Here is a 57,671-nt window from a genome sequence, read left to right as displayed (position 1 = left end):
AGGCCGCGCACCTGCTCGACAAGGCGCTGCTCGAACTGCTCGACCACCGTCCCCGGTTGCTGATCTTCGACCTGTCCCGCGTGTCGTCCGTGTGGCCGGACGGGCTGCCGGTGCTGCTGCGGCTGGCGTGCACGGCGGCCGAACTCGACGTCGGGTGCTGCCTGGTCGGCGCCGATCGGGCCGAGGTGACCGAACGGCTCGAGACGACGGGCTGGCTCGACCTGTTCGAGGTGCACGAGTCGATCCGTGACGCGGTCAGCGCCCGCGGCTGAGCCGGAGCGTCTCCGACGGCAGCTCGCCGTACTTGGCGCGGTACACCTTGGCGAACCGTCCCAAGTGGACAAATCCCCAGCATGCCGCCGACGCGGTCACCGTCGTGCCAGGCGCGCCGGCGTGCAGTGCCGCGTGGACCCTGGCGAGCCGGATCTCCCGCAGGTAGTTCATCGGCGAAAACCCAGTGGTGCGCTGGAAACCGTCGTGCAGCGCGCGGACGCTGAGCGCGACCGTGAAGGCGAGCCTGGTCGGTGTCCACGGCTGCTCCGGCTGATCTTCCAGCAGCTCGACCGCGTGGGCGATCGCCCGATTCGGCGCGGGGCGGTGTGGCGCGACGAGCTCGGCCGAGTAGTTGTTCGGCTGGCCGAGCAGCAGGCCGTCGAGCATCAGGTACCTCACGGTCTCCGCCGCCAGCGGATGGGAGAGCAGCCCGTCCGGCCGCCGCGAGTCGGCGTCGGCCAGCCGCAGCGTCTGCAGCCAGGCCCGGCCCGCCGTCGTGGTCAGGTCCAGGCCAGGACGGAACTCGACCGGCTTCGGGGCCGGACGGCCGAGCAGCCGTTCCAGCGCCGAGTGGACGGAGCGTGGCGGGAACTGCAGGCAGACCTGTCCGCAGCCGCCGCCCCAGCGGATCGCGGCGGCCACGCCCGGCCGGACCACCGTCCCCATCGCCACGGTGCCCGAAACCGGCTCCGTCCCCGCCGCCGTCGACTCCGCGCGCCCGGACAAGGGGACGGCGATGTGGTAATCGGTGGTTTCGGGGGTGGCGAGCCGGACACCCTGGTCGAACGCGATGAATCCGGTGGTGACCGGACCCAGCCGCAGCAGGTTGAGCCGCATGCCGAGCGGGGCTGGGCGGCCGAGGTACTCCGCCTCGACGGGCAGGTACGTCGCCGTCAGCGCTGCGCGCGCCTCGTCGAGGTCGTCCGTGCGTAGCAACGGATGTGTGCTGAACGCTTCTTCGGGCCCAGTCGTCATGACCGTCCCAGAATATCCCTTTCGGCCAGTGCCTCTGTACCGATGCAGAGCGGCCCTCTTTTTTCACGCCTATATATAAGGGCGGCGCGCGACGGGCCGGATGATCACCACCGGGCTAGGGTTCATCCCGCTTCCAAGCACACACCAGGTGGGGAGAAATCTCGTGAAACGTCTTGTTTTCGCCGCGGTGGCCGCCGCGACGCTGGCCTCAGGGCTCGTCGCGACGCCTGCCGTCGCGGCGCAGGCCGCCATCGCGTGGGGACCGTGTGACAATCCGGTCCTCGTCAACGCCGGCGCCGAATGCGGCTACCTCGAAGTGCCGCTCGACTATCGCAAACCGTCGGGGGAGAAGATCCAGCTCGCGGTCAGCCGCGTCAAGCACAAGGTGCCCGACGCGCAGTACCAGGGCGTCATGCTCACGAACCCCGGCGGTCCCGGCGGATCCGGGCTGACGCTCGCCACCCGCGGCACGCGCGTGCCGAAGCACGCGGGCGACGCCTATGACTGGATCGGCTTCGACCCGCGCGGCGTCGGCTCCAGCAAGCCCGCCATCTCGTGCGACCCGAACTACATGGACTACAACCGGCCGAACTACGTGCCGGTCACGCCGCAGCTGGAAAAGGTCTGGCTCGACCGGTCCAAGGGCTACGCGGACGCCTGCGCCGCGAAGAACAGCAAGGCACTGCTGGAGAACATGAAGACGACCGACACGGTCAAGGACATGGACTCCATCCGCCAGGCGCTCGGCGCGAAGCAGGTCAACTTCTACGGCTTCTCGTACGGCACCTACCTCGGCCAGGTCTACGGCACCACGTACCCGGAGAACGTGCGCCGGATGATCCTCGACTCGACCGTCGACCCGCGCAACGTCTGGTACCAGGCCAACCTGAACCAGGACGTCGCCTTCGACGTGAACCTCAACATCTGGTTCGGCTGGGTCGCCTCGCACGACGACGCCTATCACCTCGGCAAGACCAAGGCCGCGGTCAAGCGCGTGTTCGACGAGCAGCTGCTGAAGCTGTCCTTCAACGCCGCCGGCGGCGTCGTCGGGCCGGACGAGTGGCTCGACGTCTTCCAGCAGGCCTCGTACTACCAGCTCCGCTGGCCGGTACTGGGTGACGCGTTCGCCCGGTTCGTGAACAACGGCGACTGGCAGAACATGAAGACGCTGTTCGAGAACTTCGGCGGCCGCGGCGACGACAACAGTTTCGCGGTGTACCTCGCGGTGCAGTGCACGGACGTCCAGTGGCCCGCGTCCTGGCACCAGTGGAAGATCGACAACTGGAGGACCTTCAGGAAGGCTCCGTACCTCACCTGGCAGAACGCCTGGTTCAACGCGCCGTGCCTCTACTGGCCCGCGAAGGCCGCCAAGCCGGTCCACGTCGACGGCCGCGGTGTGGAGAGCGTGCTCATGATCGACGAGACGCTCGACGCGCCCACGCCGTACGAAGGCAGCCTGGAGGTCCGCAGCCGGTTCCCCGGCGCCTCGCTGATCGCGGAGCCCGGCGGCACCAGCCACGCCATCACGCCGCGCGGGAACGCCTGCGTGGACGACAAGATCGCGGACTATCTGCTCACCGGCGCGCTGCCCGTCCGCAAGCCGGGCCGCACGGCGGACGTCGAGTGCGCGCCGCTGCCGTTGCCGGTCCCGCTGCCGCCTGCCCCGGCGGCCGCAGCCCGGTCCGCAATGCCCGATTTGGCGTCTTCTGACGCTGTCATGGGCATGCGGACGGGTAAGCACTAGCGAACACTGAGTATTCGGCGCGAGCGTTACGAAATCCAATTCGTAACGCTCGCGCCGAGTCGTTTTCGGGCGCTTGACAGATATGTGTGGTCGCGTGTTTCGGTCTGCTTTCGGCCCTTACCCGCGGCGGCAGGCACTGTTCGGCCGTTCGGCCTATCGGGACCTTGAGTACTTTTCGCGTTTTCGTGTTGGATGGTGGATTATTACGGTGTTTCGATTCACGTAACAACTCGGAACGTGAACAAGACGTATCGCAGAGTTCCTATCGATTCAGTGAAAGAAGTGTGAACCCAGGTTTGCCTAATGTCGGTTTTGGTGATCTTTCAAGAGAACTGGCAGCAAAACGTCATCAGTTCCCGCCGAGGGTCCTTTCTGGACGCATGTGTATCTTGGTCTGGACCAGAGGCCCGGTCCCCGGCGCGCGGCGCGAACCTGTCGTGCTGCCGGACAGATTCACGTCCTGGAGGGGGGGGCGGTTGCTCACCCCCTCGCCGCAGGTGGCGCCAGCTTTAGCGGGGTTTCATGACGGTGTTTTGCCAGGCGGCGTCCCAGCGAGCGGGGCGCAGTTGATATTCACCCACTTGGCATAGTCGGCGGGTAACTGTCCAACCACACCTGGTATTACTGGTGCGCACATCGACCCGAACGACGAAAAATCGATCACCAATCACCCTCGACCGGTAACATAAACCTTCACGGTCTCACTCTTATGGGGCTAAACTCGGCTATGGCTGGACAGGGCCGGGTCAGGCGAAGGTCGACATCGGCGTAGGTAATCACCAGTGCGCATAATGGGCCTTTTGGGGGTTGACCGCATGGCGTTCGCCGAACACCGCGACGCAATGGACGTATTGCAGCGTCTACTCGCCGAGGCTGCCGACGGGAACGGCCAACTCGTGTTGGTCGGCGGTGGCCTTGCCACCGGCAAGACCGAGCTATTGCATGAGTTTTCACGCTACGCAATCGATTCCGGAGCGTTGTTACTCACCGCTACCGGATCGCGGGCCGAACGGGCCCTGCAGACCGGCGTGATCGACCAGCTCTTCCACAGCTCGGGCCTCCCGACCGAAGTCGCGGACCGTGTCCTCAAGCTCATCACCGCCGATTCACTCGCCGAGGGGGACGCGAACACCGACGTCTCCACCATCCAGCACACCGGGGTCAAGGTCGTTCACGAGATCTGCACGGCGTTGCTGGAACTCTCGCGCGAGCGGCCGGTGGTGATCGGCATCGACGACGTCCAGTTCGTGGACAGCTCGTCGCTGCAGCTGCTGCTGTATCTGCGGCGGCGGATGAACTCATCTCGGGTGCTGATGATTCTCAACGAATGGGAGCGCCCGCAGCCCACCCTGCCGCTGTTCCGTGCGGAGGTGACCCGCCGGGAGCATCACCTCGTCCGGCTGGAGCCGCTGACCGAGCAGGGCGTCGCCGACCGTGTCGCCGCGGTCGCCGACACGGACAAGGTGGCGGCGGTCGCGAAGTTCTATCACGACGTCAGCGCCGGCAACCCGATGCTCGTCAACGCCCTCATCGAGGACTACCGCGCGAGCACACCGACCGCTGAAGGCGAGCCCGCTGTCGGCGTCGCCTTCGGTCGTTCCGTTCTCGCCTGCCTCCACCGCTGGGAGCCACGGCTGCTCGATGTCGCGCGCGGTCTCGCCGTGCTCGGTTCCGAAGGCACGCCCGCGATGATCGGCCGCCTGATGGGCATCAAGTCCGAAGCGGTCGTGCAGGTGATCGACATTCTCACCGCGGCGGGACTGCTCGGCAACGGCAAGTTCCGGCACACGGTGGCCGAAGCCGCGGTGCTGGACAGTCTCTCGCCGGACGAGCGCTCGCGCATGCACATCAGCGCTGCCGGGCTGCTCTATCAGAAGGGTGCGGCCTCGTCCGAGGTCGCGCGCCACTTCATCGCCGCCGACAAGGTCGTCGGCAGCTGGTCGATCGCGGTCATGCGCGACGCGGCCGAGCAGGCGGTCGTCGCCGACGACGTGAGCCTCGCCGTCCGCTGCCTCGAGCTCGCGCTCGACGCCAGCACCGACGAGCGCGAGCGTGTCGAGGTCACCAAGGCGCTCGCCAGGGTGGTCTGGCGGATCAACCCGTCGGTCGCCTCCCACTATCTCGAGCCACTGCGCGTCGCGGCCCGCGACGGCAGGCTCACCCGCCGCGACGCGGTCACGGTGATCCGGAATTCCCTGTGGCAGGGCGACAAAGAGACCGTCCTCAAAGGAATGGAGGTGCTCGACACCTCCACTGGCGTCGCGGACCTCCAGCTGGCGGCCGAGCTCCGCGTCGCCTACCAATGGTTCTACGGGCTCCCGTGCGCCCACTTCCGCAACGTCGACGACGACCCGTCGCCGCCCCAGCCCGTCCCGGAGGGCATGTGGTCGGGCGCGGCCAACACGCTCGGGATGAGCAACTCCAACACCCAGCGCGCCCGCGAGGCCGCGACGGCCAGCGCCGAGCACATCCTGCAGAGCTGCCGCCTCGGCGACACCTCGCTCGAGGTGCTGGCGACAGCGGTACTTGCCTTGGTCTACGTGAACAAGGCAGGCAAGGCGGCGTCCTGGGTGGACGCGCTGATGGACGAGGCCGTCCGCAGGCGCGCCACGACGTGGCAGGCCATGCTAGGCAGCATCAGGGCGGACATCGCACTGCGCCGAGGCCAGCTCGCCACCGCGGTCCTGCACGCCGAAACGGCGCGCAACCTGTTGCAGGCCCAGAGCTGGGGCGTGCTCATCGGCTACCCGCTCACGACGCTGTTGCTCGCGAACACCGCGATGGGCAGGCTCGACGCGGCAGCCGAGGTGCTCAAGCAGATAGTCCCGGACGCGATGTTCTCCACGCTGTTCGGCCTCCGCTATCTCCGAGCCCGCGGGCATTACTACCTGGCGGCCGACCGGGTGCTGGCGGCGATCAGCGACTTCCAGACCTGCGGCAAGCTGATGCGCGAACGCGACCTCGACGTGCCAGGGCTCGCCCCCTGGCGCAGCGATCTCGCCGAAGCCAACCTCCAGCTGGGCCGCAAAGCCGTCGCCCGCGAACTGGTCGCCGAGCAACTCGAGCGCTCGGGCCCGGTCGACTCCCGCACCCGCGGCATCTCGCTGCGCGTGCTGGCGGCCTCGAGCGACCTCCCGCAGCGTCCCGCTTTGCTGCGTCAGGCCATCGAGTGCCTCCAGATCTCCGGCGACCGCCTGGAGCTTTCCCGCGCACTGGCCGACCTGAGCCAGGTCCACCAGGAAATGGGCGAGTTCGACCGAGCCCGCATGATGGCCAGGCGTGCCGCCCAGGAGACGAAGGCCTGCCAGTCCGGAGCCTTGCCACCTCAGCAACTCCCGCGCGAGCGTTCGGCGGGCGAGGTCGTCAAGGAAGCCGACACCCAGGCCGACATCTCGGGCGCCCCGATCCTGTCCGACGCCGAGCGCCGGGTCGCCTTGCTCGCGGCACTGGGTCACACCAACCGCGAGATCGGGCGCCGCCTTTACATCACGGTGAGCACGGTCGAGCAGCACCTGACCCGGGTGTACCGCAAGCTGAGCGTCCACAGCCGAGCGGACCTGCCCGCCGGGCTTGCCCTGCACGGCGTCTCGGAGATGGTGGACGCCGACGGGAGTGCCGTGGACATGAGCAACACCTACTGAGCCCCTTCGGGTTTGGCTGAAAGCCGGGATCTGGACTTTCGTCCGGGTCCCGGCTTTCGAGGGATCGGCGGTGGCACTCCGGACAGGCCGCGAGTGGTAACTCTGCTCCGGCCAACGGAGCAGAGTTACCACTCGCGCATGCCCTTTCGCGGCTGAACAAGGGGAACCCCTCGCCCACGATCTGGCCAGGCGAGACCAGGGGTCGTGAGTGTTTAGACCGGTTAGAACCGGCCGTACCACTCACGACCCCTTGGCGGACTGTATTCCGCGAGCGAGTGGAACCTCTGCTGCGTTAGACGCAGCAAAGCTTCCACTCGCGCAGTCCTACTTGGTCGCCCCGCGGTCCCACTCGCCTGGAGGGTCGGGTGCCGGTTGCCCGAGCGCTGGGGCGGATCGTATACACGCGAACCCCGATTTCTGGCCATCCAATGGCCCGAACTCGGGTTTCGCTTGTATACCAACGAAAGTTGGCCGGGATCGGCGGTGTGGCGCCCTAGTCACCCCGACCCATGCGCCCACGCCGCCAACCCCACGCGCCCCGTCCTCGCGCAGTCCTGCTTGGTCGCCCCGCGACCGCCGTTGTATGCAAGCGAGAGGAGGAATCTGGTCACTCAACGCCCAGATTCCTCCTTTCGCTTGCATACAAGCAAAGTTGACCAGGATCAGCGGCGTGGTGCTGTCGGCACGACACAAACGCCCCGTTTGAAACGCTCAGGGTGACATGAGCCCCGTTCATGCGCTCACCGAGCCTGCGGCTGGATTTGCCAATACCATTGCTCTACCTCCTTTCGCTTGCCCCTCAACCAAAATCCTTTGTAGATCGATCCTTTGTGGACTCGAAAGCCGCCGTGGAGCGCTTTGATATCCTGCACTCAATATATAGTGGCCTAGGCCACCTGGCGAGGTCGCGATCGGGTGAATCAGGGAGGGAGGCCGACATGATGCGAAGGCCCATTGGACGGCGTCAGCTCGGGTCGGAGCTGCGGCGGCTGCGGATCGAGGCGAAGCGGCAGCAGCGGGAGATGGCCGAGGTCATCGAGTGCGACGCGAGTCAGATCAGCAAGGTCGAGCGGGGCGAGCGGACGCTCAAAGCCTTGGAGCTCAACGCCTTGCTGGACTTTCTCAAGGTGCGCGGTGACAAGCGGGACGAGATGCTCGCGCTCGGGGAGGAGGCGAGGAAGCGGCAGCCGAGGAAGACCTATTCGGACATCCTGTCCGGCACGTTCCGCAGGCTCGGGGATCTGGAAGAGGACGCGAGCGAGATCTACTGCTTCGCGGATCAGCTGATCCCGGGACTGCTGCAGATCCCGGACTACATCAGGGCGCTGGTGGCGGACTCGATCTACCGCACCAACGCGCCGATGGAGGCGGAGATGGAAGCCAGGATCACGTTCCGGCTGGATCGGCAGCGGGTGCTGGAACTGGAGAACCGGATCAGTTTCCTGATCGGGGAGTCCGCGCTGCTGCGGCCGGTCGGCGGGCCTGCCGTGCTGCGGAGGCAGCTGCTGCACGTGCTGGGGGTGATCGACGGGAAGCCGTGGATCACCGTGCGGATCGTGCCGCTGTCGCTCGGGGTGCATCCGCTGCTGGGTGGCGCGCTGTCGGTGTTCCGCTTCTGCCCCGGCGTGGACGATGTGGTCCACCAGTCGACGGTGTTCGGCGGCGGGGTCTACCTCGATGAGGTGAACGAGACCCGGGAATGCCTGCGTGCCTTCAAGAGCTGCCGCGAGCGGGCGCTGGGTCCGGCGGAGACCCGGCGGCTGTTGCTGCGGCGGGTGCGGGAGCTGGCTCCCGGGTAGCGGGTCACGACGCGTTGTGCAGCAGACCGGCGTCGGTGAGCTCGTCGACCCACATCTCGATGTCCGCCAGTGTGTTGGCGGGATCGGTCCGCCACAGGTTGGCGAGCATGGTGGCGGCGGCGCCGGTCTTGCCGTCGTGCTGGCGCAGTGCGATCCAGATCGCGGTGCCGACCCCGTTGCATTCGAAGCGCTTCTCGGTCAGCGTCGAGAAGAGCTGCAGTCTGCCATTCTGTGAGACCGTGACCTTCACTCCTGGAACCGGTCGGACTGGCATCGTGATTCTCCTTTGAGGGGAAGGAAAACGTGGTGTGAACGAACTTCGGCCACCGCAGGGTGTTCCCGCGGTGGCCGAAGCTCCGGGTGGGTCGTACGGGGCGGGCCTGGGGGTCGACTACTAGGTCGCCCGCCCCGTACGGCCCGGCTTATGCGGTGACCAGGTCCCTGGTCTCCGTGGTGTTCTCGACCGAGTAGGCGTCTTCGGCGCTGACCTCGGGGGTGTTCTTGATGTGGCGCAGGAAGATCAGGGCGGCGATGGCGGCGGCGAAGACCACGACGGCGGCGGTGATCGCGGCCGGGTGCATGGCCGTGACGAAGGCTTCCTGTGCGACGCGGAACAGGTTGTCGCCCTGTGCCTGCGGCAGCTTCAGCGCGACGTCGTGGGCGCCACCGAGGGTCTGGCGGGCCGCCTCCAGCGTGCCTTCCGGCAGACCGGCGGGGATCGTCTTGTCCATGGCGGGGCCGAAGAAGCCGGCGCCGATCGAGCCGAGCACCGCGATGCCCAGCGCGCCACCGAGTTCCTGGGCGGTCTGCAGCAGCGCCGAGACACCACCGGCACGCTCGGCCGGAGCGGTCGCCACGACCATGTCGGTGACGATCGAGAGGACCACGGCGATGCCGACACCGCTGAGCACGATCGCGGTGATGACGAGCGGGATGTTGTGCTCGGTGGTGACCTGGGTGATGAGCAGGAAACCGAGGGCGGCGACGGTGAAGCCGGCGGCGATGATGTAGGCGGGGCGGGTCTTCTGGGCCACGATCGCGGCGATCGGGGCGACGAAGCTGACGACGACCGGGGCGGCCAGCGTCCAGAGCGCGGCCTCCAGCGGCTTCATCCGCAGCACCTCCATGAGGTACTGGGTGGAGAAGATGCCGAAGCCGATCATCCCGAAGAAGCAGACCAGGTTGCAGGTGATGGACGGGCCGAAGCCGCGGGACTTGAACAGGGTCAGGTCGATCATCGGGTCGGAGCTGGTGACCTGGCGGCGGATGAACAGGGTGCCCAGGATCAGGCCTGCGGCGATGACGGCGCCGGGGACGGCGAAGGTGTGGTGGACGGCGATTTCCTTGAGGCCCCAGATGATGGCCAGCACCGCGGTCAGCGACAGCGCGCCGCCCAGCAGGTCGAACTTGCCCAGGTTGGGGGAGCGGTACTCGGGGATCAGGACCGGGGCGAGCACCAGCAGCAGGACCATGATCGGGATGTTGACGAGGAAGATCGAGCCCCAGTGGAAGCTGCTCAGCATCAGGCCGGAGACGACCGGGCCGAGACCGGCACCGGCGGACAGGCCGACGGACCAGACCGCGACGGCCTTACGGCGCTGCTTGGGGTCGTGGAACATGTTGCGGATCAGGCCCAGTGTGGAGGGCATGAGGGTCGCGCCGCCGATGCCCTGCAGTGCGCGGGAGGCGATCAGCATTTCGGGGCTCGTGGAGAAGGCGCAGGCGACGGAGGCGGCTCCGAAGAGCACCGTGCCGATGATGAGGAGCCTGCGGCGGCCGATCCGGTCTCCGAGGCCGCCCATCGTGATGAGCAGGCCTGCCAGCACGAAGCCGTAGACGTCCATCATCCACAGCTGCTGGGTGCCGCTCGGCTTGAGGTCGGCGGAGATCGAGGGGACGGCGAAGTAGAGAACGGTGATGTCCATGGCGACCAGGAGCACAGGCAGGATCAGCACGGCGAGCCCGATCCACTCCTTGCGTCCGGCCTTGGCTTCTGCAGTAGTCATGCCAAGAACCATACAACTGTGTAGAACTGTTGTCTATGACGGCTGTGTAATACACACGTATTGAGGGGTAGGCCGGACCGGGTAGGGGTCGAAGCGCGGGTGCGGACGCTCGTTTAGGGGTCTGATCCTCTGGCGGTACCGGCCGGGCCGTCGCTTGAATGAAAAGGGTCTTCCTTCTCCCCATCTCCTGGCTGGAGTGCGCAGCATGAGCAGCGAAAACAGCGCCTGGATCCGGAACTTCCACGGCGCGCCCGATCCGCACACCCGGCTGGTCTGCTTCCCGCACGCGGGCGGGGCGGCCACCTATTACTACGGGCTGTCGGCGGCACTGACCCCGTCCGTCGAGGTGCTGGGCGTCCAGTACCCCGGCAGGCAGGACCGCCGCGCGGAGCCGTGCCTCGACGACGTCGGCGACCTCGCCGACGCCATCACGCCCGAGTTGCTGGAGCGCACCGACCGGCCGATCGCGTTGTTCGGGCACAGCCTGGGCGCGACGATCGCGTTCGAGGTGGCCATCCGGCTGGAGAAGGCGGGCGTCACGCCGGTGGTGCTGTTCGCCTCGGGGCGGCGCGCGCCGTCGACGTTCCGCGACGAGAACGTGTGGCAGGCCGACGACGACGCCATCATCGCCAGCCTCAAGGCCATGAGCGGTGCGACCGCGGCCATGCTCGACGACGAGATCCTGCGGATGATCCTGCCCGCGGTGCGTGCCGACTACAAGGCCGCCGAGACGTACCGATATCAGCCCGGCCCGCGCCTGCACTGCCCGATCGTCGCGCTGACCGGGGACGACGACCCACAGGTCACCTTGAACGAGGCGGGGGTGTGGGGCGAGCACACCGAGTCGGACTTCGAGCTGAAGGTGTTCTACGGCGGGCATTTCTACCTCGACTTCCACACCGAGGCCGTGCTGGACACCATCAGGACGACCCTCTGGGAGGTGACCGATGGTGCGGCGGAACCTGCTGGCCATCAGTGATCTGCACGTCGCGTACGAGGACAACCGCGCGATCGTCGAACGGATCCGGCCGAAGACCGACGAGGACTGGCTGATCGTCGCGGGCGACGTCGGCGAGATCGTCGAAGAGATCACCTGGGCGCTGGAGACGCTGAGCCGCAACTTCGCGCGCGTCATCTGGGTGCCCGGCAACCACGAGCTGTGGACGCCGAAGCAGGACGCGGTCCAGTTGCGTGGCGAGGAGCGGTATCGGCACCTGGTGGACATCTGCAAGAACCTGGGCGTGCTGACGCCGGAGGACCCTTATCAAACATGGGAAGGCCCTGGCGGTCCGCTGCTCATCGCGCCGCTGTTCCTTCTCTATGACTACAGCTGGCGCACGCCGACAGCGAGGACCAAGGCGCAGGCGCTCGCGCAGGCCGAGGAGAAGGGCGTCGTCTGCACGGACGAGTTCTTCCTCCACCCGGATCCGTACCCGACGCGCGAGGCCTGGTGTCACGCACGGCTCGAGGAGACCGAAGCGCGGCTCGCCGCCTGCGATCCGGAGCTGGGCACGATCCTCGTCAACCACTACCCGCTGCTGCGCGACCCGACGGACATCCTGCACTTCCCCGAATTCGCCCAATGGTGTGGAACCACCCGCACCGCGGACTGGCACAAGCGATTCCGCTGCCAGATCGCGGTGTACGGCCACCTGCACATCCCGCGCACGAGCTGGCACGACGGCGTGCGGTTCGAAGAGGTCTCGGTCGGTTATCCGCGCGAGTGGCGCCGTTCGTGGCACCCCGGCACGGATCCGCGGGTCATCCTTCCGGAGGAGCGCGCATGATGCTGGGCAAGCTGCTGCCGTCCCCGGTGGTCTGGTGCGAGACCTTCGACGACCCGGCCGACGTCGAACTCTTCCCGGAAGAGGCGCTCCTGATCGAAAAGTCGGTCGACAAGCGTCGCCGCGAGTTCACCACGGCCCGCTGGTGCGCCCGCCAGGCCTTCGCCGAACTCGGCGTCCCCGCGGCCCCGGTCCTGCCCGGCCTGCACGGCGCGCCGCGCTGGCCCGCGTCGATCGTCGGCAGCATCACGCACTGCGCCGGCTATCGCGCCGTCGCCTTGGCTCGGACAGCTGAGGTCGCCGCACTCGGCCTCGACGCCGAACCGAACGGGCCGTTGCCGGAGGGCGTGCTGGCTTCGATCGCGCTGCCGGAGGAGCAGGCGTGGATCCGGCGGTCGCTCATGGCCGACCCGTCGGTGCGCTGGGATCGCCTGCTGTTCAGCATGAAGGAGTCCGTCTACAAGACCTGGTATCCGCTGACGGGCACCCGCCTCGAGTTCGAAGACGCCCTGATCACCGCCGACCGCGCCGGCGAGTTCACGGCGCGCCTGCTGATCCCGTCCGGCCCGGTCCTGCGGGGAAACTGGCTGGCAGCCGAGGGATTGCTGGTCACCGCCATCACATTGGCGGCCTAGCTACTTCTGGCCGCGCGCGTAGTTGTTGAGGAAGTCGCACCGGCGGCAGCGCAGCGTCTCGACGAAGTGCTTACGCAGGTGCGCCGTCTTCGCGCGCCCCGTGAACCGGCCGAACACCAGCGCGCCGGCGACCCAGAACACATGCCCGACCGAGCCCTCGCCGCTGTCGTTCATGAATCCACTCTCGAGGTCTGTGCCACCACAGGCCGCGCACCTACTGATCATCCGCCGAACCTAGCCACGCGCCGCATCCCCGAAGACGGCAAAAAATCCCAATGCGTCGTTCGGGACGTGCCAGGTGCCGAAAGCCGCATTGGGGACCTGGCAGGCCCCCAATGCGGCTTCGGGGTTTTGTCGGACCCCTGTGCCACGATGGCACTGTGAGTCGATGGGTCGTGCACCTGGACCTCGACGCCTTCTTCGCCGCGGCCGAGCAGCTCACCCGGCCGACGCTGGCCACCAGGCCGGTGGTGGTCGGGGGCACCGGGCCGCGCGGGGTGGTCGCCGGGGCCAGCTATCAGGCGAGGCCGCATGGCGTGCACTCGGCGATGCCGATGTCGCAGGCGCGCAGGCTGCTGCCTGCCGGCGGGGTGATACTGCCGCCGCGGTTCAAGCTGTATGAGCAGCTCAGCCGTGAGGTGTTCGGCATCGTCGGCGAGTACGCGCCGGTGCTGGAACGGATCTCGCTCGACGAGACCTTCGCCGAGCCGCCCGAACTCGTGGGGGCGACGGCCGAGCAGGTCCGTGTCTTCGTGGAGAAGCTCAGGAGCCGCATCCGCACCGAGACCGGGCTGACCGCGTCGGTCGGCGCGGGCGCGGGTAAGCAGGTCGCGAAGATCGGGTCGGACCGGGCGAAGCCGGACGGGCTGCTCGTGGTGCCGCATGGCACCGAGCGCGAGTTCCTCGCCGACCTGCCGGTGCGCGCGATGTGGGGGATCGGGCCGGTCGCCGAGGCGAAACTGAAGCGGATGGACATCCTCACGCTGGGGCAGCTCGCCGCGCTGTCCGAAAAGGAGGCCAAGGCGCTCTTCGGCAGCGTCGGGCGGGACCTGCGGCTGCTCGCGTCGGGTATCGACGAGCGGCCGGTCGCCGAGCGCGGGGAGGCCAAGCAGGTCAGCGCCGAAACGACGTTCGACGTCGACATCATCGACCTGCCGAGGCTGCGCGCGGAAATCCGCCGGATCGCGCAGGGCGCGCACGCCAGGCTCGTCCGGTCGGGGCGGGTCGCGCGGACGGTCGTGATCAAGCTGCGGCACACCGACATGAGCACGGTGACCCGGTCGGAGACGACCACCTTCCCGACCGATGACGTCGATCAGCTGACCGCGATGGCCGAGCGGCTGCTCATCGACCCGGCCGAGTTCGGCGGCGTACGGCTCGCCGGTGTCGGGTTCAGCGGGCTTTCCGAGCCGCACCAGGATCCGTTGTTCACCGTCGCCGTGCCCGCGCCGGTGCAGGAAACCCTCGCGCCGGTCGTGTCCGCTCCGGTCACCGCACGTTCGGAGTGGCGCGCGGGCGACGATGTCGTCCACGCGGAGTTCGGCACCGGGTGGGTGCAGGGCGCCGGTCAGGGCCGGGTGACCGTCCGGTTCGAGACCCGGCATTCCGGACCGGGCCCGGCTCGCACGTTTCTTGCTGAAGATCCCCGACTTCGGCTGGGTGAGGCCACTGACTGTCTTAAAGTCTGAAGGCCCCCAAAGCATGAGGAGACCGTCGTGCCCATCACCGACCGTTTGACCGAAGTCCCCGACCTCGCCGTGACTCCCGGCCTCGCGTACGCGGTGACGACCACCGGACGGCTCGCGTTCGTCACCGGGCAGATCGGCGTCGACGCCGAGGGCAAGGCCGCCGAAGGGTTCGACGCGCAGACCCGGCTGGCGCTGGAGAACCTCGGCCGGGTGCTCACCGGGCTCGGCGCGACCTGGTCCGACGTGGTCAAGTTCGGCTGGTATCTCACCGACGCGAGCAAGCTTCCCCGGCTGCGCGAGATCCGCACCGAGGTACTGGGCGACCAGGCACGCCCAGCGGCCGCCACGCTGATCGAGGTCGCCGGGTTCGCCTACCCGTCACTCGAGATCGAGGTCGACGCGGTCGTCGCCTTGCCATGAAAGGGCTCGTGAGTGGTATGGCCGGTTAGAACCGGCCATACCACTCACGAGGCTCGTCGAGCTCCAGCGCCGCGGACAGGCGGCCGAGCAGTGCCGTTTCGGCCGCGTCGGTGACCGAGTCCGCGCCGGCGAGCCAGGCCGTGCACGCGTAGACCAACTCCCGGTCCTCGGCGCGGAGCGCGCCGACGTCCGACGGCATCCCGTCGGGGCGACCCTCCGGCGGCGCGTCCAGGCCCAAGGCGTCCGCGACCACCGCCAAGGCCTGCGACTCCTGGGCCGAGATCACGTCGTCGGCGCGCGCGACCGCGCCGGTCGTGTGGAAGATCGCCAGCCGGGCCGCGTGCGGGATGCCCTGCACCAACGCCGTTGTCCGTGGCGCGATGCCCAGTTCGATCACGGCTTCCTTGATGGAAGTGTCGTGGTCGGCCGCGTGGTGCGCGGCACGGGCGCCCGCGTCGTAGCCGTAGACGCCGCCGACCACCGTGGACAGCCCGAGTGAGCTTTCGGCGGTGCGGCGGTTGTGCGCGGTGTCGACCTCAATGCCACGCAGGCACTTCTCCGCGAACAACGGCATCGTGTTCGTCAGCAGCTTGGCCGACTCGAAGAGGTTCTTGACGATGACCGCGGTCCACGCGTTGAAGTCCAGTTCCGCGCCTTCGACGGCCATGGTGACCACGGAATCGTTGCCACAGACCTGAAAACCGACCTGGACGACCAATTCCGCCATCACCGGGTTGACCTTGCCCGGCATGAAGCTCGACCCCGCCTGCACCGCGGGGAGCCGGATCTCGCCCAGGCCCGCCCGGTTGCCGCTGGCGAGGATCCGCAGGTCCTTGGCCATCTTCACCAGGCCACACGCCAGCGCCTTGAAGATCGCCGACACGTACTGGAACACGTCGCCGTTCTGGAACGCGTCGAAGAAGTTCGCGTGCCGCCGCAACGGCAGCCCGGTCGTCTCCCGCAGCCGAGGGTAGATCCGCTCGACGTAACCAGCGCCGACGCCCAGCCCGGTCCCGACGACCGTTCCGCCCATCGCTCAGCCGGCTCACCCCACGCCGGGCGACGGCGAGATAGGCGCCGAACGCTTGGCCGAACGTCACCGGAACCGCGTCCTGAAAACAGGTACGCGACAGCTTGACCGTGTCGCGATGCTCGGCGATCTTCTCCTCGAGCACGTCGGCCATGTGCTCGACGGCGTCGCGCAGGCGCAGGATGTCCCGATGCAGTGCGACGTTCACCGCGGTGGCCATGGCGTCCGAAGTGGACTGCCCGGCGTTGACATGGTTGTTGGGGTGGACGAATTCGTACCCCCTCGACCCGGACAGGATCTCGTTGGCGCGGTTGGCGATCACCTCGTTGACGTTCATGTTCGGCGACACACCGCCGCCGGCGCTGAGCACGTCGACCGGGAACTGCTCCGGTCCGAGCGTGCCCGCGACGATCTCGTCGGCGGCCTGGCAGATGGCCAGCGCGACCGGTTCGCGCAGCACGCCGATGTCCGGATTGGCCAGTGCTGCCGCCGTCTTGACCTGCGCGATCGCCGTGAGCATGGCGGGCTGCCCGCCCAAGGTCTGGCCGGACACCCCGAAATTCAGCCGTGCGCGTTCCGTTTGGATGCCGTAGTAGACGTCATCCGGCAGGCAGGGGCAGCGGATTGGTCGCGTTGATGACCTCCAGCACGAGCAGCGTGCCCGCCGCGCTGTGCGCGGCGTAGGTCGCCATGACCTGGTCGAGTTCGGCGTTCTCGTGGATGTTCGCGATGGCGTAGCCGAAACTGACGATCGCGGCGAACGTCCGGTCCAGCCGCAGCGTCCGCATGTCGCCGGTCCGGGAGTCGATCGACGGCCGCTGCTTGCGCGCGTACCCGATCATCGACTCCTGATAGTCGACGCCGACGCGGTCCTCACAGTTCTTCGCGAGGTACTCCAGGTCACGCCCGGTGCCGCAGCCGGTGTCGAGAATGCTCGCCGGGAATCCGCCGAGGTGGCGGTGGAACAGCTTCTCGGCCATCCGGGGCACCGCGTGGTCCGATCCGTGATGGACCACTTCGTACAGTTCGGGGCGCCGGTACAGGAGATTGCTGATTCCACTGTGTATGGACCGATGTTTCCCGAGCGGCAAGATCCTTCTCCATCGCCGCGCCCGAAGTTCACTCTTTCAGTGCCAGCAGCACGTCATCGAGTGACTTGTCGGTGAACGACGGCAGCACCAGATCGGCGTGGCCGAACCCGAGTGTCTCGGTGATCGGGTTCGGAACGGCGACACAGCGCAGCTCCGCGGCCTTGGCGGCGGTCACGCCATTGGGCGAGTCCTCGAACGCGACCGCGTCGGCGGCGTCCGCGCGCAACGCCGCCAGCGCCGCGAGATAGAGATCAGGCCGGGGCTTGGCGGGGAAGCGGTCGCCGGTGACGACGGTGTCGAAACGCTCCCGCAGCCCGAGCCTGGCGAGATGCCCCTCGACCCATTCGGCCGACGAGCTCGAGGCGACGCCGAGCCGGAGCCCGAGCGCCGCCGCGTCGTCGAGGTAGCGCCCGACCCCTGGCCGGGTGCCCTCCGTTTCGAGCATGGCGCGCACCCGGGCCCGTGACTTGGCGCGGTACGCGAGCCGGTCGAGCGGGCCCGCGTGGTCTTCCAGCAGGTCGAACATGACCTGCGCGGTGGTGTGCGTGCCGATGACCGTGTGCCACACGTCCATCGGCAGCTCGAGGCCGAACTCGGCGAAGGTCTCCCGCCAGCTGGCCAGCACCGCGGTCTCGGTGTCGACCAGCAAGCCGTCGAAGTCGAAGATCAGCGCCTGAGTCACGCCTCCACCTTACGCAGGCGGTGCGCACCCCGGCGTCAGCTTCGCGACCTGCTGACCGGCGATGAGGAACGCGCCGACGCCGTACGCCGCGGTGCCGTCCGGCTTCGACGGGCCGGGCTTGGCGCCGACCGGCTGGACGTACCCGAGCCGCCCGTTGGCTTGCAGCGCCTTGGTCGTCAGCGCCTGCCAGCCCTTGTCGACGACCGGCTTGTAGGTCGCGGCGTCGAGTATCCCGGCGTTGATGCCGTACGCGATGCCATAGGTGAAGAACGCGGTGCCGCTGCTCTCCGGACCGCCGTACTGGTACGGGTTGGTCAGGCTCGAGTTCCAGAACCCGTCAGAGCGCTGTACCGCCTTGAGCGTGGCGGCCATCTTCTTGAACACCCGCAGGTACTCCGGGCGGCGCGGGTCGTTCGCGGGCAGCACCTGCAGCACCTTGGACAGCGCCGAGATCGCCCAGCCGTTGCCGCGCGACCAGAAGGTGTTGCTGCCGATGTAGCCGCCATCGCGCCACCACAGGCCGGTCGACTCGCTGAACAGGCCGCGGCCGTTGACACCCTTTTCCGTGTAGCGGAACAGGGTGTGCATCGCGTCGAGGGTGGCGGGGCTGTTGTCCAGCACGCCGAGCCTGGCGAACGACGGCATCGCCATGTTCAGCGCGTCGACGTAGTTCCAGTACTTGGTGTGCCCCTTCTGCACGCTCGCGACCTCGTCGGCGACGCGCTTGCGCAGGTCGGCGATGATCGGCGCATCCGGATGGAAGTAGGTGAACAGGTCGAGGTAGGCCTCGCCCGCCGCCTCGAAGTCGGGGAAGAACGGGTTCTTCGCGTCGGTCTGCAGCAGGTAGTTGTTGGCCTTCGCCCACGGCAGTGTCTTGTGGTTCGACATCCCGGTGGTGCGCACGACCGCGAGGTTGCCGACGTGGAAGGTGGCGTTCTCCCAGCCGTTCGACGCCAGGTTCGTGCCGTTGTTCACCCAGTAGTCACCGGCGGAGACCATCTTCTGTGCGACGTCGCACAGCTCGGCGGGCACCGGGCCGGCCTGCGCCGGGGCGGCGGTGGCCAGGCCACCGGTCAACGCGGCCGCGAGAGCTAACGCGAGCGCGCGGATACGAACGGACATTTCCGTCTCCTGTGCGTTTTCCGTGGCGGCGGTCGGAATCCGACTATGGTCTGAACCACCTAGCGTGTCAATGGACCGCTGAGCGGTGAGTTTGATGCCCAAAACCGATATATCAAGCCAGATCCGGCGTCGGAACCATCGACTCGAGCAACCGCCGGGAAGCGGTTTCAGCACCGTCCGCGTTCTTCGCGAGCACCATGGTCAGCACCCGCGAATGCAGTACCAGCGTGGAAACCGACAGGTCGCCGGGCGCGTCGAGCAGCTCGCCGCGCGCGTTCAGCGCGGCGACCACCGGAACCTGCAATTGCGCGATGAGCGCGTTGCCGGAAGCGCGGATGAGCGCCGCGTGGAACTCGCAATCGGCCGTCTTGAACGATTCGTGGTCCTCGCGGTCCACCGCGTCGGCCATCCGCTCGTACGCGGCGGCCATTTTGGACAGTTCGTCCGGCCGCCGGTGCTGGGCGGCCAGCCGCGCCGCCTGCGGCTCGATCGTGAGCCGCAGTTCGAGCAGTTCGCGGAGCTGATGGCCGCCATTCGGTCCGTGCATCCGCCAGGCGATCACGTCGGGATCGATCGCGTCCCAGTCGTCCGGCGGCAGCGTCCAGGTGCCGACGCGGGGCCGCGCGGCGACCATGCCCTTGGACTCGAGCACCCGCAGCGCTTCCCGGACCACCGTCCGGGAAGCGCCGAACCGGCGCCCGATGTCCTCGGGCACGAGCGGCTGGCCGTCGCCGAGCACGCCGGTGACGATGAGCCTGCCCAGCTCGTCGACGATGCGGGCGTGCAGGTTCCGGCCACCGGCCCTGCTCGCGCCGTCCTTGGGTGCCGGCATGCTCACGCAGGCAGGCCGACGCGGCGTTCCCCGCTGCGCAGCTGCTGCAGCACCACCGCGGCGACCAGCAGCAGGCCGTGCGCGACGTTCTGCCAGAACTGGTTGATGCCGAGACCGGACATGCCGTTGTCGAGCACGCCGACGATGAACACCGCGAGCACCGTGCTGACGATGGAGCCCTTGCCGCCCTTGAGCATCGTGCCGCCCAGCGCGGCCGCGGTGACGGCCTGCAGCTCCAGGCCTTCCGAGCCCGAAGTCGGCTGGCCGGACCCGGTCCGCGCGGTGATCAGCAGGCCCGCGATCGCCGCGACCATGCCGACCAGCGCGTACACGCCGATGATGTAGCGGTTGATGTTGATGCCCGCCAGGCGTGCGGCGGTGTCGTTGCCGCCGATCGCGAAGATGTTGCGGCCGATGTCGGTGTAGCGCAGCAGGAAGTGCAGGATCGCCGCGACGATGAAGAACACCCACACCAGCGTCGGCAGGCCGAGCACCGTGCCCTTGGCGAGGAAGATGAACAGGTCGTCGGCGCCGGTGTAGCCCTGCGCCTTGCCGTCGGAGACGACCTGCGCGATGCCCTTGTAGGTGGCGAGCGTGCCGAGCGTGGCGACCACCGGGTTGACCCGGCCGAAGATGATGATCATGCCGTTGACCAGGCCGCAGAGCAGCCCGATGACGACCGCGGCGAGGATGCCCGCGCCGGAGCTGCCGGTCGAGGTGTAGACCATCGCCGAGACGACCGACGCGAGCCCGGCCATCGAGCCGACCGAGATGTCCAGCGCGCCGAGGATGATCACCAGCGTCTGCACCAGCGAGAGCAGGCCCATGATGGTGATCGCGCTGCCGATGAGCAGCAGGTTGCTGGTGCGCAGGAAGTTCTCGTTGAGGAAGCTCAGCAGCACGACCAGCGCGATCAGGGTGAGGATCAGGCTGCTGTTCTGCACGCCCATGCCGGTGAGCACGCGGCGGACCGGGGAGATCCTGGCCGTGGCTTCGGCGGGTTCGGCGGACATGGGGTTCTCCTGGCGGGTGGGCGCGGTCATGGGGTCACCTCTGCTTCGGTGGCCGGGATGGCGAGGGTGAGTACGGCTTCTTCGGTGGCTTCCGACCTGGCGATCTCGCCGGCGACACGGCCGCCGCGCATCACCACGATGCGGTCGGCCAGCCCGAGCACCTCGGGCAGGTCGGAGGAGATGACCAGCAGTGCCATGCCGTCGCGGGCGAGGCCGTCGATGATCCGGTAGATCTCGGCCTTGGCGCCGACGTCGACACCGCGCGTCGGCTCGTCGAGGATGAGCAGCTTCGGGTGCCGCGCGAGCCAGCGTGCGAGCACGGTCTTCTGCTGGTTGCCGCCGGAGAGCTTGCGGACCTCCTGCTCCATCGACGGCGTCCGCACGCGCAGCTCGCGGACGTATTCGTCGACCAGCGCCCGTTCCTTGGCCCGTTTCACCACCCGGAAGCGGCGGATCCGGTCCAGCACGGCGATGCTGACGTTGTCGCGGACGGACCGTTGCATCAGCAGCGCGTCGGTCTTGCGCTCCTCGGGCGCGAACCCGATGCCCGCTTTGACCGCGTCGCCTGGATTCCTGGCGCGCAACGGTTTCCCGTCGAGCTCGACGGTGCCCGAGCGGACGGGGAAGTCGCCGACGATCGCCTTCGCGAGCTCGGAACGGCCGGCGCCGACCAGCCCGGCCAGGCAGACGACCTCGCCGGTGCGCACCTCGAAGGAGATGTCCTCGACGTCGTCGGTCGACACGTTGGTCAGCTTGAGCATCACGTCGCCGACGTCGGTGCCCGAGCGGCGCACGAGTTCCGAGAGGTCACGGCCGATCATCATCCGGATCAGCTCGTTCTCGTCGGTCGCGGACGCTTCGCGCGCGCCGATCAGCCTGCCGTCGCGCAGCACCGCGATCCGGTCGGCGAGCTGGAAGATCTCGTTCATCCGGTGCGACACGTAGACCACCGCGACGCCGTCGTCGCGCAGCCTGCGGATCAGCCGGAACAGCGCTTCGACCTCGTGCTCGGACAGCGACGAGGTCGGTTCGTCGAAGGCGATGACCTTCGGGGGCGTGACGGCGACCAGCACGCGCAGGATTTCGACCAGCTGCCGCTGCGCGGGCGAGAGCTTGCTGCCGAGCGTCGCCGGGTCGAGCACGCCCGCGAAACCGTAGCGCTCCAACGCTTCCTCGGTCGCCTTCGCGAGCGCGCGGCGGTTGAACACGCGCCCGCGCGCGGGCAGTTCGCCGACGAAGACGTTCTCCGCCACCGAGACGTGCGGGATGATTTCGGGTTCCTGGTAGATCACCCGGACACCGGCGGCCATCGCGGCACGCGGGGTGTCGAAGGCGATCCGCTCGCCATTGATCTCGAGGTGGCCTTCGGTGGGGGCGTGGTCGCCGGAGAGCACGCGCAGCAGCGTCGACTTGCCTGCGCCGTTCTCGCCCATCAGCGCGAGCACCTCGCCAGGCCGGAAGTCGAGGCTGACGTCACTGAGCGCCGCCACCGCGGCGAAGCGTTTGCTGATGCCCTCCGCGCGCAGCGCGACAGGCGGTGGTGCGGACATGGGTGGTTCCTTGGGGTCGTTCACGGCGGACAAGGTGCCCGGCGCCGCCGGGGCGACGGCGCCGGGCGGGTGGCTCAGGTGCAGTTGACGCCTGCGGTCTTGAAGTTGTCCTTGTTGACGATCTGGGTCTTCGCGATCGTCTCCGCCGGGAGTTCCTTCGAGTTCTTGACCTTGTCGAAGAGGACCTGGACCGCGGTCTTGCCGACCTCGGCGCCGGAGATGAACAGCGCGGCCTTGTTGCCGGTGTCCTTGCCTGCCGCCCAGTCCTTGCAGGTCAGGTACGCGCCGAGGCCGACGCCGATGGTGTCGGCCGCCTTGATGCCCGCGTTCGCCAGCGCGGTGACCGCGCCGGTCTCGTTCTCGTCGTTGCAGCCCCAGACGACCCAGTGCTTGACGTTGGGGTTGGAGCCGATCACCGCGCCGGTCCGGTTCTGCGCGTCGACCGGGGTGTTGTCGGTGCCGACCTCGACGACCGAGACGTCGGCGCCCGCGTCCTTGGCGAAGGCCTCCTTGGCGGCCTTGACGCGGTCGGAGCAGACGGTCAGGTCCTGCTTGTAGGCACTGATGATCTTGGTGTCGGCCGGTGCCCAGCCCGCTGCCTTGAACAGCTTCGCGGCCTCCTTGCCCACCTCGGTGCCCATCGCGGAGCCGTTGAAGCCGACGAACGGGGCCTTCGCGCCCGTGTTGTCCTTGATCACGTCGTCCGAGGCGACCAGCGGGATGCCCTTGGCCTTCGCCGCGTCGATCACCTGCGGGCCGATGGCCTGGTCCGGCACCACGATCGCGATGCCGTTGGCGCCCTGCGCGACCGCGGCGTCGAGTTCGTTGATCGCCTTGTTGGCGTCCTGGCCGAGGTTGACCACCTTGAGGTCGAACCCGAGCTCCTTGGCCTTGTCCTGCGCACCCTTCGCCTGCTCGACGAAGTACTGCTGGTCACCCTGCTTCTGCAGGTAGAACAGCGTGATCTTGCCGTCCTTCGGCGCGTTCTGCGCGGGGGCCGCGGTCTCCTTGCCGGAGGAACAGCCGGCGAGAACCGCGCCGACAATCAAACAACAACCAACAGCGCTCCAGGCACGCAGCCTGTGCGGGTATGTGGACATCAAGTGCTCCCATGGGACCGGGGATGAGTGTTGCGGGCGGGTGAACGCCATGTGTCTCGTATTACAAAACAGTATTCGCAGCGGAGTCAAGAGGCTGCTGCCTGCCAGTTAACCGATCGACATGCACCGATCGTCACCGATCGTCACCGTGCGCGTTGACAATTGTCGTATTTAAGGACAAGCGAGTGCGGTTTGCTGGGCGTTTGCTGGCGTGGGCGTTCTTGTTGACTTGAGTTCGATTGTCGACAAGACCGCTAGGGTGAGCGCATGCGAGAGCTGACAGCGGAGTTACTGGGCGGACCGGCCTGTGCGCTGGGTGAGGGCCCCGGCTGGGACGCCGGGCGCGGGGAGTTGTCGTGGATCGACATCCCGGCGGGCGAACTGCACCTGGGCACCTTCGAAGCGGGCGCGCTGACGCATACCACGACGATCAAGGTCGGCCGCTCGGTCGGCGCGGTCGTCCCGCGCGCGGGCGGCGGCTGGCTGGCCGCGGCCGGGCCGGGATTCACCGCCATCGACCGCGACGGCACGGTGACCGCGCTGGCCGAGGTCGGTTCCGCGGTGCCGGGCACGCGGATGAACGACGCGAAATGCGACCCCGCGGGCCGGTTCTGGGCGGGCAGCACGCATGAGCGCGAGGCGGCCGCGGGCAGCCTGTACCGGGTCGACCTGGACGGGAAGGTGACCTCGTTCCGCAGCGGCATCGGCGTTTCCAACGGCATCGGCTGGAGCCCCGACGGCACGCTGATGTACTACGTCGACAGCCCGATCTGCTCGTTCGAGGTCTACGACTACGACGTCGCGACCGGCACCCCGTCGAACCCGCGCCAGGTGACCAAGCTCGACGGCCCGCCGCCGGTGCCGGACGGCCTGACCGTCGACGACGAAGGCTGTATCTGGGTGGCGTTCTGGGATGGCGGCCAGGTCCGGCGCTATACGCCGTCGGGTGAGGTGGACATGGTCGTGAACGTGCCTGTCGCGCGCACGACCTGCTGCACGTTCGGTGGACCTGGCGGTGGCACGTTGTTCATCACGACCGCGCAGACGCATGGTCGCGACGAGCCGTACGCGGGTCAGGTTTTCGCATGTGAGCCTGGAGTTTCCGGCCCGCAGACGGTCGCGTTCGCGGGCGAACTCCCGCGCTGACGCGAAAAGTGAAGGCCTCGTCGTCCGACGAGGCCTTCACTTTGTCGAGGTAGAGACGGGATTCGAACCCGTGTGAAAGGTTTTGCAGACCTTCGCCTCGCCTCTCGGCCACTCCACCGTGCTGTGTGGTACCGCTCCAGGTAATCGTGGATCACGGATCGCCGCAACGGATTCCACAGGGTGGGATCAGAGGTAGAGCTCGCGATAGGACGCCATGTGTCCCCAGTCGGTGGTAACGGAATCGGCGGCCAGTATCGCGTGAACGATCGCTCGCGCGACGACGACACTGGCCGCTTCGAGCAGCCGCTCGACGTCGACGGTCGCTTTCCCGGTTGCCACGGCGAACATCGTGTCGCCGTCGCCGAGGCAGTGTGAAGGCTGGATTCCCAGCGCCAGGCCGTCTTGCGCGCGGCGGGCGAGCTGGTGGCACTCGATCGGGGTGAGCAGCGCGTCGGTCGCGACGATCCCGATGACGGTGTTCATCGGTTTGCGCGTCGTGCGTGCGCGAACGGTCCTTTCCAGTATCTCCCGTGCGGTCCGGACGGTGTCACTGTCCGGTGTGGACAGGCTGAATTCCTGCCAGTCGACGATCTTCCCGTCGCGTACCCGGCTCATTTCGCTGAACCGCAAGCCGTAAGGCAGGCCGTCGGGACCGAACGTCGAGCCGACGGCGTTCATCGCGAGCAGTGCGGCGACGACCGTGCCGTCCGGCAGCACCGTGCTGGCCGAGCCGAGGCCACCTTTCATCTCGGCGGTGAGCGCGCCGGTGCCCGCGCCGACATTTCCCTCCGCGACCGCGTATTCGTCGGCCGCGCGCAGTGCTTCGACGCCGGTCTCCACGCCGGGGCGGGCATAAAAGTCGCCACCTCGGCCGAGGTCGAACAACGCGGCCGCGGGCACCAGGCCGCCCAGCGCGTCGCAGACGCCGTGCGCGGCGGACAGCCCGTACGAGCTGCCGCCGGTGAGCACGAACGCGGCGGGGGAGTGCGCGCCGTTGCGTGGATCGAGCGCGGCCGTCTCGCGGGTGCTCGGCGCCCCGCCGCGGATGTCGACGCCCGCGACCGAGCCGGACGGCGGCACGATCACGGTGGTGCCGGTCAGCGCCCCGGCCCCGATCCGGGTGGCGTTCCCGACCAGGATTCCGGGCACATCGGTCAAGGAATTCAGTCGGCCGGCAGTCATCCCTGGATCGTAGTGCTGTTCACGGAAAGCGACCGTGTGAACACAAATGGCCTAATCGCGTTCTCGGATGGCCTAGGTGCGCCGACGCTGCGTAAGGCACTATGGGCTGCAATGTCGAATTTCGCGAAGCCCCTGACCGTGCTCGCCGCTCTGACGCTCGTGGGCGCTTGCTCCGCGACTCCCACGCCGTCGGCGCCCCCGCCGTCAGCACCCCAGCCGGCCGCGAAGGCACCCGAAAGCACGTTTTCGGTGGTGGCGACCGGTGACGTGCTCATCCACCCTGCGCTGACCGACCAGGCTCGCGAGGACGCGAAGGACGGCGAGTTCGACTACCGCCCGCTCTTCGCAGGCGTGAAGCCGGTGGTCGAAAAAGCGGACCTGGCGGTCTGTCACCTCGAAACCCCGCTCGCCGAAAAGGGCGGCCCGTACAGCGGCTACCCCTCCTTCAGCGCACCGCCGGAGGTCGCCGACGCGCTCAAGGACACCGGCTACGACACCTGCTCGACGGCGTCCAATCACACCCTCGACCAGGGCGCCGACGGCATCAAGCGCACCCTCGACAAGCTCGACGAGTCCGGCATCAAGCACACCGGCTCCGCGCGTTCGGCCGCCGAAGCAGGCAGGCCGCTCATCATGGACGTGCACGGCGTCAAGGTCGCCCAGATCTCCTACGCCTTCGGCTTCAACGGCATCAAGGTCCCCGAGGGCAAACCCTGGCTCGCCAACCAGATCGACGCGGCCCGCGTCATCGCCGCGGCCAAGGCCGCCCGCGCGGCGGGCGCGGAAGTGGTGCTGGTCAGTCTGCACTGGGGCGTCGAGTACCAGCACGAAGTCACCGACGAGCAGCGTCAGCTGGCCAAGAAACTGCTCGCCGAGGACTCGATCTCGCTGATCATCGGCCACCACGCCCACGTGGTCCAGCCCATCGAGCGGGTCGGCGGCAAATGGGTCGCCTACGGCCTCGGCAACCACGTCGCCCGCCACTCCGAGCCCCGCGGCTCGACCGAAGAGGGCATCGCGGCGCGTTTCACCTTCCGCAAGGGCGCGGACGGCTGGGCCGTCGACAAGGCCGAGTACATCCCGACCCTGCTGCGACTCGGCCCGCCGCTGCGTCTGACCGACCTGACCACCGCGAAGTCCGACGACCGGGCCAAGCAGGCGCTGAAGGACACCGACGAGGTCGTGCTCTCCCGAGGCGGGGCCAAGGCAGGCCTCACCCGCCCCGGCGCTTGACGGCCTCGTGAGTGGTATGGCCGGTTAGAACCGGCCGTACCACTCACGACCCCTTTATTGGTCTAGATGAGTACTTGGTCTAGACCATCCGAACGTCGGTTGTTCCTGGACTGGGCCGCGCCTACCTTGGGCGAAACGACGCCTTTGTTCCAGGATCGGAGCAGGTATGTTCAGTCGGAAATCACGCTTACTCGGTATCGCGCTGGCGGCTTTGCTCGCCGCCGGACTGACCGGGCACCCGGCGACCGCGTCCGTCCAGGCGGATGTCTGCGCGGTGAAGTCGAGGCCTTCGGGCAAGGTGCTGCAGGGGTATTGGGAGAACTGGGACGGCGCGTCCAACGGCGTGCATCCGCCACTCGGCTGGATTCCCATCACCGACAGCCGGATCGCGGCGCACGGGTACAACGTCATCAACGCGGCCTTCCCGGTCATCCGTTCGGACGGGACCGTGCTGTGGGAGGACGGCATGGACGCGACGGTCAAGGTCGCCACGCCCACCGAGATGTGCGCGGCGAAGGACGCGGGCGCGACGATCCTGATGTCCATCGGCGGCGCGGCGGCCGGGATCGACCTCAGTTCGTCGGCGGTGGCCGACAAGTTCGTCGCGACCATCGTGCCGATCCTCAAGAAGTACAACTTCGACGGGATCGACATCGACATCGAGACCGGGCTGGTCGGCACCGGCAACATCAACTCGCTCTCACCGTCGCAGTCGAACCTGATCCGCATCATCGACGGTGTGCTGTCGAGGATGCCGTCGAACTTCGGGCTGACCATGGCGCCCGAGACGGCGTACGTCACCGGCGGCAGCGTGGTCTACGGCTCGATCTGGGGCGCCTACCTGCCGATCGTCAAGAAGTATGCCGACAACGGCAAACTGTGGTGGCTGAACATGCAGTACTACAACGGCAGTATGTACGGCTGCTCCGGCGACTCGTACCAGGCGGGCACCGTTCAGGGCTTCGTCGCGCAGACGAACTGTCTCAACAAGGGACTCGTCATCCAGGGCACGACGATCAAGGTTCCGTTCGACAAGCAGGTTCCCGGCTTGCCGGCGCAGCCCGGCGCCGGCGGCGGGTACATGTCGACCTCGCTGGTGTCGCAGGCATGGAAGAGCTTCGGCACCAGCCTGAAGGGCCTGATGGACTGGTCGATCAACTGGGACGGCTCCAAGAACTGGACGTTCGGCAACAACGTGAAGTCGTTGCAGGGCCGCTGAAAAAGGGTCGTGAGTGGTACGGCCGGTTCTAACCGGTCTAAACACTCACGACCCCCTGAACTTACGAGTCGCGAACTGCCAGGGGGAGCGTGAACTGGATGGTTTCGCGCGCCACCACGCGTTCCTCGACCGAGACCGGCGCGAGGGCCGCGATGACCTCGTCGACCAGGCGCGGGGGAGCGGAAGCGCCCGCGGTCAGGCCGACGACCCGCACGCCCTCGAGCCACTCGGGCCGGATCAGCGAAGCGTCCTCGATCAAATAGGCCGGAACCCCGCACTTCGCAGCGATCTCCACCAGCCGCACGGAGTTCGACGAGTTCGCCGAGCCGACCACCAGCAGCAGGTCCGACTCGGCGGCGACGGCCTTCACCGCCTCCTGCCGATTCGTGGTGGCGTAACAGATGTCGTCCGACCCGGGCGACCGCATGGCAGGAAAACGGTCCTCCAGAACGGAAACCACCTCGGACGCTTCGTCCACCGAGAGCGTCGTCTGCATCAGGTACGAGACCCGCGAAGGATCCGGGACCTGGACCGAAGCCGCGTCTTCGGCGTCTTCCACCAGTATCATCGACGAAGGCGCTTCACCGAGCGTGCCTTCGACTTCCTCGTGACCGGCGTGCCCGATGAACAGCACGGTGTCGCCGCGCGCCGCGAACCGGCGGGCTTCCGCGTGGACCTTGGTCACCAGCGGGCAGGTCGCGTCGATCACGTCCAGGCCCCGGAGAGTGGCCTCCTCCCGCACGGCGGGTGAAACGCCGTGCGCGGAGAAGACCACCGTCGCGCCGTCCGGCACCTCGTCGAGTTCGTCGACGAAGACCGCACCCCGCGTTTCGAGCTCCGCCACAACATGGGTGTTGTGGACGATCTGTTTGCGGACATGGATCGGGCCGCCGCGCTGGGCGAGCGCGCGGTCGACGATGTCGATCGCGCGCTCCACCCCGGCACAGAACGACCGCGGGCCTGCCAGCAGCACCCGCAACCCGTCAGTGGTCACGTCGTGTCGCCATGTTCGCCAGCACGGCCAGCTCCGCCGACGGCCGCGGCCCGGGCCGCGCCGACGCCAGCCTGGACAACGCGCGCGCCAGCAGCTCGTCCGCCTGCGACTGGCTCCACGCGCGGCCACCCGCGCGGTCGACCAGCTCCGCCGCCCGCTCCAGCTCCTCGGCCGTGAGCGGCTTTTCCCGGTAGTACAACGCACTGAGCTCGTCCGAAGCCCCGAGCGCGGCCACCACCGGCAGCGATTTCTTGCGGTTCTGCAGATCCGAGTAGACCGGCTTCCCGGTGACCGCCGGGTCGCCCCAGATGCCGAGCAGGTCGTCGACATGCTGGAACGCCAGCCCGAGATCCCGCCCGAACCCGCCGAGGTGGTCGATCTGCTCGTCACTGCCGCCACCGACCAGCGCGCCCAGCGCACAGGCCGCGCCGAGCAACGCCCCGGTCTTGCCTTCGGCCATCGTCACGCATTCGCTGACCGCGACGTCCGCCCGATCCTCGAACGCGAGGTCGGCGGCCTGGCCTTCCAGCAGTTGCAGCACCGCGGTGCTCAGCATCCGCATCGTGCGGGTCGCCGTCGGATGCCCGCCGGCGGCGATCACGTCGAACGCCAGCGTCATCATCGCGTCGCCTGCCAGTATCGCGGGCCCGGTGCCGAACACGCTCCACGCCGTCGGACGGTGGCGCCTGGTCAGGTCGCCGTCCATCACGTCGTCGTGCAGCAGCGAGAAGTTGTGCACCAGCTCCACCGCGACCGCCGTCGGCACGGCCGTCACCGGGTCGCCACCGATCGCCTCCGCCGCCAGCAGCACCAGCGACGGCCGGATGGCCTTCCCGCTGTCGCCGCGGTCGGTCTTGCCGTCGCGATCCCACCAGCCGAAGTGGTAGCCGGAGATGTGCCGCATCGACTCCGGCAGCCGGTCGACGGCCTCGCGCAGCGCCGGTTCCACCAGGCTCCGCGCCCAGGCGAGCACCTGGGGCGCCGGCCTGGACTGCGTGCGCGTGTCAATCGTGGTCATCGCGGATCGTTCCCCTCTAGCGCGCGATCTCGACGTTTTCGAGTACGCCGAGCGCGTCCGGCACGAGCACGGCCGCCGAGTAGTAGGCGCTGACCAGGTAGGTCGCGATCGCCTGCTCGGTGATGCCCTGGAACCGCACGTTCAGCCCCGGCTGGTACTCGTCGGGCAGGCCCGTCTGGTGCAGCCCGATCACGCCGTTGTCGTCGACCCCGGTCCGCATCGCGATGATCGACGAGGTGCCGGTCTCCGAGATCGGGATCTTGTTAGACGGCAGGATCGGGCAGCCACGCCACGCGTTGACGACCTTGCCGTCGACGACCGTGCCTTCCGGGTACAGCCCGCGCTTGGTGCACTCACGGCCGAACGCGGCGATCGTGCGCGGGTGCGCGAGGAAGAACTTCGTCTTGCGGCGGCGGCTGAACAGCTCGTCGAGGTCGTCGGGGGTGGGCGGGCCACTGCGGGTGTGGATCCGCGAGCTCAGGTCGGCGTTGTGCAGCATGCCGAACTCGCGGTTGTTGATCAGGTCGTATTCCTGACGCTCACGCAACGCCTCGACGGTCAGCCGCAGCTGCTCGTCCAGCTGGTTCATCGGCCCGTTGTAGAGGTCGGTGATCCTGGTGTGCACCCGCAGCACGGTCTGCGCGACCGTCAGCTCGTACTCACGCGGCTCGAGTTCGTAGTCGGCGTACGTGCCGGGCAGCCACGGCTCGCCGTCGTGACCCGACGACAGGTCGATCGACGCCTCACCGCGGGCGTTCTGCGGCTTTTCGCCGCTGGCCAGCGAGTTCTGGACGTGCACGCGGAGCAGTTCGGAGCGCCCGTTGAGGTCCTGGAACGCCGCCGAGCGCAGCTTCAGCACGATCACCGGGGTCAGTGCCTTGGCCGTGAACAGCCAGTTCCGCTCGATCCCGCTGAGCACCTCCTCGCCGAAGTGGTCGCCGTCGGCGAGGCTGCCGAGGTCGACCTCGTCGCCGTACTCGCCAGGCCCGACCTTGCCGACCTTGCCGTGCGCGATCAGCACGACCTCGTCGGCTGGCGTGCCGCGCTCGACGATCACGTCACCGGGCCGGTACTCGTGCTGCACGAAGCGGTCGGCGAGCGCGACCAGGGTGTCCTCGTCGTCGAAACCACGCAGCAGAGCCAATTCGGACAGCTCCTGCGGCACCACCCTGATGTCGGCGCCGACATTCGTGAAGCTCACCCTGCCGTCGCCGACGGTGTACGTCAGCCGCCGGTTGACCCGGTACGCGCCACCCTTGGCCTCTTCCCAAGGCAGCATCTTCAGCAGCCAGCGCGGCGTGATGCCCTGCATCTGCGGCGCGGTCTTGGTGGTCGTCGCCAGCTTGCGCGCGGCCGCTGTGCCTAGGCTCAGCCGCTGCTCCGGCTCCGTTGTGGTCATTGCAGAATCCGCCTATCTGGTTTCGGGGTGCTGGCAGGACCCGGCGCGTCCACCGTGGACGCACCGGGACAGAGGCTGGAGCGGGACAGATCAGCCGATCTGTGCGCCTTCCAGCACCGCGATGGCGTCCGGCACCAGCACGGCGGCGGAGTAGTACGTGCTGACCAGGTAGGAGATGATGGCCTGCTCGGAAATGCCCATGAAGCGGACATTCAGTCCCGGCTCGTACTCGTCCGGCAGCCCGATCTGGCGCAGTCCGACGACGCCCTGGTTCTGCTCGCCGGTGCGCATCAGCAGCACGTTGCTCGTGCGGGTGCCGCTGACCTCGAGCTTGTTGCACGGGAAGATCGGCACGCCGCGCCACGCGGGCACCTTGTGGCCGCCGACGTCGACACCGGTCGGGTAGATGCCGGCCTTCGAGCACTCACGGGCGAAGGCGGCGATGGCCTTCGGGTGGGCCAGGAAGAAACCGGGCTCCTTCCACACCAGCGAGAGCAGCTCGTCGAAGTCGTCGGGGGTCGGCGGGCCGGTGCGGGTCGGCACCCGCTGGGCGAAGTCCGCGTTGTGCAGCAGGCCGAAGTCCTTGTTGTTGATCATTTCGTACTCTTGGCGCTCACGCAGCGCCTCGATGGTCAAGCGCAACTGCTGCTCGATCTGGTCCATCGGATTGTTGTAGAGATCGGCGACACGGCTGTGCACCCGCAGCACGGTCTGCGCGACACTGAGCTCGTACTCGCGCGGCTTGGTCTCGTAGTCGACGAAAGTGCCGGGCAGCAACGGTTCCCCGTCGTGGCCGGACGAGATGTCGATCTCGGCCTCGCCGAAGTTGTTGGACCTGCCGCTCTCCGACGTCGCCTCGGCGATCTGCGCCTGCAGTGTCTCGGACTGGTCGAGCACCTGCTCGAACGCCTGGCGGCTCAGCGTGAGCACGGTGACCGTGGTGACCGCCTTCGCGGTGAACTCCCAGATCCCGTCGGCCGAGGTGAGCACCTGCGCGCCGAAGTAGTCGCCGCCCTTGAGCACACCGAGCGCGGTCTCGTCGCCGTATTCGCCGATGCCGGTCTTGCTGATCTTGCCGTGCGCGATCAGGTAGACGGTGTCGGCCGGGCTGCCGAATTCGACGAGCACCTGACCGGGTTCGTACTCGTGCTGGGTGAACCGGCGCGCCAGCTCCGGCAGTACCTCTTCGTCTTCGTAACCCTTGAGCGGCGGCAGTTCCCCGAGTTCCGCCGGGATGACCTTGACGTCCGTGCCGGTCTTTTCAAAGGTGACCCTGCCGTCGCCGACCGCGTAGCTCAGCCGCCGGTTGACCCGGTAGGCACCACCGTTGACCTGCGTCCACTGGAGCATCTTCAGCAGCCACCGCGACGAGATGCCCTGCATCTGCGGGACCGATTTGGTCGTCGTGGCCAGGTTGCGTGCGGCGGCCCGGCCCAAGCTCAACTGCGAATGTTCGGCACCCTGAGAGCCTGCGGCAGAAGTGTCCGATTCGGTCACGGTCACAGCAAGATCCACCCATCGATAGTCGCGCGGAAAAATGTAGTTTTGAAAATGCGGTAAACAGGGTTTTTGGTGAATTATTCCCCGGTAGTCCGCCCCGTGGATTCAACATAGCAACCCGCGAACGGCAGACAAGCGCACGAATGGGTTAGAGCCGATATTCACCTGAACGCCAGTCGTCCTACGATTGACCGGTCGTCAACACTCCTTGTCGCGCTGGTCCGTTCGGGCCAAGTCTGGCAAAGATCATCTTGTCGTGACAAGAGGTTACGCAGCATGTTCACGATTGGACTAGCGGCCGAACGGACGAGTCATCAAAAATGCCCCGTTCGCCGGGATACGCCCGCCGAATTGCGCCAACTCAGTGACACGCGCGCCTTTGCGTAGAACCACTCGAATGAATTGCGGGGGGCGGTCTTGAAGCCGTGATCTCCGCTGGCTAACTTGAACCGTCCACGGGAGGGAAAAGAATGAACATCTACGTCTCCGGCATCCTCTGGGTAGCCGGAGCGGCCGTCGCGGCCGCCGTCGTCGGGTACCTGGTCAGGCGGTTCGGCTGGGACGAGGGACGCGCGGAGAACAACGACGCCGCCGGTCAGGTGTTCACCATCGTCGCGGGACTGCAGGCGGTATTGGTCGCGTTCGTGCTGATCGCGCAGTTCGACACGGTCAAGTCCACCCAGGACGGCGCCACCCTCGAAGCCGACAGCCTGGTCGCCGCCACCTGGGCGTCCGACGCGCTCGGCGACACCACCAAGGACAAGGTGCGCACACTGGCCGCCGCGTACTCGAAGACGGTGGCGCAGCAGGAATGGCCGCGGATGCGTGACGGCGGGAAGGTGCCCGACACCGGGTGGGGTCAGCTCGAGCAAATGCGCAAAGCGGTCGCCGAGGCACCCGCTGAGGAAGACTGGGTGAAGGACCGCAAGATCGAGGCGACGAACCAGCTCTGGCAGGTCTACCAGGCAAGGGAAGCGCGGATCGCGGCCGCGAAGGACGCGGGCGTCGGCGCGGTCGTCTGGTTCGCGCTGATACTGGGCACGATCGTCACGGTGCTGCTGCCGAACCTGTTCGGTGGCACCAAGCTCGCCGCGCACGTCATCATCGTGTCCACTCTGGCCGGCACGATCACCCTGCTGCTGTTCGCCATCTACCAGCTGCAGAACCCGTTCACCGGTGGCGCGAGGATCGGCCCTGACGCCATCTCCACCGCGCTCGACCGGCTGAGCTGACGTGCGCAAACTCTTCGCGCTGGCAGGCGTTGTCACGATGACCGCACTTCCGGTGCTGGTCACCTCTTCGGCCGCGGCTCAGCAGGCCGCAGGCTGCCGGATCATGCACACACTGAATGTCCAAGAGGGTCCGACTTCGCGGATCTCCTTGGTCGATCTGCCCGAAGCGGCCGAACAACCGTTGCCGTCCATCGGGTATTGGGTCAACGCGCTCGGCCATTCGGCCACTCAGGACCTGGTCTACAGCGTTGCCGACGGTGACAAGAAGGGCCGCTTTCACGACGGCGGGCACGTGCTCACCATCGACCGGACCGGGCGGACGGCCGACCTGGGGCCGGTACGCAAGATCGGCGGTAAGGTCGGCCCGTGGAGCGTGGTGACCGGCGCCACCGCCGGAGCCATTGCCGGAAACCGCTGGTACATAAGAAAAGAGGGCAACCTTTACACGGTGGACGTCGACCCGGCCAGCCCGGACTATCTGGCCGTGCTGAAGCGGACCTCGCTGCGTCCGATCACACTCGCCATCGGCGTCGACGATTTCGACTACAACCCGGCGGACGGGTTGCTCTATGGCGTTTCGACGTCCTTCCGCGCGAAGGGCGCGGTCGTGACGATCGACCCGGCCACCGGGATCACCAAGACGGTGCCGAGCCTGCCGAGGCTGCCGGAGGGCACCGCGTACGGCGCGCTCGTGCTCGGCCCCGACGGCACCATCTACACCACGGCCAACCGGATCGGCACCCGCAGCGTGCTGTTCCGGATCGGCCGCGACGGTTCGGTGAACGAACTGGCCTCCGGGCCGCCGCTGGTCAGCTCCGACGCGGCAGGCTGCATCTCCGTGCCGGTCCCGCCACCCCCTCCTCCTCCGCCGCCACCGTCACCCACGCCGACGCCGACCCCCGAACCGCCGCCGTCCGAGACGCCGGAGCCGCCGCCACCGTCCACGCCGGAGCCCGCGCCGCCGGAACCGGCGCCACCCGCCGCGCCGCCGCCGGTGGAACGGCCCCCGGTCGTCCCGCCACCGGCGCCGCCGCCGATGCCGCAGCCCCCGCCGCCACCCCCGCCTCCGCCGCCACCGCCACCCCCGGTGGTCAAGAAGCCTTACACGCCAACGAAAACGTCGATGCAGGCCGTCAAAAAGGAGCAGCGCACCCAGCAGAAGCGCCGCGTGGCGATGACCACGCTGGTGCTGATACTGGGCAGCGCCGCGGCCGGGCATGCCATCAGGCGGGCTCGTTAATCTCCTCGATGCTTCCGAGGCATCTATGCCGGCGGCGGACTGCCGCCCGGTGCAGGTCTACAAGACGAAGGCGCCGCCGCTCGCCACCATCGGCGGGGTGCAGATCAAGGGCAGCTCGTTCGGCTCGGCGCTCGCACCGGTGCCGGGGTCGCGGACGGAGTTCCGCTTTGTCCGGCTAGATCCCCGTGAACGCCACTTCCGCAACGCTCAACGTTGTGAAAGTGGCGTTCACGTGGACCGGCCGAGCCCGGGGGAAGGGGGATTCAGTACTTGAACTGGTCCACGTTCTCTGTGGTGATGCGGAGCGGGTCGCCGAGCAGGAGCATCTTCTGCTCGGCGTTGTACTTGACGGCGGGCAGCTCGCCGCTGACCTTGTTGGTCTCGGGGAGCTGCTTGCCGTCGGCCACCTGCTTCGCGGCCCACGCGGTCAGGTAGCCGAGCTGCTCGACGTTCCACAGCACCGACATCGAGCACGAGCCGTCGGCGAGATAGGGCTTGATGGCCTGCGGGGTGCCGACGCCGACCGTGTAGACCTGGCTGATCTTCTGCTCCTCGCGCACGGCCTTCGCGACACCGGGCGCCGAGGTGGTGCACTCGCCGACCAGCCCGGTGAGGTCGGGGTGGTCGCGCATGAGTTCCTTCGCGAGCACGGTCGCGGCTTCCTCGTCCTCGCTGGCGTAGACGATGTCGACGATCTGGGCCTTCGGGTACTTCCGGGCGGTGTAGGCCTTCTGCGCGGCGATCCAGGCGTTGAGGTTCTGCGCGGCCGGGCCGCACGAGACGATGGCGTACTTGCCCTGGCCGCCCATCTTCGCCATGAGCGCCTCGGTCAGCGCGGCCCCGATCCCGTCGACGTCGGCCTGGTTGACGAAGAGTTCACGCTGCGAGCGCGGCGCGTCGGTGTCGGACGTCAGCACGTGGACGCCCTTGCGTCTCGCGTCGGCGATGGCGGGTGCGAGCGTGTCGGGATCGTTGGGCGCGACCACGATCACGTCGACCTTCTGGTCGACGAGCTGATGCATGATGTCGACCTGCGCGCCCGCGTCGGCGGTCACCGGTCCCGTGAAGATCCACTGCACGCCGAGCTGTTTGGCGGCTTCCTGCCCACCGGTGTTCATCGCTTCGAAATAGGGGATGCCCTTCACTTTCGGGATGAACGCGATCTTCGTCTGTTTCACGTTGGGATCGGCCAGTGAACCGGTGTTCTGATCCTGGCAGCCGGTCAGCCCCAGCGTTCCGCAGAGCGTGAGCAAGACGGTTACGACGAGTTTCTTCGTCGGCCTTCGCATCTCCACCCTTTCGAGGTGATTCGGTTGTGATAAATCTGCGCGTGCGGCGGAGATCCCCGCAAAGGTAGGGGATTGCGCCATCTGGGTCAACGTATAGCGAAAACCTTTTGCACAGCCGTGCTCATGCGCGAACACGCATGGATTACCATGATCACGATGTCCCGTTCCGGCAGTCACCCGATCGTGCGCTGGGCGCTGCTCTGCGCGCTGCTGCTCGGCGTGGTCGCGATGCACCACGTCGTCGCCGCGCATGGGGCTGGACATGGGGATTCGCACGTCATGGCCGCGGCGCCGGAAGTCCTTACGGAGCCGGTCGCCGACGAGGCGGCAGGCGGCACGCACGACGGGATGCTCCACCTCTGCCTGGCGGTCCTGTTCGCGTTCGCGGCCGCCGCTGTGACACTGATGGCGCTTCGGAGTCGTTTCCGCTCAGGTGTGCGCATGGCGGGCCTCGCGCTTTCCCGCGCATTCGCACGGGCGCCCCCGCCCGCCGTGACCGGACGGGAAATCCTGCACCTCGCTTGCGTGCTGCGGATCTGATCGGCGGATTTCACGCCGTACCAGTCCCGTACCACCTCGAGCGAGGAAACAATTATGAAGAAATTTATGGCAGGTTTCGTGCTGTTCGCGGCACTCGCGCTGGCCGGTTGTTCACCGGATGCGGACCATAACCCGGCCGATGTGACATTCGCTCAGCGGATGATCCCACATCACCGGCAGGCGCTCACCATGTCCGAAAAGCTGCCCTCCGACGCGGATGCCCCGGTGACCGAGCTGGCTCGCCGGATCCAGGCCGCCCAGGCCCCCGAGATCGACCGTCTCACCGGCTGGCTGAAGGAGTGGGGCGCCTTCGCGTCCGGCCATGAGGGCATGGACCACGGGATGGCTCCCGGCACGCGAGCCGAGTGGCTCAAGGCGATGATCGAGCATCACCGCGGCGCCGTGACCATGGCCCGTGACGAGCTCCGCGACGGCGCGCACGTCGGCGCCAAGCAACTGGCCCAGGCGATCATCGACGGCCAGGAGGCCGAGATCGCGACCATGACCAAGCTGCTCGGCTAAAGGCTCGTGAGTGGTACGGCCGGTTAGAACCGGCCGTACCACTCACGACCCGGGGATCAGGCGGTGAGCTGGTAGCCGGCCTCGTCGACGGCGGCGCGGACTTCGGCCGGGTCGAGGTCGCCGGTGCTGGTGATCGTCACCGCGCCGGAGGCCAGGTCGACCTGGACGGCGGTGACGCCGTCGAGCGCCGACACCTCTTCGGTCACCGACTTCACACAGTGCTGGCAGGTCATCCCCTCGACGGCGAAGGTCGTCTCGGTCACTTCGGGCTCCTTTGCGGGTCGCGGACTATACCCATGGGGGGTAGGGTACACGCCATGAACGACAAGGCGTCCTGGTCCACCGCGATCTCCGCGACACTGCACTGCCTGACCGGCTGTGCCATCGGTGAAGTGCTGGGCATGGTGCTCGGCACCGCGTTCGGCCTGCACAACGCGGCGACCGTGGTGCTCTCGATCGCGCTCGCGTTCGTGTTCGGCTACGGGCTGACCATGCGCGGGGTGCTGCGCTCCGGCATGGGCTTCGGCCAGGCGTTCAAGGTCGCGCTGGCGGCCGACACCGTCTCCATCGCGGTGATGGAACTGGTCGACAACACCGTCATCGTCGCGGTGCCCGGCGCCATGGACGCGGGGCTCGGCAACTGGCTGTTCTGGGCGTCACTGGTGTTTTCGCTGGTGATCGCGTTCGTGGCGACCGTGCCGGTCAACAAGTGGATGATCGGGCGCGGCCTCGGCCACGCCAAGGTGCACGCCCACCATCACCACTAGGCGCTAAGAACGCACGAGCCGCGCGATCGCGTCTGAGGCTTCCTTCACCTTGACCTCGGCCTCCTTGCCGCCCGCCGCGGCCGCGTCGACCACGCAGGTGGACAGGTGCTCCTCGAGCAGCTCGAGCGAGAAGGACTGCAGCGCCTTGGTGGCCGCGGAGACCTGGGTGAGGATGTCGATGCAGTACTTGTCCTGCTCGACCATCCGCTGCAGCCCCCGGATCTGCCCCTCGACGCGGCGCAGCCGCTTGAGGTAGGCCTCCTTGTCGGTGCTGTAGCTCGCCATCGCAACCCTCTCCCAACGCACTCGTCCCGGTCCATCATACCCCGTATTGGTATATGGACCGGGTCGTGAGTGTTTTCGCCGGTTAGAACCGGCCGTACCACTCACGACCCCCACGGCAAGCGGATCAGAGACCGATCGCGTGCGAGACCTCGGCGGGCCGCAGCACCCGCAGGATCGCCTCGAGCAGGTAGTAGTCGGCGTACGGCAGCGACACCTCGACGCCGTCCTCCGCGGGCCGGTTACGGGTGCACCTGGCGACCGCCGCCTCCGCGCGCTGTGACTCGCGGGTCAGGCAGGTCTTCGAGGTCGCGTTGAGGATCCGCAGCGCCGCGTCCCGGTAGGCGGGCCGCCGCGCCGCCACGGCGAGGTCCTGCAGGCCGCACGCCATGATCAGGCCCGCCGAGGCGTCCTTGACGTCGTTCGGCGCCTGCGGGGCGAGGTAGTCCCACACCGGCACGTTGTCCGGGGTCAGCTTGCTCAGCGCGAAGTCGGCCAGCTTCCGCGCGGTGGCGAGGAACTGCGGGTCGCCGGTGCGCCGGTACATCGTGGTGAACCCATAGATGCCCCACGCCTGCCCGCGCGACCAGCACGACGCCGGGCTGTAGCCCTGGACGCTGTTCGGGCCGATGGCCGCGCCCGTCGCCGGGTCGAAGTCGAACACGTGCGGGGTCGACCCGTCGGGGCGCAGGAACGCCTTCTGCGTGGTCTTGGCGTGCTCGATGGCGATGTTCAGGTACTTCGGGTCGCCCGTCTCCTTGCTCGCGAACGCCAGCAGGTCGAGGTTCATCATCGTGTCCATGATGACCCGGCCGGCGTTGCCCGGCGTGCTGAGCGCGCCCCAGGCGCGGATGAAGTGGCCCTTGTCGTTGTACCGCTGGATGAGCGAGGACGCGGCCTGGATCGCGCCGTCACGCCACTTCGCCTCGCCGGTCACCCGGTACGCGGTCACCCACGACGGGTAGAACAGGAAGCCGAGGTCGTGCGTGCTCGTGTCGTTCTGCCTCGGCGCGAGCTTGTCGGCCCACTGGGTCGCGAGCGTCTTGAATTGCTCGTCCTTTGTGTACAGATACGACATCCACAGCGTGCCGGGCCAGAATCCGCCGACCCAGTCGCCGTTTTGGGAATAAGACCATTTCTCGGCCTTGGTGATCACCGGGAAACCGGTGAGCGACGGCGCGACGGCCTTCGCTTTCGCCGCCGTGTACTCGGCGGCGGAGCGCAACGTCGCCAGCGTGCCGCTTTCCTCTGCCAGCGCAGGGGAAAGCGGCACCGCGGCCGTCGCGACGGCTGCTGTCGCCGCACTGGTCAGCAGGGTCCTACGACTGAGATTCACTGTTCGCCATCCTCGGGGGGAAGAATGCAACCGGGGGCCCCGAGGCAGTTTTACACAACGGCAATGTGCTTGTACACCCACGAACGTCAGTGTTCATGGTTGTGAATTCATCAGCTTGGTTCATATCTGCGCTGGCTTGATGTTCGCGTTGTGGTGGAACACGTTCTCCGGGTCGTAGACCGCCTTGATACGGGCCAGCCGCTCGTACTTCGCCGCGCCGTACGACGCGCGCACGCGGTCGTTTTCGAACTCCGACATGAAGTTCACGTAGCCGCCGTAGTTGCTGGAGTGCGGCACGAGCGCTTCCCAGAACGCGCGCACCCAAGCGCGGTCGGCCTCGAACAACTCCCGGTTCGGCGCGCCGGCGGCGAGCCCGAGCGTGAAACCGGGCCGCCGGGTACCGCCGAATGCCGTCGCCTCGTCGGGCGTCGCCGAATATGCACCGTTCATCGGGAAAATGGGCATCAGTGACATCGGCGAGGATTTCCGCGGCAGATACCGCGTGATCACGTCGATCAGCTCGTCGGTCAGTTCTTCGACATAGACCGACTTCTCGTAGGACAGCGAATGCGGCGGGATCGCGGCGTCGAGCATCTTCTGCAGCTCGGCGTACGGAATCGGGCTGACCATCTCGAACTGGGCGGGCAGGCCATCGCGGATCTTCGCGGCCACGTCGTCGAGCTTGCCGCCGTCGAAGTCCACAATGGTCAGTGCGTAGCCGGGCTTGAGGTGGTACTCCACCGGCACGAACGGCGCGGGCGGCGCGTTGAACCCGACCATCATCGCGCCCATCCCCTCGGGCAGCCCGGCCAGCACGTCCCGCGCGAACCGCAGCGCCTCCGCGCCGTGTTCGACGCTCCAGAAGAACATCCCGAGCTGGACCAGCGGGCCGACCGGGTGCAGCTTGAACCGGAACTCGGTGACCACGCCGAAGTTGCCGCCGCCACCCCTGATCGCCCAGAACAGCTCGGAGTGGTCGTACTCGGAGACCTCGAGCACCTGGCCGGACGCGAGCACGATCTCGGCCGAGAGCAGGTTGTCGATCGACAGCCCGTGCCGCGGCGTCAGCCAGCCGAACCCGCCGCCGAGGGTGAGCCCGCCGATGCCGGTGTCGCTCACCGTGCCGCCCGGCGTCGCGAGCCCGTGCGCCTGCGCGGCCGCGTCCAGCTCCGCCCAGGTGGCGCCGCCGCCGACCCGTGCGGTCCGGTGTTCGGGGTCGACCTCGATGGCGCGCAGCCCGCTCAGGTCGATCATCAGCGCGCCGTCCTGCACGGCCGCCCCGCTCAGGTTGTGCCCGCCGCCGCGCACGGTGATGTCGAGGCCCTGTTCCCGCGCGAACGCCAGGCTCGCCGCGACGTCCTCGGCACTCGCGCAGCGCGCGATGACGGCGGGGTGGCGGTCGATCTCGCCGTTCCAGACGCGCCGGGCCTCGTCGTAGCCGTCGTCGCCCGGTGCGAAGGCGACCCCGGTCAGTGCGGCACGCAGCGAGTCAACGCTCTGGATGTCGAGTGAAGTCATGCCGACCAGTCTCGCTGCCGGTGGCCGGTACTTGATATCCCCCGGTGCGGCCAAACGTGCCGTTCAAGCTGCCCGAAAGTGCGAAAGAGCCCGGCGGAGGGGTATCCGCCGGGCTCTTTCCTTGTGCTAGGTGACTACTGCGACCACTTCTGCTCGCCGCCGCCGTTGTACGCCCACAGGATCGCGGGGGTGCCGTTGGTGATGGCGCCATTGTTGGCCAGCGAGAGCACCCGGCCGCTCTTCACGTTCTCCAGCGCGTACCAGGAGGCCGTGGGCGGGGACTTCTCCCACTTCTGCTCCGGACCGCCACCGCAGGTGGCCTGGATCAGCTTCGTGCCGTTGGCCGTTCCACCGCCCAGCGTCGAGAGGCACTTGCCGCTCTTGGCGTTCTTGTACTGGTAGGCGGAGGTGTAGGTCCAGTTCTGCGCCGACTCCAGGGTGCACGACCAGAGAACGACCTTCGCGCCTTCGGCGACGCTGTTGTTCTCCACTGACAGGCAGTACGCCATGCCCTGGTCAGAGGCTTTCAGGTTCATCAGCGGTTGGGCGGCTTCGGTGGTTGCTCCGGCCACAGTGGACATCGCGGCCATGGCGACTCCGGTCGCCGCGAGAATCAGGCTCATGCGCATTTCGGCGCCACCGGAAGGTCCGAGCCGGTCTTCAGGTACGTGTCGGAGACGTAGTGCCCCGGACCGATGCGGTCCCAGATGTTGCTGGTGCCGAAGTGCCCGGTGACGGTCTCGCCCTCGACGTAGCACTCGATGTTCACCTTGGCGTAGTTCGCCGCGAAACCCTTGAAAGCGCCGGAGGTGCTCGCGCTGCCGCGGACGTTCATCGGGTCGCCCGCGGTGGTGACGACACCGGTCGGGCCGGAGCCGGTCCACAGGTAGGTGACGTTGACGTAGCCGTTGTCGGACATCTTCAGTCCATCCCAGAACACGCCGTCACCCAGGTCGATACCGGCCGGGTTGGGCACGCGGCGGCCGCGGTCGTCCTTGCCGCCGTTGTAGCCTTCCTTGTTCGCGGCGTACGCCTCGGGCTTGCCCTGCGGCAGGTCCTTCCACATCGAGCGCACCGACGACGGGTTCCAGTAGTCGTCACGCTCGTTCCACGGGCCGACGTCCCACACCGGCGCGTACTCGCACCGGCTGTTGTCGGTCAGGCAGACCCGCACGCTGTAGTTGCCGGTTCCCTTGGGGGACAACGGCTTCCCGGAAGGCAGTGCGACGAAGTGGTCGCGGTTGGTGATCACGTGGCCGTTGGCGGTGGTCCCGCCGACCAGGCCCTCACGGGTGGCGTAGATCTTGTAGGTCAGGCCGGGCGAAGCCGCGGCGGCGGCCATCGAGTTGACCTGCGGCGCCTGGTCGGCGCTCAGCTTCACGTCGCGCACCTTCGCGTCGGCGCCGCGCAGCGAGACGCGCACCTCGACTGAGGAAACGGTCTGCGGCAACGGGGTACCGGCGGGCGTCCACTCGGTCCAGTCCTCGGCGCCGAGCTTGCCTCGCACGTCGACCTCGGCACTCGCGCCGGTGACCTGCGCGGAGACCCGGTTCGCGGGCTTGACCAGCTGGTGCTCGCCGATGAACAGGTAACCCTGCGCGCCCTCGCCGGGCTTTCTCTCGCTCTTCGTGTCCTGAATGGACAGTGTGCCACCGGTGTAGGCGACGTTGACGTCATTGCCGTCCACAGTGGACAGATCGGCGCTCCACGCGTTGTTCGCGGCCTGCGCCGGGGTGGCGGCCAGTGAGGTCACGGCCCCCACAGCCAAAATCGCCGCCCACACGCGGCGCTGTTTGATCCGGACCATCGCCGGGTCTCCCTTCGGAACACTCGTTTCTCAACTGAGACAGAGCATTCCGGGAGGCCGTACACGAACCATACAAACAGGTCGTGAGTGTTCCCGACGGTTATTGAGGAAGGCCAAATGTGGCGTGCCCCCCCCAGAGCGGCTGGGTGAGGCCCCCACCCAACCTGGGTCACGCTCACGACCCCCGCTTACCACGACACATAAGCCCCGTTTGTCACCGTGAGTGTGACGAACGGGGCTTATGTGTGGCGCCTGGGGTGGGACTGGGGTCGTGAGTGGTATGACCGGTTAGAACCGGCCCTACCACTCACGACCATTAGGCCGTGGCCACGACCCCGTAGGTGGACTCGGCCGCCTCCTGGAGGCGGACGGCGAGCGCCGACTCCTGGGGGCGTGCGGACAGCTCACGCCAGATTTCCAGCGCGCGCTCGGCGTAGCGCCGGGCTCGCTCCGGTTGGCTCAGCGCCTGATGGAGCTCGCCGAGCAGCTCGGAGACCTCGGCCTCCGAACGGCGGTCGCCGTTGCGGCGGTGCACGCTCAGCGAGTTCACCAGCAGCAGCTGCGCGTGGGCCAGATCGCCGCTGTGCAGGCACAGCTCGCCGAGGCTCTGGTTCGCGTAACCGACGCAGTGGTCGTCGTCGAGCTCGTCGAAGATCGCGATCGCCCGCTGCATCAGCTCGCGTGCCGCGGCGAGGTTGCCGCGGTGCTGGTGCAGCAGCGCGACGCGCTTCAACGCGTGCGCCTCGCGATGGCGGTCGCCGATCTCGGCCGACAGCTCGAGCGCGTCGTCGAACCAGCGGCCCGCCGTGGCGTAGCAGCCCTTCTTCATCCAGATCATGCCGATCGAGATGCGGACGACCGCCTCGCCGTGCTTGTCGCCCACCGCCACGAACCGCGCCAGCGCCGCCTGCGAAAGATCCAGCGCCGACTCGTCACCGCGGATGCGCATCACCGTGCCGACGCCCGCCTGTGCGATCGCCGCGCCGAGTTCGTCGCCTGCCAGCTCGAACAGGCGCAGTGACTCGTCGAACGACGCCAGCGAGTGGGTGTAGGCGTCCAGATACAAATCCAGCTGGCCGAGGTTGCGCAACACGATCGCCTGCCCGGTCACCGAGCCCGCCCGCCGCGCCGCCGCCAGCGCGACGGTGTGCGTGTGCCGCCAGTCGTCCTGGTGCCCGCGCAGGTCGAAATACGGGGTGAACGCGATCGCCAGGCGCCACGCCAGGTCGTCGAAGCCGTGCTCGGCCGCGAGCGCGATGGCGGCGACGCCGGTGTGCCGCTCACCCTCCAGCCAGGCTGTCGGGTCGGTGAGCAGATAGTCGGCGTCCAGTGGCAGCGGACCCGGATCGTGGTCGTCCGTGCGGAAGATGCCGAAGAAATGGATCGGCATCCGCTGCGCGGCTTCGACCGCCATGCCCAGATACGCCCGCAGCACGCGGCGCACCGCGGGCCTGGTCTCCTCCTCGGAGGCCATGTCGACGGCATAGCAGCGCAGCAGGTCGTGCATCCGGTAGCGCGGCTGGCCGGTGCCATCCGAACCGACCAGCGCGACCAGGTGCGCGTCGACGAGCGTGTCGAGGATTTCGTCGGCCTCTTCACGGCCCAGCAGCGCGGCGACCACCCAGCCGGGGAACGTGACCGGGCCGAGCGCGCCGAGCCCGCGGAACGCCCGCGCGGCGTCCGGGGGCAGCAGGTCGTAGCTCAAGGTGACGCTCGCGCGGACGGCGAGATCGCCGACACGCAGTTCGTCGAGCCGCCGCCGCTCGTCGCGCAGACGGCTCGCCAGCATCCTGAGCGTCCAGCCGCTGCGATGGGTGAGCTTGGCGCCGACCACCCTGATCGCCAGCGGCAGGTACCCGCAATGCCGCAGGATGTCGGCCGCGCTGTCCGGCTCGACGGCCACCCGGTGCTCGCCGATGATCCCGGCGAGCAGCTTCCCGGCCTCCTCTTCCGGCAGCAGGTCGACGTCGACGGCGGTCGCGACCGCCAGATCGGGCATCCGCACCCGGCTGGTCACCAGCACCGAGCACGCGCCGGCGCCCGGCAGCAGCGGGCGGACCTGTGCCGCGCTGCCCGCGTCGTCGAGGATGACGCACATCCGCGCGCTCGCGAGCCTCGACCGCAGCAAGGCCGACCGTTCGCGTTCTTCGCGTGGCATCCCGGCGTCGGTCACGCCGAGCGCGTGCAGCAGTTCCTCCAGCACGCCCATCGGCGCACGCGGCGTCGACGAGGTGCCTGCCAGGTTGATGTGCAGCTGTCCGTCGGGGAACTCGTCGCGCACCGTGTGGGCCACGCGGACCGCGATGGTCGACTTCCCGACCCCCGGCGCTCCGGAAAGCACTGTGACGGACGGGGTTCCGCTTTCCCGCCTGGCACGCAGCAGGCCGACCATCTTGTCGACCACGTCGTCGCGGCCGGTGAAATCGGGCAGGTCCAAGGGAAGCTGGCAGACCGGTGCCCGCTGAACGGGACGCGCCGCCACCGGTTTCGCGGTCACCGCGGCCATCAGCTTGGCCCGCATCTCGCGCAACCGGGGCCCCGGCGGCGCGTTGAGCTCCTGCCGGAGCACGCGTTCGGCCTGGTGATAGGCCTCCAGCGCCTCGGCTTTGCGTCCGATGGCGTGCAACGCGATGATCAGCTGCTGCCACAGCTCTTCGCGCAGCGGATGCTCCGCGACCAGCCCGCGCAGTTCGACGATCGCCTCGGCACAGCGGCCGAGCTGGATCCGGACCTTCAGCCGCCGCTCCTGCACGGCGAGCCGCAGCGCGTCGAGCCGCGCGACGACCGGGTCCCAGGTGTGGTCGTGCGCCAGCCCTTCGAGCACGTCACCGCGCCACAACGCGTCGGCGCGATCGAGATGGGCGAGCGCGTTCTCGGGTTCCTTGCGTTCGAGTGCCTGCTGCGCCGCGGTGGCCAGGTTGTCGAACCGGACGTGGTCGAGCTCATCGGGTGACGCGGTCAGGATATAGCCGGACGCGCGGCTCTGGATCCGTTCGGCGAGGTCGGCGTCGCACTCGGCGAGCCGCCTGCGCAGTGAGTGCACATAGGTGCGGATGTTCGCGGCCGCCGAACGTGGCGCGGCCTCCGGCCAGAGAACGTCGACCAGCAGATCGGTCGAGACCACGACTCCCGGTTGAAGCAGGAGCGCGGCCAGCAGCATTCGAGGTTTAGGGCCGCCGAGCGGGATGGCCTGCCCGCCGACTGCCACTTCCAGTGGTCCCAAAATACGAAAAGAAATCTGTTTCACGCAAACCGCCCCAGCGATCCGTTAGGGCAAGCCCCAGCGTGCCCTATAACTGCGGATACTAGGGCTGTTTCTGTCAGGTCCGCTAGATCCATTTGGCGGCCACGCTCAGTGAACGGCGTCACCTCTTTGTATGGAACGTGTACGCGACCTGGCCATTCTCTGCGCTATGACAAGTTCAGCTTCTCAGCGGCTTCGTGGAATCGCCGCGGTGACCGTGAGCGTTTTGGCGCTGCTGGTCTCTGGTGTTGTCTCCGCGGACGCCGCCGTCACGGCCGCCACCGGGACGGTCAAGACGGCGGGCGACCCGCTCAACGTGCGCCGTGCGCCGAGCACGAACGCCTCCGCCGTGCGCACGGTCGCGAACGGCGCGACGGTGTCGATCGATTGCCAGACCATCGGAACCTCGGTGGAAGGCCCGCTCGGCAAGACGACGCTGTGGGACTACGTGCCCGCGCTCGGCGGGTACATCTCCGACGGTTATGTCTACACCGGAACCGACGAGCGCATCGCGCCGGACTGCGGTGTCGGTTCGGGCTCAGCCGAATGCTCGTCCGGGACCTGCGCCGCAGAAGGAGTTTTCAAATCCGTCGGCGCCAAATTCGTGGTCTATGACAATGACGGAGACGGTAAGTCGGCCGTTGTCGCGTACTGGCTTAAAGGCGGCGCCGGACCGTTCTACGCGTGGAACTCGGGTGGCACGGGAACGAGCAAGGAAACCGCGATAAACGTGCCCAAGGGCGGCTGGGTCTACTACAAGGTCTGCGTCGCGAACTATTCCGCTACGAATCCCGTGCTCGAAGCGTGCAGCGGCGGCCTCACCGACTACGTCGCCTGAATCTCCTTGAATTTTCACACTCTTCTTTGAAAGGAAATCGGCCATGCGTCAGGTCAACCGGCGGTCCGTGCTGCTCGGCGGCGCGGCCGCGGTCAGCGCGGCAGGGCTCACCGCCACCCTGCCCTCGTGGGCCAGCGCCCGCACGACCGCGGCGGCTCCGGCCATCCACGACCCGTTCCAGCTGGGCGTGGCGTCGGGTGACCCGCTACCGGACAGTGTGGTGCTGTGGACGAGACTCGCGCCAGCTCCGCTCAACCCGGACGGGCTCGGCGGCATGCCGAACGCCTCGTACGCGGTCGACTGGGAGATCGCGAACGACGCCGCGTTCAGCTCGATCGCGCAGAAGGGCACCGTGACCGCGGTACAGGCGTCCGCGCACAGCGTCCATGTGGAGCCCGCCGGCTTGGAGGCGGGCCGGGAGTACTTCTACCGGTTCAAGGCGGCCGGTTACATCTCGCCGGTGGGCCGCACCCGCACCGCGCCCGCCGCAGGCGCCGCCGTCAACCAGCTGAAGTACGCGTTCTCGTCCTGCCAGCACTGGGAGGAGGGGTGGTACCACGCGTACAAGGGCATGGTCGCCGACAACCCCGAGCTGGTGTTGTTCCTCGGTGACTACATCTACGAGAAGAAGTCGGGCCGCAAGCTCTCGGCGCTGAACCCGCGGCACCTGGCCGTCTCCGACGACGCCACCACGCTCGCGCTCTACCGTGCGCGCCACGGCCAGCACAAGACCGACGCCGACCTGCAGGCCGCGCACGCGATGGCGCCGTGGATGGTCGTGTTCGACGACCACGAGGTGATGAACAACTGGAACGGCACGACCTCACCCGCTTCGGCGGACCGCAAGGCCGCCGGCTTCCAGGCGTTCTACGAGCACATGCCGATCCGGTCGACCGCCAAGCCGGTCGGCGCGACGATCAAGCTGTACCGCCAGTTCGTCTGGGGCAACCTGGCGCGGTTCCACCTGCTCGACACGCGCCAGTACCGCAACGCGCAGGTGCCGGATCCCGCCGACGGCAACCCGAACTGCACCACCATGCGTGACCCGGCCAGGTCGATTCTCGGCACCGCGCAGGAGGCGTGGCTGCTCAAGCAGTTCGAGACGCACCCGGCGACCTGGGACTTCCTCGGCCAGCAGGTGTTCTTCGCGACCCGCGACGACGACGGCAGCAAGACGACCTGCCAGAGCACCGACTCGTGGCAGGGCTACGAGGCGTCGCGTGACCGGATCGCGAAGGGCTGGGTCGACCGCAAGGTGCCCAACCCGATCGTGCTGACCGGTGACGTGCACCGGCACTGGGCCGCCGACCTGCGGCGCGACTACTTCAACCACAGCGACCCGATCATCGGCTCCGAGTTCGTCACCACCTCGGTCACCAGCAACTCCGATGACGCCACGGACCCGTCGGCGGCCTGGTACGCGAACAACCCGCACGTCAAGTACTGCCGTGGCAAGCGTGGCTATGTCCGGATGACCGCCAGCCAGGCGCAGGTGCGGGCCGATTTCGTGACCGTGTCCGACACGACCGAGGGCGCGATCGGGAAGGTGACCATCGCGACCGACCGCAGCTATGTCGTCCAGGCTGGCAAGCCCGGTCTGCAACAGGTGTAGATGTGCACCGGGTATAAAACGCAATTTGCAGATACGCTGCCGGAGTGAGTGACCGACCAGGACTGCGTGAACGGAAGAAACAGCGGACGCGGGAGGCCATCTCCGCCGCGGCGATCTCGATGTTCCTCGATGCCGGATTCGATCAGGTGTCGGTGGCTCAGGTGGCCGACGCGGCGGAGGTGTCCAAGCGCACGCTGTTCGCGTACTTCCCGACCAAAGAGGACCTGGTGCTGCACCGTTTCGCCGACCACGAAACGGAAAGCGGCCGGGTGATCCGGCTGCGCGCCGCGCGGCAGTCCCCGCTGACCGCGCTGCGCGACCATTTCGTCGACGGGCTGAGCCGCCGTGACCCGATCACCGGGCTCAACGACGAACCGCAGGTGCTCGCGCTGTACAAGATGGTGCTCGAGACACCGGCGCTGGCCGCGCGGATGCTCCAGTTCAACGCCCGCTCGTTCGAGGCGGTCGCTTCCGCCCTCGCCGAAACGACCGCCGTCAGCGGCCCGGCCGCCCGGCTCGCGGCCGCGCAGATCGTCGCCGTCATCTGGACGCTGGCGACCGACAACGCGACCGCGCTCGCGGGCGGAATGACCGCCGATGCCCGTTCGCCCGAAGCGTCCGAAGCGGCCGAACTCGGCTTCGCGATGCTGCGCGGCGGGCTGAAACTCGGGGCCTGAAATCCTTGTGGGGGCTGGTTTTCGTGTGCTTGACTGGGTTGACCGCCGTCCAGTCCTGAGTACGTTTCTTCAGACAAGGCGGTCTGCAGTGAAACCCAATCGAAGCCGGTTCGCGCTCGTCACGCTCGCCGTGGCGAGCCTGGTGGCCATGGGGACGGAAGTCGCGTCCGCCGCTCCGGGCGCGGTGTACAAGGTCACCGACTACGGCGCCAAGTCAGGCGATTCGACCAACGACACCCCCGCCGTCGACAAGGCGATCACGGCGGCGAACAAGGCGGGCGGCGGCATCGTCGAATTCCCCGTCGGCACCTACGTGCTGGCAGGCACGGTGCACCTCAAGAGCGACGTCATCGTCAACGTGCCGTCCGGCACGACGATCACCGGCAGCGCGAGTGGCTACGACGCGCCGGAAGCCAACCCGTACGACAAGTACCAGGACTACGGGCACAGCCACTTCCACAACGCGATGTTCTACGGCGACAACCTGAAGAACATCGGCTTCACCGGCGGCGGCACCATCGACGGCGGCGGCCACCTGATCACCGGCAACCCCAAGTCAGGCCAGGCCGACAAGATCCTGTCGATCACCCGCTGCGACGGCCTCACGCTGAGCGGGATCAAGCTGCGCCGCGGCGGCCACTTCGCCGCGCTGATCAACGGCTGCACCAACGTGGTCTCGGACAAGCTCGTCATCGACACCGCGAGCGACCGCGACGGCTGGAACATCATCAGCACCACGAACGTCAAGATCACCAACGCCAAGATCGCGGCCAACGACGACGCGCTGGTGTTCAAGAGCGACTACGCGCTCGGCAAGAAACTGCCCAACGGCAACGTGACGGTCACCAACGCCGACCTCTCGGCGGTGTGCTGTAACGCGTTGATGTTCGGCTCGGAGACCTGCGGCGACTTCACGGGCTACAACTTCACCGACATCACGTTGAAGGGCGCGCACAAGTCGGGCATCGGCATCGTCTCGATGGACGGCTCGAAGATCTCCGACGTGCACTACAAGAACATCTCCATCGCAGGCTCCTACTCGCCGATCACGATGAAGGTGGGCACCCGCAAACGCTGCGGCAACAACCCTGGCATCGGCTCGATCAGCAACATCACCTTCGACAACATCACGAGCTCGCACACGGGCACCAACTTCAGCCCGACCATCTGGGGCAACAGCGCCGCCAACCGGGTCAGTGACGTGACGTTCACCAACGTCAACCTGAGCGTCCCCGGCGGCAACGGCACCATGTCGACTGGCGTCCCCAGCAACAGCCCGACCGACTACAACCCGAAGAGCATCGGCACCCGCCCGGCCTTCGGCTGGTACGTGCACTTCGCGTCCAACATCAAGTTCATCAACAGCTCGGTCAAGTTCGCCAAGAACGACGGCCGCCCCGCGGTCATCGTGAACAACAGCACCAACGTGTCCTTCGACCACTTCACCGCCCAGCGCGGCTCGAACAGCCCGTCCGACCTGGACTTCCAGACCGCGGCAGGCTATTGCGTGAAGGACAGCGCCAACACCACCGGCGGCGCACTCCGCATCAAGACCGCCGACTCCTCGACCAACTGCTAAAGGGCTCGTGAGCGTTGCGGGCGGTTAGAACCGCCTGCAACGCTCACGACCCCAGGTGAGCATGTCGGCCGGGAAGCCTTGGTACGCAAAGAACCCCGCCCGTGTCGCGGAACCGCGCGACCATTGAAGGGAACGCAAAGGTGGCGCGCCCCAGTGCAGCTGGGTGAGGGCCTCCTTCACTCAACCCGAGTCCACGAGCACGCCACCTTCGCGGTTCCCCTCAATATGTGAAGGGAGCCTTCACCGACCTGGGGTCGTGAGTGGTACGGCCGGTTCTAACCGGCCGTACCACTCACGACCCCCGCGCCGGGAGTCCGCGGTGCCGCTTGCGGGCGTACGGGCGAGGGGTTCCCTGCTGCAGCGAGCGGAGTGCAGCGAGCGGAGCAGGGGAACCCTTCGCCCATGCCAGAGCCCCATCGTGAAGCGAGGGTGCCCCCGAGTGCGTACTACGCACCTAACGGCCCCCTCACTTCACGCCCACCTGAGGCTTGAGAGTGCCTCCCCGGGCTGGCGAAGGTTCCCTTCGGCAAGCCCAGCCAATCTGGGTCGTGAGCGTTGCGGGCGGTTATTGCCCGGAAACCCAAACGTGGCGTCGTGAGTGGTACGGCCGGTTCTAACCGGTCTAAACACTCACGACCCCTGGTCTCGCGTGGCCAGGCCGTGGGCCAGGGGAACCCCTCGTTCAAGTGCGAAAGGGCATGCGCGAGTGGTGACTCTGCTCCGTTGGATGCGGCAGAGTCACCACTCGCGGCCTGTCCGAGCCTCGCGAAGTGACGGCCCCGCCGGCCTGCCCGGAGCACGCCACATTTGCCCTTCCCCTCAATAGAACCGCCCGCAACGCTCACGACCCCGGAAGCCTTGGTACGCAAAGGGCCCCGGCCGCAGGAAGCGCGGCCGGGGCCTGAGCGAGCCGGATGCCTACGGGGTTTTCATGAACTGCTCGTTCATGACGAGGAAGGCGCCGAGGCCGTGGAAGTCGTTGGTGTTGCGGGCGCGGGCGTAGTAGTAGGACGTGTCGCCGACGTTGGTGCCTTCGCAGATGTCGGTGATGTTGGTGAGCCCGTCCGAGCCGACCTTCACCTTCTGCAGCACGCCGGCGTATCCCTTGTCCGACACCGTTTTGTATGACGGATCCAGGTACCCGCGCTCGACGCCACGCGAGATCATGAACGTGTACATCGACGAGGCCGAGGTCTCGAGCCAGTTCTTCGAGTCGCTGCCGCGGTCGACGATCTGGTACCAGCGGCCGGTCGCCGGGTCCTGGTACTTCTTGAAGCCGTCGGCGAGGAACTTCACGACCTCGATCAAGCCGGCGCGCCGGGGGTGACCGGCCGGCAGCACCTCGAGGAGGTCGATCGCGGTCATCGCGGTCCAGCCGATGGCGCGGGCCCAGTGGTACTTCGAGTGGTGACCCGCACCTGACGCCCACGACTCGGAGCCGTCCTCGTCGTAAGCGTGGTACAGCAGGCCCTTCGCGGGCTCCTTGAGGTGCGTGAAGTAGACGATGACGTTCTTGGCCGACTCTTCGTAGCAGTACGCCGGGTCGTTGAACGTCTTGCCGTACAGCGCGAGGAACGGCTGTGCCATGTAGACACCGTCGGCCCACAGCTGGCCGGTCTTGCTGCTGGCGTGCCACATGCCGCCGTCGCTGGTGCGCTTGTAGCCGGGGAACTTCTTGCGCAGCTGGTCGGCCGCGGTCTTGTACTTCTGCTTGCCGGTCTCGGTGTAGAGCAGCGGCAGCATCTGGCAGGACCGCATCGAGTCCAGGTTGGTGAAGCTGTTGGAGATGCCGTCCTCTTTGATGAACCGGTCGTACCAGGCGATGATGTAGTCGAGGTACTTCTTCTCGCCTGTCCGCTTGTAGAACAGGTACTGACCGTAAAGGTACAGACCACGTGTGTAGCCCCAGCCGCCCAGGTTGGCGGGGGTGTACCGCTTCATCGTGGAGTCGACCACCGCGCGTGACCAGTCGGACGGAGCCGCGACCGTCCCGATGGGGGAGAGCACCTCATCCGCCCAGGCGGTCGTCCCGGGCAGCGCGAGCGCGCCGACGGCGCCCATCGCCCCGGTGAGCATCGACCGACGCGAAAGGCGTGGTTGATCTTCGGACATTCGTTGTCCTCCTGCTGCAAGGAAGGGCCGGGTGATGCGGCGCAGAATTTCAAGGGTGGCCGGGATGCCGATCCGCCGTCCGTCGGCATCCCGACCAGTCCTTGGGGGCGAGCGTGTCGCCCTGCTGCGAGTGACTCAGCTCGTGTGTGTCACTTGCATGAGATACGTCTACTCGGGTGAACGCCCGATCGTCAAGAAGAGATCAGATGTCTTCGGTCATATATCAGATATTTAACCCGTACGGCCGCATACTTTGGTACACCTGTGACAAGGTCGGAGGCCAGTGGTCCGACCTAAGTATTGACCGCCGGGCGCGCGTCGGGTACACCACCGGGTGGATCAGACCAGTGGAGGTCGCCGATGTCAGGCAGACGTTCCATCCTGCGCAGGGCGACCGTCGCCCTGACCGCGATGGTGACCGCGTTCGGGCTCTTCGCTGCGGCCCCCGCGTCGGCCGAGTTGCAGAACCCGCGCCAGCAATGGCTCCGTGACGGCCAGGCCGGGCTCTTCCTCCACTGGGGAATGCGCACGTCGCCGGGCTACACCAGTTGCGCCGCCTGGGAGAAAGCGGTGACCGACGGTGGCTGGTCGGCGGCGTACTGGGTCACCGAGGCCAAGAAGTTGCATGCGCGGTACATCGTTCTGGCCTCGTTCCACAGCAAACTCGGTTACTCGAAGGCTTGGCCGTCCAGCGTGCCCGGTAGTTGTGCCACTAAGCGGGACTTCCTCGGCGAGCTCGTCGCCGCGGCCAAGCCGCAGGGTCTCAAGGTCATCAACTACATGACCGACGACCCGCAGTGGCACGCCGAAGGCGGCCACGAGTGGCTCGACTCGGCCGGGTATTCGAAGTACAAGGGCAAGAATGTCGATTTGTCCACTAGGGACGGTTTCGGCCAGTACAGCTACGACAGCTTTCTCGAGGTCATGCAGCGCTACCCCGACCTCGGCGGCTTCTGGATCGACAACGACAACGCGTACTGGGAATCGCACGGGCTGTACGAGAAGATCCGCGCGGACCGGCCGAACTACCTGCTCAGCAACAACAACGAAGACACGCCGATCATGGACACGATCAGCAACGAGCAGAAGACCGGCATGACGCCGTCCTACGACTATCCACAAGCGACCTACACGGCCCAGCCACGGCTCACCGAGGCCTGCTTCAAGCTGCCGAGCAGCGGCGCCTGGTGGTACAGCGGTACGGACTCCACAGTGGACTACAAGCTCACGCTCGGCCGGTTCATCGCGAACTCCGGGTCGTCGATCAAGTCGCTGATGGCCGAGACCGCCATGGTCAACGGCAAGTTCCCCGCCAAGCAGGAGGCCTTCAACAATTTCGCCAACGGCTATCTCGAGGACATCTGGGAGTCGATCGGCGGTACCGAAGGTGGCGGCTACTCGAGTGGTGGCCTCAAGCCCGGCTTCTGGAACGACGGCGCGCACGGCGTCACCACGATCAGCAAGTCCAACAAGGACAATCAATACATCCACGTGCTGACGAAGCCGTCGACGAGCACACTCAAGGTTCGCGACAACGGTTATCGCGTCAAGAAGGTCACCAACCTGCGCACGGGCGCGGCGATCGGCTTCAGTCAGGGTGGCGGCACCCTCACGCTGACCGGACTGTCCGGCTGGGACCAGTACGACACCGTCTTCAAGGTCGAGACCGCGGGCCGTGCGGGCGTCTACGACCCGGCGACGGTCACCGAGAAGGCCAACGGGCAGTCCGCGCCCGCCATCGGCGATGGCAGCTATCTGTCCTTTTGGGACAGCAACAAGACACTGCCGGTCAATGTGGACTTCGACCTCGGCTCGGCGAAGAAGGTCCAGTACGTCGGCCTCAACCAGCGTGAGGACTCGGTCAGCTACGCCAAATCCGGCACCGAGCAGTCCGCGCGGATCAAGGACTACAAGGTCTACGTGTCCAGCGACGGACAGAACTGGGGCAGCGCGGTCAAGACCGGCCAGCTCGCCAGCCACCGTGGCGTCGCGTTCCTCGACCTGGCCACGGTGACCAGCCGGTACGTGCGTGTCCAGGTGACCAGCACGTGGTCGGCGTCGAGCGACACCAAGCACTACAAGAAACTGGGGATCGACGAAGCCTGGATCGGCTCGTCCTACGCGACGGCGGCATCATGAAACTCGTACGGAGATTGGCCGTTCTCGCGGCGGCCATGACGACGCTGCTCGGCGTCGTCACCACCACCCAGCAGGCCTCGGCCGAGCTGTTCAACCCGCGCCAGGACTGGCTGCGTGACGCCTCGGGCGGGCTCTTCCTGCACTGGGGCATGCGCACCGCGCCAGGTTTCCGCGATGGCGCGTCGTGGGAGAAGGCGATCACCGACGGCGGCTGGAAGGCCGATTACTGGGTCGACGAGGCGCAGAAGCTCAACGCCAAGTACCTGGTGCTCGCCTCGTTCCACAGCCGTCTCGGCTACGGCCGCGCGTGGCCGTCGAAGATCCCCGGCAGCGCGCACACCGAGCGTGACTTCCTGCGCGAGACGATCGACGCGGCCAAGGCCAAGGGCCTGCACGTCATCCTCTACATGACCGACGACCCGCAGTGGCACACGGAAGGCGGCTGGGAGCAGCTCGACTCGGCCGCGTACTCGGCGTACAAGGGCAAGAACGTCGACCTGACCACGCGCGACGGCTTCGGCGAGTACAGCTACGACAACATCGTCGAGGTCATGCAGAACTACCCTGACCTGTCCGGGTTCTGGATCGACAACGACAACGCCTACTGGGAGCGCAACAAGCTCTACGAGCGCATCCGTGCCGAGCGGCCGAACTTCCTGCTCAGCAACAACAACGAAGACACGCCGATCATGGACACGATCAGCAACGAGCAGAAGGTCGGCATGACGCCGGCATACGACTATCCACAAGCGACCTACACGCCGGCGCCGCGCCTCACCGAGGCCTGCTTCAAGCTGCCGGACAAGGGTTCCTGGTGGTACACGGGGTCGGATCAGGACGTCAGCGCCCAGCTCAACCTCGGCCGCTACATCACGAACACCGGCTCGTCGATCAAATCGCTGATGGCCGAAACCGCAATGATCAACGGCAGGTTCCCGCCCAAGCAGGAGGCGTACAACAACTGGTTCGCCCAGACGATCGCGCCGATCAAGGAGTCGATCGACGGCACCGAGGGCGGCGGCTACTCCCGCGGCGGGCTGCAGCCGGGCTTCTGGAACGACGGCGCGCACGGCGTGACCACGGTCAAGAAGAACCGCGAGAGCCAGCAGTACATCCACGTGCTGACAGCGCCGTCGACCGGGAACACGCTCAAGGTCCGCGACAACGGCTATCTGGTCGGCCGGGTGAGTGACCTGCGCACCGGCAAGGCGCTGCGGTTCAGCCAGCGCGACGGCACGCTCACCGTCGACGGGATCACCTGGGACGCGAACGACACGGTGCTCAAGGTGCAGACGTTCGGCGGCCGGCTCTTCGACTGGCCGCGTCAGCTGGTGACCGTGTCGGCCACCGCCGAAACGGCGACCGCGCCGGCGGCCAACCTGGTCGACGGGAACTTCCAGAACTTCTGGGACAACGGCGGCAAGCTGCCCGTTTCGCTGGACTTCAAGCTCCCGGCGAAGCTGCCGGTGTCCTCGCTGGCCGTCAACCAGCGCGAATGGTCGGTCAGCTACGCGCGGTCGGCGACCGAACAGTCCGCTCGCATCAAGGACTACACGGTGTCGGTCTCGGATGACGGCGTCACCTGGACCGCGATCAAGACCGCCCAGCTGCCGAGCGCGCGGGGTGTCCAGTTCGTCGACTTCCCGCGTACCTGGACGAAGTTCGTCCGGGTCGAGGTGGCCAGCACCTGGGCGGCCGCGACCGCGCCGAAGTTCTTCCAGCAGCTGAAGATCGACGAGGTCCGCCTGAGCTTCTGAGGGGTCGTGGGGGTTGTTGGGGGGGGGGTGAGAGCGAGGGGGAGAACCGCAAAACCACAAACCACCGCCACTGGAGGAGTAGCTAGGGGTAGTGGAAAGTTAAA

At 67.4% G+C, this 57,671-nt stretch carries 48 protein-coding genes, 1 tRNA gene and 1 pseudogene (1 of these 50 only partly in view); 23 read left to right on the top strand and 27 right to left on the bottom strand.

Annotation, left to right across the window (positions count from 1 at the left end; translation table 11 throughout):
- On the top strand, positions 1-272 hold the 3' portion of the coding sequence (locus ACFV15_RS08290; RefSeq protein WP_378349507.1) for an STAS domain-containing protein. The gene continues 70 nt to the left of window position 1, outside the view; only the last 272 of its 342 coding nucleotides appear in the window; its start codon lies beyond the left edge, outside the window; its stop codon occupies positions 270-272.
- On the opposite strand, the gene ACFV15_RS08285 is transcribed toward ACFV15_RS08290, so the two are convergent.
- Positions 256-1,248 carry an AraC family transcriptional regulator gene (locus tag ACFV15_RS08285; RefSeq protein WP_378349506.1) on the bottom strand — a complete coding sequence of 331 codons (993 nt, stop codon included), beginning with the start codon at positions 1,246-1,248 and terminating at the stop codon, positions 256-258. The genes ACFV15_RS08290 and ACFV15_RS08285 overlap by 17 nt on opposite strands.
- Positions 1,249-1,411: 163 nt before the next feature.
- Here ACFV15_RS08285 and ACFV15_RS08280 point away from each other — a divergent pair, with 163 nt between their 5' ends.
- The 3 genes from ACFV15_RS08280 (at position 1,412) to ACFV15_RS08270 (ending at position 8,432) form a co-directional block, all read left to right on the top strand.
- The gene (locus tag ACFV15_RS08280) at positions 1,412-2,992 is read left to right on the top strand and encodes an alpha/beta hydrolase (protein ID WP_378349505.1); all 1,581 of its coding nucleotides are present in this window, start codon (positions 1,412-1,414) and stop codon (positions 2,990-2,992) included.
- Between the two features lie 815 nt (positions 2,993-3,807).
- On the top strand, positions 3,808-6,633 hold the full coding sequence (locus ACFV15_RS08275; protein ID WP_378349504.1) for an AAA family ATPase: 2,826 nt from the start codon (positions 3,808-3,810) through the stop codon (positions 6,631-6,633).
- A gap of 938 nt (positions 6,634-7,571) precedes the next feature.
- Positions 7,572-8,432 carry a helix-turn-helix domain-containing protein gene (locus ACFV15_RS08270; protein WP_378349503.1) on the top strand — a complete coding sequence of 287 codons (861 nt, stop codon included), beginning with the start codon at positions 7,572-7,574 and terminating at the stop codon, positions 8,430-8,432.
- Between the two features lie 4 nt (positions 8,433-8,436).
- On the opposite strand, the gene ACFV15_RS08265 is transcribed toward ACFV15_RS08270, so the two are convergent.
- Positions 8,437-8,706: a PqqD family peptide modification chaperone gene (locus ACFV15_RS08265; RefSeq protein ID WP_378349502.1), complete on the bottom strand. Its 270-nt coding sequence runs from the start codon at positions 8,704-8,706 to the stop codon at positions 8,437-8,439.
- 148 nt (positions 8,707-8,854) lie between these two features.
- On the bottom strand, positions 8,855-10,438 hold the full coding sequence (locus ACFV15_RS08260) for an MFS transporter (RefSeq protein WP_378349501.1): 1,584 nt from the start codon (positions 10,436-10,438) through the stop codon (positions 8,855-8,857).
- A 205-nt stretch (positions 10,439-10,643) separates the two neighbouring features.
- Here ACFV15_RS08260 and ACFV15_RS08255 point away from each other — a divergent pair, with 205 nt between their 5' ends.
- The 3 genes from ACFV15_RS08255 to ACFV15_RS08245 are packed head-to-tail and all read left to right on the top strand — an operon-like array spanning position 10,644 to position 12,857.
- Entirely contained in the window at positions 10,644-11,417 is a 774-nt protein-coding gene (locus tag ACFV15_RS08255) for a thioesterase II family protein (protein ID WP_378349500.1), read from the top strand.
- The gene (locus ACFV15_RS08250) at positions 11,386-12,225 is read left to right on the top strand and encodes a metallophosphoesterase family protein (RefSeq protein WP_378349499.1); all 840 of its coding nucleotides are present in this window, start codon (positions 11,386-11,388) and stop codon (positions 12,223-12,225) included. Before ACFV15_RS08255 ends, ACFV15_RS08250 begins: the two co-directional genes overlap by 32 nt.
- A complete protein-coding gene (locus ACFV15_RS08245; protein WP_378349498.1) occupies positions 12,222-12,857 on the top strand; it encodes a 4'-phosphopantetheinyl transferase in 636 nt (211 codons plus the stop codon). The genes ACFV15_RS08250 and ACFV15_RS08245 overlap by 4 nt, the downstream gene beginning before the upstream one ends.
- Here ACFV15_RS08245 and ACFV15_RS08240 read toward each other — a convergent pair whose 3' ends face one another.
- The gene (locus ACFV15_RS08240; protein WP_378349497.1) at positions 12,858-13,031 is read right to left on the bottom strand and encodes a hypothetical protein; all 174 of its coding nucleotides are present in this window, start codon (positions 13,029-13,031) and stop codon (positions 12,858-12,860) included.
- Positions 13,032-13,237: 206 nt separating this feature from the next.
- Here ACFV15_RS08240 and ACFV15_RS08235 point away from each other — a divergent pair, with 206 nt between their 5' ends.
- Together ACFV15_RS08235 and ACFV15_RS08230 are read left to right on the top strand one after the other, a co-directional pair.
- Positions 13,238-14,545, top strand: a complete 1,308-nt coding sequence (locus ACFV15_RS08235; protein WP_378349496.1) for a DNA polymerase IV — start codon at positions 13,238-13,240, stop codon at positions 14,543-14,545.
- Between the two features lie 27 nt (positions 14,546-14,572).
- Positions 14,573-14,965 (top strand): RidA family protein, encoded by a 393-nt coding sequence (locus ACFV15_RS08230; protein WP_378349495.1) that lies wholly within the window; start codon positions 14,573-14,575, stop codon positions 14,963-14,965.
- A gap of 25 nt (positions 14,966-14,990) precedes the next feature.
- Here ACFV15_RS08230 and ACFV15_RS08225 read toward each other — a convergent pair.
- The 8 genes and pseudogenes from ACFV15_RS08225 to ACFV15_RS08190 form a co-directional block, all read right to left on the bottom strand.
- Positions 14,991-16,548: pseudogene (locus ACFV15_RS08225) on the bottom strand (lyase family protein).
- Between the two features lie 46 nt (positions 16,549-16,594).
- Complete coding sequence (locus ACFV15_RS08220) at positions 16,595-16,975, bottom strand: class I SAM-dependent methyltransferase (protein ID WP_378349494.1); 381 nt, start codon at positions 16,973-16,975, stop codon at positions 16,595-16,597.
- A 139-nt stretch (positions 16,976-17,114) separates the two neighbouring features.
- Positions 17,115-17,768, bottom strand: coding sequence for an HAD family hydrolase (locus ACFV15_RS08215; protein WP_378349493.1), 654 nt, complete (start codon positions 17,766-17,768; stop codon positions 17,115-17,117).
- 9 nt (positions 17,769-17,777) lie between these two features.
- Positions 17,778-18,890, bottom strand: a complete 1,113-nt coding sequence (locus tag ACFV15_RS08210; protein WP_378349492.1) for a glycoside hydrolase family 88 protein — start codon at positions 18,888-18,890, stop codon at positions 17,778-17,780.
- Positions 18,891-19,002: 112 nt separating this feature from the next.
- On the bottom strand, positions 19,003-19,722 hold the full coding sequence (locus ACFV15_RS08205) for a FadR/GntR family transcriptional regulator (protein ID WP_378349514.1): 720 nt from the start codon (positions 19,720-19,722) through the stop codon (positions 19,003-19,005).
- A gap of 2 nt (positions 19,723-19,724) precedes the next feature.
- A complete protein-coding gene (locus tag ACFV15_RS08200) occupies positions 19,725-20,765 on the bottom strand; it encodes an ABC transporter permease (RefSeq protein WP_378349491.1) in 1,041 nt (346 codons plus the stop codon).
- Complete coding sequence (locus ACFV15_RS08195; RefSeq protein ID WP_378349490.1) at positions 20,762-22,285, bottom strand: sugar ABC transporter ATP-binding protein; 1,524 nt, start codon at positions 22,283-22,285, stop codon at positions 20,762-20,764. Before ACFV15_RS08195 ends, ACFV15_RS08200 begins: the two co-directional genes overlap by 4 nt.
- Before the next feature lie 74 nt (positions 22,286-22,359).
- Entirely contained in the window at positions 22,360-23,334 is a 975-nt protein-coding gene (locus ACFV15_RS08190) for a substrate-binding domain-containing protein (protein ID WP_378349489.1), read from the bottom strand.
- Between the two features lie 318 nt (positions 23,335-23,652).
- Here ACFV15_RS08190 and ACFV15_RS08185 point away from each other — a divergent pair, with 318 nt between their 5' ends.
- Positions 23,653-24,531 (top strand): SMP-30/gluconolactonase/LRE family protein, encoded by an 879-nt coding sequence (locus tag ACFV15_RS08185; protein ID WP_378349488.1) that lies wholly within the window; start codon positions 23,653-23,655, stop codon positions 24,529-24,531.
- A 47-nt stretch (positions 24,532-24,578) separates the two neighbouring features.
- Here ACFV15_RS08185 and ACFV15_RS08180 read toward each other — a convergent pair.
- Positions 24,579-24,649: transfer RNA gene (locus ACFV15_RS08180), tRNA-Cys, on the bottom strand.
- Between the two features lie 68 nt (positions 24,650-24,717).
- Complete coding sequence (locus tag ACFV15_RS08175) at positions 24,718-25,713, bottom strand: P1 family peptidase (RefSeq protein WP_378349487.1); 996 nt, start codon at positions 25,711-25,713, stop codon at positions 24,718-24,720.
- Positions 25,714-25,824: 111 nt separating this feature from the next.
- On the opposite strand from ACFV15_RS08175, the gene ACFV15_RS08170 reads away from it, so the two are divergent.
- Both ACFV15_RS08170 and ACFV15_RS08165 read left to right on the top strand, forming a co-directional pair.
- Positions 25,825-26,946 (top strand): CapA family protein, encoded by a 1,122-nt coding sequence (locus ACFV15_RS08170; RefSeq protein WP_378349486.1) that lies wholly within the window; start codon positions 25,825-25,827, stop codon positions 26,944-26,946.
- 166 nt (positions 26,947-27,112) lie between these two features.
- Entirely contained in the window at positions 27,113-28,165 is a 1,053-nt protein-coding gene (locus ACFV15_RS08165; protein ID WP_378349485.1) for a chitinase, read from the top strand.
- Positions 28,166-28,226: 61 nt separating this feature from the next.
- Here ACFV15_RS08165 and ispH read toward each other — a convergent pair whose 3' ends face one another.
- From ispH to ACFV15_RS08145, 4 genes are all read right to left on the bottom strand, one after another.
- Complete coding sequence (gene ispH, locus ACFV15_RS08160; RefSeq protein WP_378349484.1) at positions 28,227-29,159, bottom strand: 4-hydroxy-3-methylbut-2-enyl diphosphate reductase; 933 nt, start codon at positions 29,157-29,159, stop codon at positions 28,227-28,229.
- Positions 29,149-30,177 (bottom strand): family 2 encapsulin nanocompartment cargo protein polyprenyl transferase, encoded by a 1,029-nt coding sequence (locus tag ACFV15_RS08155; protein ID WP_378349483.1) that lies wholly within the window; start codon positions 30,175-30,177, stop codon positions 29,149-29,151. Before ACFV15_RS08155 ends, ispH begins: the two co-directional genes overlap by 11 nt.
- A gap of 16 nt (positions 30,178-30,193) precedes the next feature.
- Complete coding sequence (locus ACFV15_RS08150; protein ID WP_378349482.1) at positions 30,194-31,576, bottom strand: family 2B encapsulin nanocompartment shell protein; 1,383 nt, start codon at positions 31,574-31,576, stop codon at positions 30,194-30,196.
- A gap of 90 nt (positions 31,577-31,666) precedes the next feature.
- The gene (locus ACFV15_RS08145) at positions 31,667-33,079 is read right to left on the bottom strand and encodes a family 2B encapsulin nanocompartment shell protein (protein ID WP_378349481.1); all 1,413 of its coding nucleotides are present in this window, start codon (positions 33,077-33,079) and stop codon (positions 31,667-31,669) included.
- A 467-nt stretch (positions 33,080-33,546) separates the two neighbouring features.
- Between ACFV15_RS08145 and ACFV15_RS08140 the strand changes: the two genes are divergently transcribed.
- The gene (locus ACFV15_RS08140; RefSeq protein ID WP_378349480.1) at positions 33,547-34,308 is read left to right on the top strand and encodes a hypothetical protein; all 762 of its coding nucleotides are present in this window, start codon (positions 33,547-33,549) and stop codon (positions 34,306-34,308) included.
- 1 nt (position 34,309) lies between these two features.
- On the top strand, positions 34,310-35,548 hold the full coding sequence (locus tag ACFV15_RS08135; RefSeq protein ID WP_378349479.1) for a DUF6923 family protein: 1,239 nt from the start codon (positions 34,310-34,312) through the stop codon (positions 35,546-35,548).
- Between the two features lie 263 nt (positions 35,549-35,811).
- Here the strand turns inward: ACFV15_RS08135 and ACFV15_RS08130 are convergent, their stop codons facing one another.
- Positions 35,812-36,837: an autoinducer 2 ABC transporter substrate-binding protein gene (locus ACFV15_RS08130; RefSeq protein ID WP_378349478.1), complete on the bottom strand. Its 1,026-nt coding sequence runs from the start codon at positions 36,835-36,837 to the stop codon at positions 35,812-35,814.
- 156 nt (positions 36,838-36,993) lie between these two features.
- Here ACFV15_RS08130 and ACFV15_RS08125 point away from each other — a divergent pair, with 156 nt between their 5' ends.
- Positions 36,994-37,377: a hypothetical protein gene (locus ACFV15_RS08125; protein ID WP_378349477.1), complete on the top strand. Its 384-nt coding sequence runs from the start codon at positions 36,994-36,996 to the stop codon at positions 37,375-37,377.
- Between the two features lie 66 nt (positions 37,378-37,443).
- Positions 37,444-37,899: a DUF305 domain-containing protein gene (locus tag ACFV15_RS08120; RefSeq protein WP_378349476.1), complete on the top strand. Its 456-nt coding sequence runs from the start codon at positions 37,444-37,446 to the stop codon at positions 37,897-37,899.
- 56 nt (positions 37,900-37,955) lie between these two features.
- On the opposite strand, the gene ACFV15_RS08115 is transcribed toward ACFV15_RS08120, so the two are convergent.
- A complete protein-coding gene (locus ACFV15_RS08115) occupies positions 37,956-38,162 on the bottom strand; it encodes a heavy-metal-associated domain-containing protein (RefSeq protein WP_378349475.1) in 207 nt (68 codons plus the stop codon).
- A 54-nt stretch (positions 38,163-38,216) separates the two neighbouring features.
- On the opposite strand from ACFV15_RS08115, the gene ACFV15_RS08110 reads away from it, so the two are divergent.
- Entirely contained in the window at positions 38,217-38,666 is a 450-nt protein-coding gene (locus ACFV15_RS08110) for a DUF4396 domain-containing protein (protein WP_378349474.1), read from the top strand.
- A 3-nt stretch (positions 38,667-38,669) separates the two neighbouring features.
- Here ACFV15_RS08110 and ACFV15_RS08105 read toward each other — a convergent pair whose 3' ends face one another.
- The 6 genes from ACFV15_RS08105 to ACFV15_RS08080 form a co-directional block, all read right to left on the bottom strand.
- Positions 38,670-38,951: a metal-sensitive transcriptional regulator gene (locus tag ACFV15_RS08105; RefSeq protein WP_091294644.1), complete on the bottom strand. Its 282-nt coding sequence runs from the start codon at positions 38,949-38,951 to the stop codon at positions 38,670-38,672.
- A gap of 124 nt (positions 38,952-39,075) precedes the next feature.
- Complete coding sequence (locus ACFV15_RS08100) at positions 39,076-40,284, bottom strand: glycoside hydrolase family 88 protein (RefSeq protein ID WP_378349473.1); 1,209 nt, start codon at positions 40,282-40,284, stop codon at positions 39,076-39,078.
- A gap of 120 nt (positions 40,285-40,404) precedes the next feature.
- On the bottom strand, positions 40,405-41,802 hold the full coding sequence (locus ACFV15_RS08095) for an FAD-binding oxidoreductase (RefSeq protein ID WP_378349472.1): 1,398 nt from the start codon (positions 41,800-41,802) through the stop codon (positions 40,405-40,407).
- Between the two features lie 134 nt (positions 41,803-41,936).
- Positions 41,937-42,431, bottom strand: a complete 495-nt coding sequence (locus ACFV15_RS08090) for an RICIN domain-containing protein (protein WP_378349471.1) — start codon at positions 42,429-42,431, stop codon at positions 41,937-41,939.
- A complete protein-coding gene (locus tag ACFV15_RS08085) occupies positions 42,422-43,609 on the bottom strand; it encodes a hypothetical protein (RefSeq protein WP_378349470.1) in 1,188 nt (395 codons plus the stop codon). Before ACFV15_RS08085 ends, ACFV15_RS08090 begins: the two co-directional genes overlap by 10 nt.
- A 316-nt stretch (positions 43,610-43,925) precedes the next feature.
- The gene (locus tag ACFV15_RS08080; protein WP_378349469.1) at positions 43,926-46,856 is read right to left on the bottom strand and encodes a BTAD domain-containing putative transcriptional regulator; all 2,931 of its coding nucleotides are present in this window, start codon (positions 46,854-46,856) and stop codon (positions 43,926-43,928) included.
- 166 nt (positions 46,857-47,022) lie between these two features.
- On the opposite strand from ACFV15_RS08080, the gene ACFV15_RS08075 reads away from it, so the two are divergent.
- From ACFV15_RS08075 to ACFV15_RS08060, 4 genes are all read left to right on the top strand, one after another.
- A complete protein-coding gene (locus ACFV15_RS08075; protein WP_378349468.1) occupies positions 47,023-47,691 on the top strand; it encodes a hypothetical protein in 669 nt (222 codons plus the stop codon).
- A 43-nt stretch (positions 47,692-47,734) separates the two neighbouring features.
- Positions 47,735-49,303, top strand: coding sequence for an alkaline phosphatase D family protein (locus ACFV15_RS08070; protein ID WP_378349467.1), 1,569 nt, complete (start codon positions 47,735-47,737; stop codon positions 49,301-49,303).
- Between the two features lie 44 nt (positions 49,304-49,347).
- Positions 49,348-49,980, top strand: a complete 633-nt coding sequence (locus ACFV15_RS08065) for a TetR/AcrR family transcriptional regulator (protein ID WP_378349466.1) — start codon at positions 49,348-49,350, stop codon at positions 49,978-49,980.
- An 88-nt stretch (positions 49,981-50,068) separates the two neighbouring features.
- Positions 50,069-51,559 carry a glycoside hydrolase family 28 protein gene (locus tag ACFV15_RS08060; protein WP_378349465.1) on the top strand — a complete coding sequence of 497 codons (1,491 nt, stop codon included), beginning with the start codon at positions 50,069-50,071 and terminating at the stop codon, positions 51,557-51,559.
- Between the two features lie 918 nt (positions 51,560-52,477).
- On the opposite strand, the gene ACFV15_RS08055 is transcribed toward ACFV15_RS08060, so the two are convergent.
- Positions 52,478-53,671: a glycoside hydrolase family 105 protein gene (locus ACFV15_RS08055; RefSeq protein ID WP_378349464.1), complete on the bottom strand. Its 1,194-nt coding sequence runs from the start codon at positions 53,669-53,671 to the stop codon at positions 52,478-52,480.
- Positions 53,672-54,031: 360 nt separating this feature from the next.
- Between ACFV15_RS08055 and ACFV15_RS08050 the strand changes: the two genes are divergently transcribed.
- Together ACFV15_RS08050 and ACFV15_RS08045 are read left to right on the top strand one after the other, a co-directional pair.
- Entirely contained in the window at positions 54,032-55,810 is a 1,779-nt protein-coding gene (locus ACFV15_RS08050) for an alpha-L-fucosidase (RefSeq protein WP_378349463.1), read from the top strand.
- Positions 55,807-57,567, top strand: coding sequence for an alpha-L-fucosidase (locus ACFV15_RS08045; protein ID WP_378349462.1), 1,761 nt, complete (start codon positions 55,807-55,809; stop codon positions 57,565-57,567). The genes ACFV15_RS08050 and ACFV15_RS08045 overlap by 4 nt, the downstream gene beginning before the upstream one ends.
- The last annotated feature ends 104 nt before the right edge of the window (positions 57,568-57,671 follow it).

The sequence above is a fragment of the Amycolatopsis sp. NPDC059657 genome (assembly GCF_042734395.1).
Lineage (GTDB): Bacteria > Actinomycetota > Actinomycetes > Mycobacteriales > Pseudonocardiaceae > Amycolatopsis.
The sequence above is the reverse complement of the archived record's forward strand: the minus strand, read 5'-3'. Positions and strand labels throughout refer to the sequence as shown.

Coding starts and splice junctions, on each gene's coding strand:
- ACFV15_RS08285 (WP_378349506.1), bottom strand. CDS start 1,248: ATGACGACTGGGCCCGAAGAAGCGTTCAGCACACATCCGTTGCTACGC.
- ACFV15_RS08275 (WP_378349504.1), top strand. CDS start 3,808: ATGGCGTTCGCCGAACACCGCGACGCAATGGACGTATTGCAGCGTCTA.
- ACFV15_RS08270 (WP_378349503.1), top strand. CDS start 7,572: ATGATGCGAAGGCCCATTGGACGGCGTCAGCTCGGGTCGGAGCTGCGG.
- ACFV15_RS08265 (WP_378349502.1), bottom strand. CDS start 8,706: ATGCCAGTCCGACCGGTTCCAGGAGTGAAGGTCACGGTCTCACAGAAT.
- ACFV15_RS08260 (WP_378349501.1), bottom strand. CDS start 10,438: ATGACTACTGCAGAAGCCAAGGCCGGACGCAAGGAGTGGATCGGGCTC.
- ACFV15_RS08255 (WP_378349500.1), top strand. CDS start 10,644: ATGAGCAGCGAAAACAGCGCCTGGATCCGGAACTTCCACGGCGCGCCC.
- ACFV15_RS08250 (WP_378349499.1), top strand. CDS start 11,386: ATGGTGCGGCGGAACCTGCTGGCCATCAGTGATCTGCACGTCGCGTAC.
- ACFV15_RS08245 (WP_378349498.1), top strand. CDS start 12,222: ATGATGCTGGGCAAGCTGCTGCCGTCCCCGGTGGTCTGGTGCGAGACC.
- ACFV15_RS08240 (WP_378349497.1), bottom strand. CDS start 13,031: ATGAACGACAGCGGCGAGGGCTCGGTCGGGCATGTGTTCTGGGTCGCC.
- ACFV15_RS08220 (WP_378349494.1), bottom strand. CDS start 16,975: ATGGCCGAGAAGCTGTTCCACCGCCACCTCGGCGGATTCCCGGCGAGC.
- ACFV15_RS08210 (WP_378349492.1), bottom strand. CDS start 18,890: ATGTCCGTTCGTATCCGCGCGCTCGCGTTAGCTCTCGCGGCCGCGTTG.
- ACFV15_RS08205 (WP_378349514.1), bottom strand. CDS start 19,722: ATGCCGGCACCCAAGGACGGCGCGAGCAGGGCCGGTGGCCGGAACCTG.
- ACFV15_RS08200 (WP_378349491.1), bottom strand. CDS start 20,765: ATGACCGCGCCCACCCGCCAGGAGAACCCCATGTCCGCCGAACCCGCC.
- ACFV15_RS08195 (WP_378349490.1), bottom strand. CDS start 22,285: ATGTCCGCACCACCGCCTGTCGCGCTGCGCGCGGAGGGCATCAGCAAA.
- ACFV15_RS08185 (WP_378349488.1), top strand. CDS start 23,653: ATGCGAGAGCTGACAGCGGAGTTACTGGGCGGACCGGCCTGTGCGCTG.
- ACFV15_RS08175 (WP_378349487.1), bottom strand. CDS start 25,713: ATGACTGCCGGCCGACTGAATTCCTTGACCGATGTGCCCGGAATCCTG.
- ACFV15_RS08170 (WP_378349486.1), top strand. CDS start 25,825: ATGTCGAATTTCGCGAAGCCCCTGACCGTGCTCGCCGCTCTGACGCTC.
- ACFV15_RS08165 (WP_378349485.1), top strand. CDS start 27,113: ATGTTCAGTCGGAAATCACGCTTACTCGGTATCGCGCTGGCGGCTTTG.
- ACFV15_RS08155 (WP_378349483.1), bottom strand. CDS start 30,177: ATGACCACGATTGACACGCGCACGCAGTCCAGGCCGGCGCCCCAGGTG.
- ACFV15_RS08150 (WP_378349482.1), bottom strand. CDS start 31,576: ATGACCACAACGGAGCCGGAGCAGCGGCTGAGCCTAGGCACAGCGGCC.
- ACFV15_RS08140 (WP_378349480.1), top strand. CDS start 33,547: ATGAACATCTACGTCTCCGGCATCCTCTGGGTAGCCGGAGCGGCCGTC.
- ACFV15_RS08130 (WP_378349478.1), bottom strand. CDS start 36,837: ATGCGAAGGCCGACGAAGAAACTCGTCGTAACCGTCTTGCTCACGCTC.
- ACFV15_RS08125 (WP_378349477.1), top strand. CDS start 36,994: ATGTCCCGTTCCGGCAGTCACCCGATCGTGCGCTGGGCGCTGCTCTGC.
- ACFV15_RS08120 (WP_378349476.1), top strand. CDS start 37,444: ATGGCAGGTTTCGTGCTGTTCGCGGCACTCGCGCTGGCCGGTTGTTCA.
- ACFV15_RS08110 (WP_378349474.1), top strand. CDS start 38,217: ATGAACGACAAGGCGTCCTGGTCCACCGCGATCTCCGCGACACTGCAC.
- ACFV15_RS08105 (WP_091294644.1), bottom strand. CDS start 38,951: ATGGCGAGCTACAGCACCGACAAGGAGGCCTACCTCAAGCGGCTGCGC.
- ACFV15_RS08095 (WP_378349472.1), bottom strand. CDS start 41,802: ATGACTTCACTCGACATCCAGAGCGTTGACTCGCTGCGTGCCGCACTG.
- ACFV15_RS08090 (WP_378349471.1), bottom strand. CDS start 42,431: ATGCGCATGAGCCTGATTCTCGCGGCGACCGGAGTCGCCATGGCCGCG.
- ACFV15_RS08085 (WP_378349470.1), bottom strand. CDS start 43,609: ATGGTCCGGATCAAACAGCGCCGCGTGTGGGCGGCGATTTTGGCTGTG.
- ACFV15_RS08075 (WP_378349468.1), top strand. CDS start 47,023: ATGACAAGTTCAGCTTCTCAGCGGCTTCGTGGAATCGCCGCGGTGACC.
- ACFV15_RS08070 (WP_378349467.1), top strand. CDS start 47,735: ATGCGTCAGGTCAACCGGCGGTCCGTGCTGCTCGGCGGCGCGGCCGCG.
- ACFV15_RS08055 (WP_378349464.1), bottom strand. CDS start 53,671: ATGTCCGAAGATCAACCACGCCTTTCGCGTCGGTCGATGCTCACCGGG.
- ACFV15_RS08050 (WP_378349463.1), top strand. CDS start 54,032: ATGTCAGGCAGACGTTCCATCCTGCGCAGGGCGACCGTCGCCCTGACC.
- ACFV15_RS08045 (WP_378349462.1), top strand. CDS start 55,807: ATGAAACTCGTACGGAGATTGGCCGTTCTCGCGGCGGCCATGACGACG.